Here is a 57,671-nt window from a genome sequence, read left to right on the forward strand (position 1 = left end):
GTTGCTGGGGGCTATCTTTAGGGCTGGCCTGTGCAAATGTATCAATCGAAGCAAAAAGACAACATGCTCCCACCAGAAGACCATATGTTGCTTTGGAAAATTGGCGGATCGCTCTCGAGTACCCGCTTGGTTTGATGTATTGTATCATAATTTTTTTTGTTGATATGATACAAGAGTAGGTCTTTTTGATAGGCTAACCGTCCGAATGGATGCAATCGAACAAACTTCATTGTGTCGGGTTAGTTTGATTGTTTACTATGGACTTTCATATATTCTGTCGGCGTAATGCCTGTTGCTTTTTTGAAGCTGGCATAAAAGGTTGTTCTTGAATTGAAGCCTGCCCTTATTGCGATTCCAAACATATCAAGTTGCTTGGCCTCTTTGGATAATAAAAGTTTTTTCGCTTCCTCCGTGCGAAGCTCGTTGATAAACTGGTAAAAATTTTTCTCCAGTCCATTGTTTATGATGTAGGACAGATCATGCGGATTGATTCCGATATGTTCCGCGAGGGATGATAGTGTTAAAGCCGGGTCGAGATATAGCTTTTCAGCTGTTGTTTTCTGTACTAGTTTTTCTTTTAATGCGTCTACCTGTTGTGCTGTCAGCCGTTCTTCGGCTTTAACCTTTTTATGCTGCGCTTCGTTGATGAGGTTTTCTGTAGACTCAATTGTGTAAATTGACCGTTGTGTTAGCGTTGCGTACCCAAGTGCCATTGTGCCCATAAAATATAAAATTGGGGCGACAGCACTAAAAACTAAATGAACCATAGCCAGCAGACGGGCAACAATCATCAATAATAGCGCAATCAATAGATACTTTAACCAAGCCATGTTTATCTTTTCCGTATAGGAAGATAGCTGGCGAATGTTTTTCTGGTGTATTTTAAAGAGGTTATAACAGGCAATCCAATAAAAGATGCATTGTGCAAAAAAGAAATATTTGATAGCAAAGATGATCCATTGCGGTAATTGAGGCAGATGGATGTGTCTATTAGAAAGGCCGGGTATTAAATAGATGATGGATAAGAAAACGAAAGCGAGGAATGGAACAAAATGTAGTCCCCAATATCGATTTTTTGCTGTTGGTTTGACCATGTAGTGAACGGCCAGGTAGAAGCAGGGGAGTGTAGCCCATCGTGGCAGTTCCAGCGTATGGATCAATCCATTGCTCTCGATATGAAAACCTTCAAGAAAAAGCTGGGTAAATAAGCATGCCATCAAATAATACCATGTTCCAAGCCACCGGTCTGTGTGGGAAAAACTGTGGTTGACACCCATAAAGATTAAGGTGCCGAGCAACAGAAATGCACCAGCTGAAAAAGCATGAAAGGTATAGAGTATATTGATCATGGACAGTCGTAAGTTATCATTGTAACGTGAATTTAAACATAATTGATCAAATGGTGCTACATCATCCATATGGGTACCCCGATCCAACCATTTACGGATAGAAGGGCGACGAGATAGCAAAAAAAGAAATTATTGAAGGCCAAAAACAGACGAAGCCATAATGGGCTCAGTCTAGACCAACGGTAATAAAGCAGCAAGCTGCTGACGGCAACCAAAATAGCAAATAGAAGCATGCCTAGAAAAATGAAAAAACTTGTTCCATTAAAAGAGGTAAATAACTCTTTATGGCTAGCATCCGTTTGTCCCATGAGACGATAAGCAGCGAGAAAACAGCATGTTCCTATTATTGGCAATAAAGGAATGCCTAGGTCTATCAGTTTCACTTTTCGAAAGAGTGTAAGAAATATGCCTATAAGGCTATAGATGAGATAAATCAAAATGGCTGTAAGTCCAAGATAGATAGGTATCTGTTGGATTAAAACTGAAACTCGAGGTACTTTGCGATAGAAACTATTGCCATAACCTTGAAAAAAAGGCTGCCCATCGGGATCTCTGGCTAATACAAAGGCGGGAAGAATATCATCTTTTAGTCGGAAGATGCCATTGCCAACATGGACAAGAGAATCGAGCTGTCCGTTTTCTTTTTTTACAACGAGTCTATCCTTACTGGTCGTCGTTAATTCAATGCCGCCAAAGATACGTCTGTAAAATTCCCAGCGTTCGTTTTTGGGATTCATAAATTGATAGTATCCGAGTAGCGGTTTAATTTTTTTGTCATCTATCGGTAGACTGATTGGTTTCTGAGGAGAAATGTCCCTTGTCAAAAATTCTTCAATAGCCTGTGAGATTGGCCACATATTGACGATACTATTGGCTGCTATTGCGTAGGCGATACCGGTTTTACGGTTAAAGAACAACCAGGATACAAAGCCTTCGCCTTTACCGTTGTGGCCCCGTAAGCTTACCTTTTTATTATTCGGGAATAAATCATTACCGAGGGCATATCCCGTCTGTAATCCAGCGTGGCTGGCCAATGTACTGTGAATAGTCTCCATTTCCTTCAGGCCGGCATTGTCCAGTAACCTGCTGTCGGCATTACCATTGAGCAGATAAAGCATAAATTTTGCCATGTCCTCAGCAGTGGATACCAAAGCGCTTCCGGCCCCATTTCCGATAGGACTATAGAATGGCATTGGTCTGTATTTCCCATTTTGAAAGTCATAGCCTGTGGCACAGCTGGGTCTATGAGCACCATCAATATCAAATAAGCTATTGTGCATGTTTAATGGTGAAAAAATCTGTTCTTTTAAATACTTATCCCAAGGCATGCCCGAAACTTTTTCAATAATATAGCCGAGTACATTATAACCAGGGTTGGAATAGGACATCATCGTTCCCGGTCTCCAGCGTACCGTAAGCGAATTGCTAACAGCTTTTATGGCCTCGATACCAATAATTGGCTTTTTTTTGCTTAAATCTACCATGCTGTTGAGTTGAACATCTTCAAAACCGGCGGTATGTTCGAGTAGGTGAACTACCCGTACCGGATCTGTAGCTTCCCAATGATTGTCAAATGGTATTTCGGGCGCGATATCACGAATACGGTCATTGAGTTTTAGCTTACCTTTAGCCACTAATTGTTGTATACCCATTGCCACGAAAAATTTGGTGACAGAGGCGAAGTGAAATTGCGTTTGATGTTCTACTGGAAGACGTTGTTTAAGATCAGCATAGCCCAGTCCACCCGAGTACAGTATACTGTCTTTTTTTACAATAGCAACCAGTAGACCGGGTATATGTTCATTCTGAATCACAGTATCTAAACGTCTATACAATTGGCTAATATTGCTGTCAGATTTTGTAGCTGTGTTTACCTGTGCTGATGCAGTAAAATAAATTGCCACAATGAACATTGCGAGATAGAAAGTTTTCAAGTTGATCATAAGCTTTTCTTTTTTTTGCAAATTAGCAATGATCTGTATTGGTCTTGTCCGTGTCCATCCAAACGGATAAATCTGTTAGGGTTACATGCGGTACAATATCGAAGCGCAATGAAAGTCGGAGGCTATAATTTGGCAGTTTTTAATGATGTTGACTTAAATTTGTACAGAAGTGAAACATCTAAGCCCTATATTATCTGGCTGATTAAATTTTATTTTGCAATGATACTTTTGTGAATTTTTGAAATAAGACACAATATAAATTCTCCTTCATTTTTTGTAGTTAAATTTTCGGTGTGCTGAAACATATTCATAAATCTAAAATTTTTACATAAATTTAAAGCTTACTTGTATTTATAATATCGATTTAATCCTTTTTAATGGCAACAATACGGATGACTTCCAGCAATATACTGACGAGCCGAACTATAACCACAATAATCTGTTTTTTTATTTTTAGCCTTAGCAATTCTTTTGCGCAATCACATGACAATTTTTTAGTGATTGGACAGCGCTATACGATAAACTCTAAAATACTTAATGAAAGGAGAAATTATTCTGTTTATTTACCGGCTTCCTATAAAAACAATATCGACAAAAAATACATCGTTGCCTATGTTTTAGATGGGGATAGGAGTAAGTTTTTGGAAGTGTCGGGGATTGCACAATCGATGCATTCAGATGCAAATCTTAAGTTGCAAATACCTGAACTTATTATTGTTTCAATAGAAAACACCGATAGAACAAAGGATTTCACTCCTACAAATTCATTGAATTATTTGGATAGAGAAGATATTACTGCATTTAAAAGTAGCGGAAAAGCGGATGATTTCATGCGTTTTATGGAGGATGAATTAATGGTAGAAATCAATAATTCTTTCAGAACCCTTCCACAAAGCATGATTATCGGCCACTCATTGGGTGGACTATTTGCGTTACATTGCCTGTTAGAAAATCCGCAGCTGTTTAGTTATTACTTACTTATCGACCCCTCATGGTTTTGGGATCATAATTATATTGGGAAAAGAAGTAAAGAAGTATTAGAGAATCGAGTTGACCTAAAAGCTAGAATATATATTGCATTAGCCAATAATATGCAGGAGGATAAGAGGCATTATCAGTGGGGCAGTCAATTTTATAAATTACTGAAAGAGAATAAATCTCCAGATCTGAAGGTAGACTTTCGATATTTTGAAGACGAAAAGCATTTAACAGTAACAATTCCTGCTACATATTATGGCCTTCGATATCTCTTCGAGCCATATAATATTGATATAAATGAAGTAACAAAAGACCCCAATATATTGGTAAATTACAGTGCAAAAATAAAAAAGGAACTTTTCTTTGATACTAAACCGGACCAAAGTTTTGTAAATACTATTGGATATGTTGCCCTTTATGATAGGCAACTACCTGATATAGCAATTTCTATTTTTGAGCTGAATACGGAAAATTATCCGCAATCAATCAATGTATGGGATAGCTTAGCCGAGGCCTACACAGTCAGGGGATATATGGATAAAGCAAAAAAGTGTTATGAAAAAATCTTGACACTTTCTCCAACTAGTACTACCGCAAAAACTAAACTTGAAGAATTAAATAACAAAATAAAACAGAGAAACTAAATGCTGGACATCGGAAAGCGAAACCAGCATTTTGTACCACTTCGCCCGCAATATATAGTGTATATTGGGCTTAAGTATTAACATTTCCCGATTGAAAAGTAGCAGTTAATAATTCAATTAAAAGATTGGGAATACTATCCACCTACAGTCGGCGCTTTGCCAAATTTCTTCTTAAAGGCGGAAGAAAAATGGGACAGGGTCTCGAAACCAAGATCGAGATAGATAGCTGATGGTTTTTTGTTTTTTCTTTCAATTAAATGCCGTGCTTCATTCAGCCTTTTATCCTGTAACCACTTACGTGGCGGCATCCCGAAGGTTTTCTGAAAATCTCTTTTATATCCTGAAAGGCTTCTTCCGGTGAGTTGTGCAAACTTTTCAATAGGGACATTGAAATGAAAATTGCTCAGCATAAATTTTTCTAGATCCATCTTATAAGGCGCTGCGAAATCAAACAAAAAGTTACGCAGTGCCGGAACAGCTATCAGTATCAACTTGATTCCCTCTTTCACCTTTAAAAGTCCCATTTCGTCAGTCATTTCATGACCAGCGCTTCGCGCATAGGGAATGACCGACTGGAAATAACCTTTGATAAACGCATTATTGGGGAGGCATATGTTCGGAAGGCCAGTGTATTTACCCTGAGCTTCCATTTTTTCCTCTAGTGCTATCTGACGCATCAGATCTTCTTGCAGTGATATGACGATAGTTTCATAGTGACCACTTGGCCCGGGGGTTTTAGTCAAGGTTCCCAGCTGATTTTTGTGAATGAGCAATACTTCCCCGGCAGATATGTTTACATGCTGCTCAGCTGTTTCCAGAATCATCTGGCCCGAGACCTGTAATACCAGGGTATGGTGGTTCCAGACGCATGCTTTCTCTTTCTTCAGAAAAGAAAGGTAAGAATAGAATATCACGCCGGGAAGTATTTCTGCTGGACTTTCCATTTATCTTTGTAAATAAGTGCCGCCTTTGATAGCACCTATTGCAAATGTAGTGTTTAAAATATTCATCTCCTCTGGGGTAAATACAATTTCCATCGCAGCAATATTTTCGGGTAGTCTTGATCTGCGGCTCATACTCACCAATGGCATGATATTGTCGCCCTGTTCTTTTACCCATGCAATCGCAAGTTGTGTAGGGGTGACATTTTTACGTTGAGCAATTTCTTTTAATACTTCCACTTTCTCAAGATTATGGATCAGGTTATTTCCCTGAAAACGGGAAAAGTGATTTCGATGGTCATCCGCAGGAATTGGCGCTTGTAGGTTACCGGTTAACAATCCTTCTGCCGTATTGGCAAATGCCACGACACCGATCCCTAATTCTTTAGCCGCAGGCAACAGCTCATTTTCGATCTGACGGTCAGCCAAAGAATAACCGATTTCCAGTGCACTGATGGGATAAATGCTGTTGGCTTTACGGAGCTGATCGGCGGTTATTTCCGATACGCCGATATGACGTACTTTTCCTTGATCTATCAGGTCGGCAATCGTTCCGATGATGTCTTCTATTGGCACACTGCCATCCATTCTACAGGGTTGATATAAGTCGATAGTTTCAATGCCCAGACGGGTCAATGAATAGTTGACAAAATTCTTGATCGCTACAGGACGGAGATCCAAACCGATCCATTGGCCGTTGTGGAAGATAGCACCAAATTTGACACTGATGAAAGCATCATCCCGCCTTCCCTTAATGGCTTTGCCAATAAGCATTTCGTTGTGGCCTGCACCATAAAAATCTCCCGTATTCAGGAAGTTGATCCCGCTGTCCAAAGCTTGATGGATGGTTGCAATACCTTCAGTTTCATCGGGAGTTGGGCCACCCCATATTGATGACATCCGCATACATCCCAGACCAAGCTTTGAAACGGAGGGGCCGTTTTGACCCAATTGAATTTTAGTGATTTTTGACATTTGATTGATTTAATTTTATTATCCAAAGGTCTTGATTTAATAACCATATTGCTTTCTTCTACGGCTCAATTTACTTGTCTGTATGGTTCATCTGTTCCTGAATTGAATGGTCATTGGTTTTCGAATCCAGACAGCCCATGTTAATCAAGATCACTGGTCAACAAATTGATCGTGTCAAAATTCCATTTAAAACCCTTCGTTTTTTGGCATATTTTCCTATCTCTGATTAACACCTTCAAAGTTTTCGGCGCTCGGCGCCATAATATAAAAATTAACTGAACTGTTTGCGAATTTGTAATGGTATGTGTACATGAGCAAATCACATAGACCTCTTAGTGGAGGTAAATTAGTTTGGCCAACTATTAGTAATACTGGAATTATTTAGACGGCGACTTTCGTACACGGACCAATTTTTTGCCTGCAATTAATAAAAACTTCGAAATTGCTTACTATTTTTACAGGAGGAGAGAGTGTGTGAAAGATAGTAACCTTTTAAAATAGATTTATTAATGAACAAACTTTTATTATTTTTCTGCATTTTCTTGTTTTCAGTTCACTCTTTTGCACAACAAAGTAATAGCCTCCGTAAAGAACTTCATCAAATCATTGCAACAAAGAATGCAACAGTCGGTATTTCAATGAAGGGAATTGAAATCAAAGACACATTAAGTATTAATGGACATTTAAATGCACCATTAATGAGTGTGTTTAAATTTCATATCGCCTTGGCGACCTTGAACTTGGTTGATCAGGGTAAACTTTCTTTATCACAGAAATTTTTTATTAAAAAAGAAGATCTGCACGCAAATACCTGGAGCCCAATTCGGGACGAATTTCCGAACGGAAATATGGATTTAACTTTGGACCAACTATTACGATATACCGTTTCGCACAGCGACAACAATGGTTGTGATATTCTTTTAGACTTGATTGGAGGTCCGGAAACCGTCCAAAAGTTTATCCATAAACAAGGAATAAAGGATTTTACCATTAAAGTCAATGAACAAGAAATGCGAATTTGGGAGAATCTATATATCAATACAACAACGCCATTAGCGTCCACCGAATTATTGGAGAAGTTTTGTGCAGGACAGGTTCTTGAAAAGAACACTACAAATTACCTCTATCAACTCATGGTAGAATGTTCGAGAGGCCTTACTTGGATGAAAGCAGGGCTTCCCGAAGGAACAGAATTAGCGCACAGAACTGGAATTTCAGATAGAAATGAGAATGATTTAAGAGCAGCGATGAACGATGTAGGTATTTTTAAACTTCCCAATGGAAATCACATCGTTCTTTCTGTTTACTTAAAAGATATCACCGAAGAACGAGAGGTCACTGAAAAAATTATTGCCGACATAACCAAATCTATCTGGAATTACTATACGAAAAAATAAATATTTATCCAATGACAGTTTGACCTCTACCCGAATTTTGAGATATCAAGATATAGGAGCAAATAAAAAGTGATTATTTAATATGGCACAGGAGATAAAATATAGAAGGAAAGCAATCGCCCGATAAGACCAAAAAGCTGCGACTGAAGGAATCGCTCCCGATACTACTAATAAAGTTTAAAGTGTTACACTTTTGTTCAATAATTGATTAGTTCGTGGTAATTTTTCTGGAGTATTTCTATCTTAACCTAACAATTAACCACTTATAGATCAACTATGAAATCATTTATTTTGCCATTTTTATGGCTATGTTTTGTCGCGTGTAACAAAATAGCACCTTCAAAGGAAGAAGCTGAATTTCTAAAATCAGCAAACTCGACTGTCCAAGCTAATTTAAGCACAGCAGTAACAACTTATCCTTTGCCCAGCGGTCTACCAAATCAGTACAAGTCAACGGCCTTTACAGTTAGTGCGGGTGGAAATCCAATCGGTCTATATAACGCGGGAAATAACAGCTGGGGCAATAGCGTTAGTTATGGTTACTTTGATTTCAGCGGTACTGTATCAATATCGATTACCCCTTCCAGCGGCTTCAGCAGCTTCAAATTAGTGCCTTCATCATTGGGTATCACAGGGGTGAGATCCGGCAATACGATTACTTTCACACTCTCTCAGCCGACCAATATATCACTTGTATTAGACAATGATTACCAAGGAAAGGTACTTCATTTATTTGCCCAGGAGCCAGAAAGTGATATTCCAGTAGCGACAGATCCCAATGTCTTGTATTATGGTCCGGGATATTACGATTTGAGCTCGCAGCCGCCACTAACTTTGAGTTCCGGAAAAACCCTATATATCGGTGGCGGAGCCGTTATCAGAGGAAGAGTAAAAATAGATAATGCGTCAAATGTGACAATAAGGGGTAGGGGCGTTCTGCTCAACGATTACAACAGTCCCACGGATGATATAGCCCTGGCATTGGGCGCAGTAAGCAACTCGACTGTGAAAGATATCATTGTCAATAGAAACATAGGAAGCTGGACTTCTGCCATGCACAACTGTTCTTTTGTAAATGTAACTAATTATAAAGCTGTCAGCCCATATTTTGCCAGTTCCGATGGATTTAATATCAACAGCAGTCACGATATCACTTTTGATAAATCTTTTATCCACTCTGCAGATGATGCAGTCGCCATCAAAGGAATGTCGGATCAAATTCCCGCAAATTCACTGCCTGTCTATAATGTAATCTACAAAAATGCACAATTATGGGCTGATGCAAATAACACCATCGGTATCGGCGCTGAATCACGCGCAGCCTATTTTCAGAATATTAAGTTTCAAAACATAGATATCCTATATAATTACGATGACAAAAATCATCCGGATGTTCTCCCTGACCGTTCCGCTATCAATATTTTCGCCTTACATGGCACCTACTTTAATGATATAACCTTTGAAGACATCCGGGTAGAAAGAGCAAAAAGACTAATAAATATTCAGATGGATGAAACATTTTATTTTGGTTCGTTGACCGGAAACTGGAATTGGCCTGGAGCAATCACAAATATTCTTTATAAGAATATTACATCCACATCCGGGGGTAGTAACGAAATCAAATTGATCGGTTGGAATGATAGCCATCGTATTGAAGGAGTGACGCTAGAAAATGTTAAGATTAACGGTAACTATGTTAAAGATTTTAAAGATAGCCATTTGACCATGAATCAGTATGCGAATTCGGTTAAGATTATCAATCCATCCGGAACAGTTAATAGCGATGTCTATAATGCATCGACCGATTTTTCGCTGGTACAAGGAACCCGCAGGTGGTACTATAAATACTGGCAGGCCGGTATAGGTACAAATTTGATGAGCTGGAATCCGGACGGATCAAATCATTGGCGCGGTTCGGGTAGTTATGACGCCATATGGAACGGTAGCGGTAACCTCTATATTCATCCCGATAATAGCCAGCCGATACTTGTTTGGAATGCGCCAAAATCGGGTACCGTAAAAATTACCGGATTGGTTCGTAAAAATGACATCGGGGGAGGGGATGGTGTCAACGTGAGTATTTGGAAAAATAATGTAATGATATGGCCTTCAGGTAGCTGGCAAACTGTTGTTTACAATAATACCACTGGGTTTTGGCATGATATTAATGTGCCTGTCACCTTTGGCGACGAATTATCCTTTCGTGTGGATCGGCGTTCCAATTCAGGCTGGGATACCACATACTGGAATCCAGAAATTGCATATCAATAAGCATTTTTGCTATCCATTTCAATCGTGAGGATTGAAATGGATAGTGATTATTTAGCCTTTCTATAGTGGCTTGGCGTTATACCAAAGAAATCCTTAAACTGCTTGCTAAAATAGTTTGCATTGGAATAACCTAACTTATATGCAATTTCAGAAATGCTAAAAGATGGGTCTTTTAATAAGGTTTTAGCATAATCAAGTTTGACTTTAATAATGAAATCAGTAGGAGTGAGATCTGTTATTTTTTTTAGCAATATATACAATTGGGTTCTGCTAATGCGCATTTCTTGCGCTAGTTGATGGACAGAAAAATTATTCTCCGCAATGTTTCTAACGATAATCTCTTGCACTTTTAAAATAAAAGTTTCCTCCTGAGAGTTTGCTTCTTCTTTAATACGTAAAGGCTCCGCCTGACTGTAGTAATGGCGTAGCGTAGCTTTATTTTTTAATAAACTACCCATTTTAGCCAGTAGCTCCTGCGTGCTGAAGGGTTTATTGATATAGCCATTTGCCGCTAATTCATAGCTTTTGATTTTATTGGCAATCGTATCATAAGAAGTCATTAGGATAATCGGGATGTGTTTGGTCTTCGGGTTACTTTTCAAATGCTTGCATAATTCATATCCATCCATGATGGGCATCATAATATCGCTGATCACCATGTCGATCGGATTATTCCTAATATATTCTAAAGCTTCCTGTCCATTGTGAGCGATGATGACATGATAGGATTCCAGTAATTTATTCTTAAATAGTTCTGCCAGATCAGTATGATCTTCTACCAGAAGAATTTTATGCGTATTACCTTCTGACGGAATATCAAATCTTATTTGGCTGTTATCAGTGTAAATAACGTCGTCTATGAGCTCAATTGTAGCATTTAATTCGAGATCAGGGTCATCCGGAAGCTCGGATACAAAATTATCCACCGGTATAGTGAGTGTAAATTGTGTTCCAGCTTCAATGCTGCTCTTTACATCAATCTGTGCGTTTATGCGCTTTGTGAGACCTACAACCAGAGCTAGACCAATACCATTATTGTCATAATAATTGCCGGTTGACTTTTGTCTGAAATAAGGTTCAAATATTTTTTCAATCTGGTCCTGTGGTATATAACTGCCCGTATTGCTTACATGAATAACAACTTCATTGGTATCTTTTGAAACGCATAGTACAAGAGCTATCTGGCCACCCACCTCACAGTTTTTAAACGCATTGCTCAGCAGGTTGCTGATTATTTTTTCCAGTTTATCGAAGTCGAGGTCGACATTTACTTCTGTTGATGGGTTTTCAAATCGATATTTAATGTTTTTACGGTCGAATAAAGGCGCAAACATCGAAAAGATATTTTGACAAAAGATGACTAGGTCTCCGTTAATGGTATTTAATGGCAAATTACTGCTTTCAATTTCTCTAAATTCCATTAATTGACTTATCAGGAACGTAAGCCGTTTGATATTTTTTTGGGAGATTTCATATTCCTTGATGTTTTCAATCTTATGATTGGAAAAAAGGTCTTCCTGTATCGCCATAATAATAGCTAAGGGAGTCTTAAGTTCATGAGACATATAGGTGAAAAAATCAAGCTTACTTTTATTCAGTTCCTCTAATTTAGACGTTTCTACTTCGGCTAGTTTTATCTTCAAGATTTTCAAATGCCGTCTTTTTAAGAACTTTCTAAATAGGATGAGGGCCACAATCACCAATGCTCCATATACCCACAACATAATATCGCTCAACAGGAAATGGGGTTTGATTTTGATCAGCATTTTTTTTGTAGCAATGATATTATTGTTCAGATCTACTAACTTAATATGGAGTTCGTAATTTTTTGGTTTTAAGGAAGTAAAAGTTATTGTTCCTGAAGCTTTCGAAAGCTCATACCAACGTTTGTCAATGTCTTTTAAAGTATAAAATATGCGATAGTTTTCGCGGCTTTGCGGATCGAAATTTACTTGGTTCACCTCAATAGAAATCATATTTTGATCATAAGGGAGCACAATTTCATTCGTATGATCAATGCCTTTTTCAAAATACTTTTTGTTCCTAAGTTGGCTGATATTAAATATTTTAAAATCAGAAAAGTAGAGTAAAGGTTTATGTGTTGGACGTGGGTCTAACTGTGGCGCCTTAAAAAAACATATTCCGTCAACAGACCCAAAGTATAAGGTGTCATTGTAATAGTAGGCAGAACGTTCGTTAAACCAGGATGTGTTTAAACCCCAGCTGACATTAAAATTTTTAATGGTCCGGTCTGTATCAACACAGTACAAGCCATTTGTTGTTGATAGCCAGTACCGCTTCAGGTTGTCTTTCTTGATACCATGTATTTGAACATTGATTTTTCCTCGACCAGGATAAGGAAGTAGATGACCATCTCTGTCAATAAAATAAAGGTAGTTTTGCTTTGTTCCTAAAAGGACATTTTCTCCATCAAGGAGCATCGAAAGAAATTGTATCCTATTTCCCTTATTCAGCTCTTTCTTATATATTTTAGTTGTCTTTTTACTCCAATCATAACAGATGATCTCATCGAGGCAGCAAATCCATATCAGATGATCGTTTACCATGATGTCATTTATCGTCGAGCTCGTTTTAAGTAGAGTTGTAAAATTATCTTTATGGCGGTCATATATGCTTACAAAACCATCTGTCCCCACAAGTAGATAATCCTTGTTGAAGTTTCGGATGGAGAATATTCTATTATTCGGTAAAGATGACGCGATGTTCTTATCATATTCATAATGCTTGATTTTGCTTCCCTGGTCAGCTAAACAGTATAAACCGTTTGATTCAGACCCAGCCCAAATATTTCCCTGAGCATCTTCTTCCAGTGATATGATATTATCACTGATTTTGCTTTTTTCCTGATTAAACCTTTTTATTACCTGTGATTGTCCATTGTATACATTTATCCCGATGGCGTTGGTTGCAACCCAAAGCTGTTTTTTTGATGACATGAGAATATTGTTGATTACGATTCCACGGGCTCTTCCGGGATTGGTGACGTGTAAAAAATCTAACCATGAATCATTTTTCGAGAGACAGAATGCTCCATTAAAATAAGTCCCCAATATCATGTCATCAAACTTACTTTTGTAGATTGCGCAGACTGTAGAATTAAGTTCATTGTCAAAGTTCTCTATTAACATCCGATATTCTGTATACTGGTTGATATAATCAAATACAGCTACACCTTTGTTATGACCTATCCAAAGTCTGCCCTCTGCGTCTTCGGCAATACTACATACATTTTGAATCTGTGCGGGTTGCGGTAGCTGCGCCTTAAATTTATTTTGGATGGGATCGAAGCGCAGTATACCGTGTCTTTTTGTTCCTACCCAGATCAGATTTTTGTTGTCACAGTACAGCGAGGTGATGAGCACATCCCTGTCGTAGCTCTCGGCGAAATTAAAACTGGCTAAAACATTCCCTTTTTTGTCACATTTAGCAACGGTGGTGAAGGTAGCTCCCCATAGGTTACCTTGATTATCCGCCTGAATCCTATTAAAATATACATCGTTATTGAGTATAGAAATTTTTTGTTCATCCCATTTGTATAACGTGTTGTTGCAGAGTATTACTACAGCATCTATTGTCAAGGCCAAGGCTTTCGACGTATTATGCAATTCGGCTTTGATCAATAGCTTATAATTATTACTTGTGAAATCATAGCTATATATGCCATTATCGGCAGCGATGATCATTTCCTGTTTAAATGACTTAATTTCGATGATTTTGCCCGGTTGAAAAATAGAGTCACTCATCGACTTTGGATTACCCATTATGTGGGCGCCATCATATAAGTTGATGCCATCGCTCGTTCCTATCCAGACACGCCCAATAGGGTCTTCCGAGATTGCGGTTACCCGATTTGAGAGTAGGCCATTTTCTTGTGTCAGCTTATTATATTTTCTGATATGCTGTGCATCCAGCGATAGACAAATAAACAGTAGATAACAAAATATGAAAAACGTTTTTAGAGTCATTTTCTTTAGGCTTTGCTTATTTATCAAATAAACAACTATGTATAGATTAATAAATATAATATCGTTTATTTAATTGTAATATCGTTCAGTTTCTCAAAAAAAAATGATGAAAAATTAAATTCATCCATATTTAAACCATATTATCTTTTTTAGTTGGAATAACTCCTTATTTTCGGGACGATGTTACAGATCATACCTTGTTTTGTTGCATCAGATAACCAATAACCAAATTTTTGAAAGAGATGAACCGAAAAAAATTAAACCGTAGTCTGCTCTATTTTCTCTTTGTTTTTATACTAGAGCCACCTCTCGTTCATGCGGCTTGGAGAACAAAAGCTATTTCTATTGACCGATATCGCGAACAGGAAATCCGCAGCGGGCGTGTCCTTGACACGCAAGGAATTCCACTTGTTGGTGCAAATATCAAAATAATGGGAACGCAGACAGGCACCAAGACCGATAGTGAGGGACGGTTTAGTATTAACGTTCGTTCTGGACAGAGTCTGCAAGTCTCATTTTTGGGTTATAAACAGACTGTTGTTCAGGTCGAATCTGGCGTGGGAGAAATAATGGTCAAACTCGAGCAGGACAGTTTTGGACTACAAGATGTCGTTGTAGTAGGATTTGGAAAACAAAAAAAAGTAAATCTCACGGGGGCCGTCACATCTGTCTCAATGGCTGATATAGAAAGCCGTCCTATCACAAATGCTTCTATGGCGCTAGCTGGAAAAGTGGCCGGACTGCAAGTAACTCAAAGTTCAGGACAGCCAGGTGCTGATGGCGGTACACTAACGATCCGCGGGATCGGTACATTGAACAATGCATCACCTTTGGTTATAATAGACGGGTTTGAAGCAGCAATTAATGATGTAGATCCCAAAGATATCGCCTCCATATCCGTACTAAAAGACGCTGCATCGGCATCCATATATGGCAATAAAGCGGCTAATGGTGTTATTTTGATTACGACAAAAAGGGGGCAGGAAGGAAAACTGAAAATAAAATATGATGGATACGACGCAGTCCAACAAGTGACGCGGTATCCAAAATTGTTGAATTCCTATGATTATCTAACGCTACTGAATGAAGCGAAAATAAATTCAGGTTTCCAGCCGCAGTATGACGATGAATATATAAGCCATTATAAAGATATTAAAGACCCTGTGCGCTATAGGGATTACAATTGGGCAGATTTCTATTTTAAGCCTGCATTACAGCAAAACCATTATTTACAGCTTAGTGGCGGCAAGGAAAATATTGTTTATGCCATTTCCGCAGGATACCTCAATCAAAAAGGTATTGTTGAGGGGACAAATTACGATAGATATAATTTCCGATTCAACACCCAGCATTCATTTTTAAACAATAAAGCACATCTGGGGCTTACTGTGTCGGGCTATATTGGCAAGACAAAAGACCTGATCGAAGGAGCTGGAGCAACGATTGCCCGGATTACCCAAATGGCGCCGTTTGTAATCCCAAAAATAGAAGGTTACGGATGGACCGATTGGTTCTATAGCGATGCAATTAAAGAAGCAGGGGGAGGGCAGACCTTTGATAATAGCAATTTAAATACAATCGCCAATTTGACTGTTAACCTTACGCCCCGGCTCACATTTGAAAGTGCATTGAGCTATGTGACCAATAATGATCGGCAGCTCTCTTATGCGCCAAATGTAGATCTATTTCTGATTACCAGGGCCGCCGACGGAACCAGCATCATTGGAAAAAACAATTCTAGAGAATCTTCCATTAGCAAAAGCTCAAATAAATATGGTACTATTTCCAGCTGGGCAAACCTCAATTATGCTTATGACTTGGCAAAAGATCATCATTTTAAAGCCCTGGTAGGTTTTCAGCAATTTCAATGGAAAGGCAATTATTTCCAGACATCAATCAGGCGGCTGTCCGCCAATCTGCCTTACTTTAGTGTGGGCGACCCTTCCTCTGCCAAAAATAATGATTGGGGAAGTAAGGAAACCTCCATTGGATTTTTCGGAAGGTTAAATTATGATTATAAGGGCAAATATCTATTTGAGGGCAACTTGCGGTACGATGGCGCTTCCAAGTTTGCACGAGGCCATAAATGGGGGACATTTCCTTCATTTTCTGCTGGATGGCGTCTATCCCAAGAACGTTTTTTCAAGAATATTACCTTCGTTCAGGATCTAAAGATAAGGGGATCCTGGGGGATACTCGGCAACCAAAATATTGGCAACCCTTATGCTGGTGCTGATATATTAGCATTGGGAGGAAGGCAGAACAACTATATTTTTAATAATATCGACAACGTAGGCGCTGCCGTCTCGGTGATCGCCAACAAGGGGCTTACCTGGGAACAGACGACACAGACTAATATCGGTATTGATCTACAGATTTTTAAGGATTTTAGTGTAACAGCCGACTACTATATTAAAAATACAAGTGCTATTCTGCTACAACTGCCTATTTCCAGTACCTTCGGTTTTACAGAAGTCCCCTTTCAGAATGCTGGTAAAATGCGCAACAAAGGACTTGAGGTGGCGCTGGGATACCATAAGAAAATCAATGAATGGCTCTTCAAGGCCAATGTAGCCGTCGCCCACAATCAGAATCGTGTCACTGATCTGAAGGGAATGAGTCCAATTATTTTCGACGGTGCAATATTAAAAGAAGGCGTAGAGTCCACTTCGTTATTTGGATACGACACCGAAGGTATATATCAGAGTGAAAGTGAGATTCAGCAGCACCTCCGGACCTTCGATGAGGATGGGTATTCCTTGTTAAATTCATACGCAGGCCTGCGAGCTCAACCCGGAGATGTTAGGCTGAAGGATCAGAATGGTGATCGTATTATAAATGATAAGGATAAAGTGGTTTTGGGGCACACTTCTCCAGATTATATATTTTCTGCAGACCTTAATGTTCAATACAAGGCTTTTGAGCTGCGTACTCTTTTGGAGGGTACACAGGGGGGCAGAGGATGGAGTGCAGGACAGCTCGTTACACCATTTTTTAACGGTGGGTATAATGGGGCTAGTTGGCTTATGGACAGGTGGACACCTGAGCAGCCCAATAATACCTATCAACGTGTTTACTTTGACAATCAACGGAGCAATTTAAAGTCCAGTTATTTCGTAGAAGACCTCTCATACATTCGGGTCAAAAACATAGAATTCAGTTACAGCCTGGCTGATCAGGCACTTCGTAGGCTTTCGATCCACGGCTGTAGATTTTTTATAAGCGGACAAAATCTGCTGACTTTGACAAACTATAAAGGTTTTGACCCTGAAGCTTCGGGCAATCCGAGAGAAGGGACAAGGATCGGAAACTATCCACAAGTAAAAACCTACACCGTTGGCGTGAATTTGACATTCTAAACTAATCGACATGAACTCAAAACTATTGCTTTATATATTTATTATTTCAGGAATGCTATCCGCTTCCTGCCAAAATTATCTGGATACGGTACCCGAGGACAAAGTAACCCCTGAAAGCTTTCTGACAGGAGCGGAGCAAGCTAACACGCTATTAAACGGAGTATACAATCAATTGTACTATGACAGTCCTGATAAGATGGTTCCTTATGTTTACGACAATATGAGTGATAATTCCTTCAATTCGCATTCCTGGGATCCTGCGCCACAATTTGCGTCTGGTACACAGACGGGTGACAGTGATTTCACATTGGTCAAATGGAAATATAACTTTAGAGGTATCTCACGTGCAAATTCATTGCTCAAAGGGCTCGCTGGTGCAGATGCGATCGCTAATTCGGAAAAGGCTAAAATAAGTGCTGAAGCGCGTTTTTTAAGAGCGTACTACTATTTTGACCTGGTCTGTTTTTATGGGGAGGTACCCATTTTAGACGAACAGACCGTTTTAAACAATCCCGAACGGGGCAAATTGGATGCGGTACTATCGTTTATAAACAACGATCTTGATTATGCCATAGACCAGCTTCCGGTCGCGTTAGGAGGAGAGCGTGCATCCAAAGGTGCTGCTTTGATGTTGAAACTTCGGGTGGCCGAATGGATGAACAAGCCCGAGCTTGTCATTTCCCTGGCCCAAAAGATACAAAAACTGGGTTATCAACTGTATTCTAATTACTTCGAGCTTTTTCAGCCAGCCGGTATTGAGCAAAAAGATAACCCTGAGATTATCTTTAAGATCAACTATGCCAAAGATCTGCAGAGCAGCGAGGTTTCTAAAATTTTTGGAAATTGGAACAACTTTACGCCGACTCTCCAGATGGTTGATAGTTATTATACTATGAATGGATATCCAATCCGTGACATCCGTACCACCAATGGTGCATTTATTGCAGGCGATCCTAGTTATAATAAAGACCGCCCTTTTGACAATCGTGATCCGCGGTTGCAGCTCTCCATTGTTGTTCCCGGTTCCGAGTTTAGGTTAGATGGCCAAGGTTGGTATCAGGCACATTACGTACCGGCCAACTGGGATGTCGCCACATCTTTTACAGTCCGTAAGTTTGTTGACCCCTATCTCAAAACATTGACCAATGAAACTACAGATCGAATTGTAATGCGCTATGCAGAAGTGTTGCTTGCCTGGGCTGAGGCAGAGAATCAGCTTCATGGCCCGACAGCTCAAGTTTACGAACTGCTCGACAGAGTAAGATCACGTGTTGGGATGGTGAAAGTATCTCAAGCGATGCCAAATATTTCCCAAGCCGTTATGACAGAAGTAATTCGCAATGAGAGACGTGTAGAGCTTTTTGCGGAGGGAAGGCGATGGTTTGATGTTCGACGTTGGAAAATTGCCGAAACCGTTATGGTCGATGCATTGGGTTATGATAAATCCAAGCTTTCCTGGTATTCGGACGGCAACATTACAACCTACTGGCAGTATATCCCTATTGTCGTTGACCGTAGGTCTTTTAATCCCAACAGAGATTATCTCTGGCCGATACCGAATGAAGAGCTCAATGCTAACCCCAATATTAAACAGAACTCAGGATACTAATCGTTCAATTATCGTAAAACTGAAACGAATGAAAACACAATATATCTATTTTTTCATACTCCTATTATTCATGTCCTGTACAGAAAAAATAGAGTATGTTAACCCTACTTGGGTACAACAGCTGTTACCGATGAATAGCACACAAATAAAAATTGATTATTTTGACAATGAGACGATGCAGGAATTCAGCTGGGTACAGCGGGAGGGAGCGACCTACACTTTGATGTTGGACGTTGACGAGAATTTTTGCAATCCAATTCGATACGAAGTGGGAGCAAAAGCCAGCTATAAAATTACCAATCAGGAATTTTTGGATGATCTGAAGAAATTAAACCCATCATTTAAAAATTCAGGTCGTTTCTTTTGGAAGATAGAACAGCGAAATCAAGGAAAAGTCGAGAGCGTATGGCGCTATTTTGATGCTTTGGTTTCAGTATCCAGCTTTGTCGACCCCCGGGATCAAGAACATTATAAGGCACTACAATTTGTCTTGCCCGGAGGCAAACTTGTTACGATGATGTCGGAGAACCTTAGGGCAAAAGTATATGCAGACGGTACAGCCCTTCCGCTACCTCGAAAACTAGCTCCAAATGACAGTCCAGCTGCTATTCGTAATATTGCCGGTGGATTTTATCCATGGGGCACAGTCGTCCGTGATGAAGCCATCGCACGGGAGAAAACCCTGGCTGGCAAACATATTCAGGGCATTTGCCCTGATGGCTGGCATGTTCCTGCGTTAGCAGAGTGGAAAGAAGTCATCAATTACCTCGGACCAAACTCAGGTAATAAAGTCAAAAATCCGCAGTTCTGGATTCAAAATGGAGCAATTACAGATGAGGTCAAATTCAATATTGTGCCCTCGGGATTTTATTGGAATGAAGGACTTACGTTTCTCACCGATCCGGGGACTATGTGCGGATTCTGGACTTCGTCGCCGGCTTTAAAAGGATATCAATATTCTTGGGAAACACTTTCAGCGGACCGCGCGGGTGAAGCATCAGCTGTGATTATTTACAATGATCCCGGTAATCCGGATATCAACACACAATCAAGGAGCAGCGCAGGCGGAGGTAATTTCCACTACAATGTACGTTGTATCATGAACTAAATTTAAGTTAGCCATTATGAAAAATAAAATATATATCAGTTTCGTTTTCCTTAGCATCAATCTGTTTTTTTCCTGCAAAAACGATAATGAATTTTATGAGGTCGGTTTTCAGCCGACTATATTGCTCAAACCGGTGGCAGATTCACTGGTTATATTAGATAAGAATAATCCAAGCATGCTGGTCGGATTCGAGTATTTTTCAAAGAGACCCTATATAGATTACAATCTCCTTCTTGCTGTAGATCCCGCACTGACCACTGAAAGAAAAGTGATATCTGCCGGAGTAGGTGAAAAATATTTTTTGACTCACTTTGTTCTGGATTCGCTGATGAATACGATGCATTTTAAATTAGGTGAACAAGGAGATATTTATTGGAAAGTTGAAGCTAAAAATTCCGAGTTCAGCACGACCGATGAGGTACGACGCTTAAAAGTACAGCGGTTTAAATAACGGTTAACCATAAACTTAAAAATAGAAATTATGAATAGAAAGTATATTCCAAAGGTGCTCTTATTCTTCATTGGCTCAGTTTTATTGGCCGGGATTCTAACAGGCTTTAAATGGATGTCTGATCAAAATGATGAAAAGATAACGATCATTATGTTTGGTGATTCGATTACCAAAGGGGGAGATTGGGCAACATTATTAGGACGTAGCGACGTCAAAAATAGCGGTTTCCCTGGGTTTACCACCTCACATCTGGTCTGGCTATTAAAAGAAAACGTTATTGATTTAAAACCTCGCGTATGTTTTCTCGAGGGCGGTATTAATGATATCGGTGTGGGGATCCCTTTGGAACGTACCAAGAGCAATTACCGTTCGCTCATAGATGGGCTGAAAGAACATCAGATTGTACCCGTCGTCCAGTCTATTCTGTATCAGCAGGATAATCCGGAGAGTAAGGTGCAGGTCGATAGCCTCAACAGCTATTTGAATGCCTATTGTCAAAGCAAAGGAGTTTACTATTTAGATTTAAATACCAAACTTAGTTCGCCTGCAGGCCTCAAGGCTAAGTACACTACTGATGGCACTCATATCAACCAAGAAGCTTATGGGATATGGGCGACCGAAGTCAGGAATCTTTTAAAATCTATATTATAGTATTGATCTTATAAATCGTTTTTTATGACACGATTAACCTTTTTTAGGCTTGGAATACTGGTGCAATTACTGTTAGGTTGGACAGATTTAAGTTCAAAAACTATCAATGTTACACATTTTGGAGTGCTACCGGATGACGGGCTAGACGACCGTTACGCTTTACAGTTGATTTTGGATGGGCTTCACGATGGTGATAAAATATATTTTCCCGTAGGCATCTATACTTTTTCTGCGTCTTTGAGACTGTCGGGTAAAAAGGATATTGAGATCTATGGGGGCAGCGATTCCAATACATCCACGCTTATGGCTACCGGGTTCGATCCGTTCAGTTCCAATGTCAGCTGGACTAGTTTATTGGAAGTCAGCGACTGCAAAGATCTTATTATGCACGACCTTTTTATTGATGTCGATCGGCCCGTAAGTATCAATGGCACCGTCGTAGGGACTGGTGACAGTTCGGACGGGTCATTCTATGAAATTGATCTTTTATCTGAGTTTTCTGAATATGCGGATCGTTTAGCTGAGCTCAAGATCATGCATCAGCTCAGCTACAATGCCGATGGAACACCCAATTATCATATTTCCACACATTATGATCTAAAGAGCGGAAACTGGCCACGCATCGAAAAGCTAAGTACCTTACGTCTGAAAATTTATAATAATGATTCTCATAAACTCTGCAAAGGCGAACTTATCAATCTAAGACTAAAGATTACGGGCAATCCCTGCTTTAGTTTTTTAGGTGTCAACACATTAACAATGCGCGATATCACTATCTGGCAATGGCCTGCATTTGCGATGTATGTATCCGATCTAGCCGATAGTCGTCATCGCTCTGGGGATATGACGCTGGAGCGTATTCGTATGAAACCCAAACCAACTTCCGGGCGTTTGATGTCGGTTAGTGCGGATGGAATACATGTAGCCTCAATGGCGGGTACGTTTAAAGCCGAGCATTGTGAATTTGTTGGACTGGGCGATGATGCTATCAATATTCATAGTCGTTTGTGCCATATCGGCAAGATTTGTGCTGACTCGGTTTTATTGATCAATGGTTGGACGAAAGCTCCCGTCGAAGATGATTGGGCCTTCAAGGATGATATTATCGAATTTTTGGACGGTAAAACAGGCTTGCCCAAGGGCAAAGCAAAGGTCAAGTTTCGCGGCAAAGGAAAGTATCAATTAAAATCTATCCCGAAGAATGTCAATGTAGGCGATTTTGCGGCAAAAGACACGCGTACACCATCGACCATTATACGGGATTGCATGGTTTCAAACAGCCGTGCTCGCGGATTTGTAGTTCAGTCCAAGAAAGTTGTGATCAGCAATAATAAAATATGGAATATTTCTGGTCCGGCGATTTTACTTTCCTGTGATATGGACCGCTGGTTTGAAGCGACAACCGTGAAAAAGGCCACTATAACAGGCAACAGGCTAGATAATTGCAGTAACTACCTCAGATGGGACGATACCCTGACAGGTTATGGCGCCATAGCCGTTAAGACAGGACATGAAATAGGAGGGATTGACAAGCCCGCGGGAGTACATCAAGATATAACCATCCAGGCAAATACGGTCAACGACTGTGCAAATTCGGCAATCTTTGTTTCTTCGACTGATGGCGTTAAAATTAGAAAGAATAGAATCGAGAATTGTAGTAATCGTTCCAGTATTCCATATTTTGGGAATTATGCGATTTACTTAAAAAATTGCATCAATGTCAAGGTTGCAGATAATATGTTTAGCGAGGCGAATGAATTGGTAGGGAGAGACTAGTTGTTCTCTCGGCACTGCTGTCTTTAGCGACATAGGAAGGAGCGAGCTATGTCGATTTCTTTGGCGGTCGCTCTACCAGCTATGAGAAGAAGATGCAGGGAATGTACAGTAGTGTCATAGAAACGCTCAAGCAACATGTCCGGCAATATGCTATTATCGGGCTATGATAGGCTTCATCGATCCAATGGCATATAAAAAATGAGAAACCCTATAAATCTATACCGTACACAATATTACTAATATTATTAGTAATATTGTAAAATGAAACCGCTAGAAATCTTTTGCCGAAATCGGGTAATGTACGCTCAAATTACCGTGCATGATAAAAGCATGGGCATGAAAGATTATCATCTTTACAACAAAAATGGTCTTGCTTTTTATGTTTTCAGGAAATCTCAGGGAGAGTGGGAATTGGCATTCGGTCTACTCGCCGATGACATCAAGGAAGCGTGCATTGACGCTCTTATACTTCGCTTTGATACGGATGTGCCTGAGTTTGTTTTATCATCATGGAAAACGCCATGTAGTGGAAGTTCGGGCCAAGAAATACAGCCTTTGGCATATTTATCTCAATAATGCTTATGTAGGAAGTATTCAGTATGACACCTTCACTAAGCAGTTCAATTACCACCTTGAAGAAAATTGCTTATTGACCGATGATCACGTGGGGCTCAAATATAGGCGTTGCTGTGGGCAGGATCTGTTTTTGGGGTACCATAGCAATGGGTGTGACTGCATTAATAGGTCATCTTTTTGGAGTAAATATCGCTTAGTTCATTAGCTATAAATTCTTTCAGTACTTGTTGCAGTTTCGATTACAGCATTTTTTGTGTTCAGTCTTTCATATGCCGGTATAAAGTACCGAGACTTTATAGTGTGTTTTTACACAAAAAAAGCTTTACTTGCTTTTTCGGATTTTTATAGAACCCGTGTGAAAAATTTGCGTGTATTTTTGAACTACTTTGATCTTTAGGTTGTTTGTCTAATCAAAAAATTGAAAATTATAATTATGAAAGACAAAAAAATATTAGTTTCGGGTGCTAGCATCGCCGGTCCTACATTGGCTTACTGGCTGGATAGGTACGGCTTCGAGGTTACCGTGATAGAGCGTGCAGCAGCCTTGAGACTGGGTGGACAGAATATAGACGTGAAAGGACCAGCAAAAGAAATTGCTCTTAAGATGGGTATTTTAGAAGAGATCCGCGCACATAATACCACCGAGATTGGGCTACGTTTCGTTAATTCCGACAATCATACAATAGCAGAATTTCCATCTGATAGTTCAATGAGCATGACTCAGGAACTTGAGATCCTACGTGGCGATCTGGTTAAGATACTGTACGATCTCACCGCGAAGCGTGTAGAATATATTTTTGGTGATCATATCATTGATTTGATAGAAAGTGAAAATGAGGTCAAGGTGGATTTTGCAAGTGGAAAGAAGGGTGTCTTTGATATTGTGGTTATAGCTGAAGGTATCGGTTCTGCAACGCGTGATCTTGCCTTTGGCGGTCGTCCTCGTTTTAACTATTTAGGTTTATATACCGCTTATCTTACTATCCTTCGAAATAATACCGACAGTCGGTGGGCACGTTGGTATAATGCGCCAAAGGGCATTGTATTTATGTTGAGGCCTGATAATTATGGAAAGACAAGGGCTTCGGTAACTTTTCTGGCAAAAGAGAACGCGTATAAAGACCTAAGTGAAGCAGATCAGAAAAGAGCGCTTATTGATCGTATACAAGGTGCAGGCTGGGAATCTGAACGATTAGTTAATGAGATAAAAGAGAGTGAAGATCTTTATTTTGAGAGGGTCAGCCAAGTCAAGACTGATAAATGGACTAGGGGAAGGGTTGTCATTACAGGTGATGCCGCTTGGTGTGCTACACCAATAGCAGGAAAAGGTACAGACCTTGCCGTGGCAGGAGCCTATATCCTTGCTGGAGAGCTTTATAGAGCAGGTAATTATGAAGAGGCTTTCCGTAACTACGAAAAAATAATGAAACCCTACGTTCAAGAGTGTCAAAAGCTGCCTCCGGGTATTCCTCGTATAGTATATCCGGAGTCGAGAGTCGGAGTTGCACTCCTAAATCAATTGATAGCCATTGTTGGAAGCAAACCTGTAAAATGGTTGATGCGCGTTTTTTCAGGAGATAAAAAAGACAATAAGAAGAATAGAGAGAAAGAAATTATACTACCAGATTACGAATAGGTAACACTTAGCCGCGAAACAAAAAAAGAGTTTTTGTTAGTTTCTATTGTCACTAAAATATATGATCGGAATAAAAATATGATTAAAGAAAAAACTGACAATTTTGATGGCAATATATCAGGGGTTGTTGATATCAGATATGACAATTCAAATAAACCAATCGAGCTAAATTCTTCTTATTTTAAAGAAACAAAAAATTATAAATACAATTCACATGGCGATATAGAAGAAGAAAAAAGCAGATCTGAAGAAAGCCCTACCATACAATCATCAACCTATTCATATATTTATGATCATTATGAAAATTGGGTTGAACAAAAGCAGATTATTAAAAGAAATCCTAAAGACGAATTTGAAGGTGGAATTTTAATAAAAAGGAAGATCGAATATTATGAATAAAACGACCACTAAAAAGTGGTATTTGGTTTTTTTAATGGTTCGATGATTACTTTGTTTTTACAATAATTGATCAACATTGGGGTGGAAGGATACGAAATTCTATCGATTTGAGACAAGTTTTAATTATTAATCAGCAAATTGACGGAGGTAAAGTTTCAAAATGTCAAACGATATAATTTCGCCCGAACTTTTGTAGAACACGATAGCATCCCTTTAAATGGGGGCACACATCCAATTGTTGACATCATTTATTTTTGTAAGCAAAATTCAATGAAAAAGTATATAAACGGAAAAAAACCTTGAGTTTGGGAGGGGTGAATCCTGTTTGGTTTTTGAAAAAACATTATTTCTAGCTGTTGAGCACGGAGTACGAGCAGTCAAAAAGTTTTCTGTTACCTGATTTTTGACTATAGAAATTCTAAGCATTAAAAAATATTTTACATTGACAGATCAGGTTTGGATGATCATGGGAGAACTTTTTGATAAAAGACGGTTATCATTATCGAAGAGTGGGTTGATCTGGAATTTTCGTAAGACAGATAATAATATTTGATGAAGTGAAATAGCCTCTTGGAATTGAATTATAATTAGAATGGAATTTTTGAACAACATTTTATAAGAAATGAACAACAATTATCTCAACTAATCTCACGATCTTTACATTAGATGAATGCCCAAAGCCGGTTAACATCTAGCCCAAGCGGACATCTAGCCAAAATTGCCTCCCTTAATGATTATAAGGGGGGCTTTTTGTTTATTTTATTGTCTTAGTAAAATCGTTGAGTAAATCAGCTACGGTTTCCCGTAACCAATCCTACTCTCAAACCTATACCTTAGCCTTACAGTTTGTAATAATCTTAAAAGTTAATATCTGTAAACATATTAATTCAGCATAAATAATGTATATTAGGCTTGGGTATTAACCTTACCCGATTGAAAAGTATAATGCCATGATAGTAACCATGACCAATTCCATCGAAGGGAAGGAGATTTCACGCTATAATGATCCGATAGCTGATTTTATTAAAACTAAGGATATCGCAATCTAGTAATTTTGTCTAAATATTTATCTACCAATAGTATATGGCTAACACTTTTAAAATGATAAGAGTATTTTTATTTTTTATTGCATTTACATTTACAATAGGAAATGTATTGTCTCAGAAACTTTATGAATGGAAGCCACCAGCAGTGAATTTTGCTGTTCGTAATGATGTATCTACTAATGACACGGTATTTTTAATTATAAAAGATAGGAGGGTAAACCCTGAAAAACTCAAATCAGATACAGATTCAAAACAAATTTTATCAGCAATAATATCTGATGTAAAGAGAACATTTCCGAATGTTTTGATTAATGATAAACTCACACCAAAAGAGGGTAAATTTAATATAATAATTAATCTATCATCTTACGGCGCTGGATTTGGAACGGAAATTTCAGCTGGAGTTGGAATGGTTGGAGGGAATATCAATTCTTTTATCTTTCCAAAAGGAAAATGGAATGCAATTACAGCACTTACATGTACAATAATAAAATCGAATAAAAAGGAAACAAGAGAGTTTTCAAATGTTTCATCAAAAGACAATTTGTGGGGCTATAAGAGCTCTCGGAAGGCATTGGAAGAAACATATTCATCTACAATTAACAATTTGCTCCTTTACATTGAAGACGCATTTATGTTTTAAATTGATGTTGATTGAAATTTGCGTTTCTTTTCAGTTCCAGTATGCTATTGGATAATGGAAATATATATATTTTAATAAACTTTCTTTACTCATTGCGAAGAAAGTAACAAAGCCTATGAATGCGATAACAGCTGGTATAAGCGTCTGGCGGAGAAAGAGAAAAAATAAAGCTATAAACTAACCCTAGATATTTTTTATGCATACAATTACAGAAAAGTTACTGGAATTGGAAAAAGATGAACATTTTCAAAAATTAAAAGCATTGTTGCAGCGGCCGAATATTTTCCAAATTTTAAAATTAGATAGATATGAGATACGACATTCTAATTTTATTGCCTGGCTGTTGAACCCAAATGAAAAGCATGGTCTTGGTACTCTATTTCTAGATAAAGTTTTAGGAGATCTTATCCCAAAAGAAGTGCTTTCTAAACGCGGTGCTTTCAAATGGATAAAGCGAGAGTCTATTAATAATATTGATCTATTTATTCAATTTGATGATTTGATCGTCGCTATCGAAAATAAGTTTGATAGTGGTGAGCATTCTGATCAACTAACAAATTACCGAGAGTATGTCGATCAACATTTTCTTCATATCTCAAATAGATTTTTTGTTTTTCTTACGCCTGGTGGTAAATTAACAATATCAAATAATGAGTATAAGATCTATTCTTATGCCACCATAGCCAAACATTTGAATCATATTTTGACAGATAAAACAATTAACATTAATGTTCATAGTAGAATATATATAGAAGATTACTTAAAAGCAATTCAAGCTACCTTAATGAAAACAAACCCTGAGAACCTACTTGCTGCGCAATTGTACAATCAATACAAGGATGTATTCGATTTTGTAAAGGAAAATATCAATTCGGACGTCAATTATATCACCCATCGGTTTAACCTGCTTCTAGAACAAAATGTTCCCAATTACGTAAGAGGGTCTGAGTATTATAGTTTCAGTAGATTTACGACTTCTCCTATTACCGAGATCATGAAACCTATAAAAAATACTACTAGTCGTGCATGGAAAGGAAAAGAACCATTTTTATTCGAAATATCAATGGAAAAAGAAGAGAGAAGGATTGTATTTCTTGTAGGTGTTTCTGATTTTAATAAAGAATTGAATCAATTTATTCATCAAATATTTACAAAGAATGGCTTGATTTGCTTAGATCCTATGACACCATGGAAAGTGTATAATATTACTAGTATTTATTTTGATTTTAATAGTTATAAAGATGATGACTATATAAAACAAAGATTTGATGAGATATATCAGATCGCTAAGCGAACAGTTTTATTGGTCGAAAGACTCATCCTAAATAATCGAGAGGATATAGATCAGCTTTATAAGATTCAAAATATTTGATTGTAATTAAAGGTTGTTATGGGATATATGCCTGTCGTGTCAAGGGCTAGGATCTATTAAAGACAAATAATAATCTAAGAAAGCGTTATTATACCCCACTTATGAATTTAAAAGATATCCAAAAACAATTTAACCTTGATCAGGTATGGATCATGACCATACAAGCATCTTTCCAGAGAGCAAAAGTATATAAAGGCCATACAAATAAAGATCAACGAAAACGTGAATTGAGGAAACAGATTGAAGATTTGGCTCATCAATATGATAAAGTGGTTTCAGATGAGCAGCACATCCAAAATATTTTATCGCTGAGGTGTCAGGACGATATTGGACTGAACATTAATTTCGGTGTAGCTCAAAAACTCTTGAATCTTTATCTTAAATATTTATGGACATTGGGGTATTTGCGATATCCACCCCCTCACTTTCCCGTCGATCGAATGATTCAACAGGCATTAAAATATGACTTCTTATTTAACTGGACGGATTTGGATAATGTCGAAACCTATAAACGATTTATTGAATTTGCCAAAGTTAGGATGAGTAAGGAATCATTTGATTCTATAGCTGAGTTAGAATTGGCAATATACAATGGTTGGATTAATAGAAATCGGAAATAGAAATATGATTTAGCTATTGGACTGAACAAAATGCATAGGTTTCAATATCGATTTAATTCAATTACATGAATTTCACATTTTATATAATCAATGAAACTTAAAAACTAGCTATGTCTAAGACATCCAAAATAAACTGGAAGGACTATGAAGCCATTACTAAATACGTATATGAATCCCTCGGTGCGCAATATGGTATCAAGGTCTTAGGTTACGGATGCATGTAAGCTAAAAGGAAAATCCGGTGTAATGCATCAGATTGATGTCTTGACTGAGCAATTAGATGGTACGAAAAGCATTCGCACTGCGATTGAATGTAAATACTGCAAAGAGAAAGCTAATAAGGATATTGTAATGAAACTATCTGAAACTATGCTTGACTTGGGTATAGAAAAAGGAATAATTGTATGCAAATCAGGATTTACTAAAGATACCGTAAAGTATGCTGAACACAAAGGTATAAAGCTAGTTAAGCTTTGGGAAGCCGGAGAAAGTGATACGGATTACAAAAAAGACATAGAGTTTGGAACCTTGGATATTCGTTTAAACATCACACGCTCTCGTGCTAATATAACCAGTATAACTTTTGGAGATAAAATTGTTCATTTTGATCCTTTGATAGGTGCGGCCTATTTATTTACACTTCGTGATGCTTATGGAAGAGAAGTTAACTTAAAACCGTATCTGCTAAAATTTGCTTCTGAGGTAACCAAAAGGAGAGAGGTTTTAAAGAATGTTACACTTGATTATTCAACGGATAGAAAATTATTTCTAGCTATTGAGTACGGAATACTAGCTATCAAAAAGTGTTCTGTTACCGGATTTTTGACTATAGATGAACTAAGCACCAAAAAATATTTTACATTGACGGATCAGGTGTGGATGATCATGGAAGAACTTTTTGATAAAAGACGGTTATCATTATCGAAGAGTGGGTTGATCTGGAATTTTCGTGAGACTGATCATATATTTGATGAAGTGAAATAGCCTCTTGGAATTGAATTATAATTAGAATGGAATTTTTGAACAACATTTTGTGAGAAATGAACAACAATTATCTCAAGTAATCTCACGATCTTTACAGTAGATGAATGCCCAAAGCCGGTTAACATCTAGCCCAAGCGGACATCTAGCCAACATGGCCTCCCTCGACGGTTAACGAGGGAGGCCTTTTTATTTATTTTATTGTCTTGTTAAAACAGTTGAATAAATCAGCTACGGTTTCCCGTAACCAATCCTACTCTCAAACCAATACCTTAGCCTTACAGTTTGTAATAATCTTGAAAGTTAATATCTGTAAACATATTAATTCAGCATAAATAATGTATATTAGGCTTGGGTATTAACCTTGCCCGATTGAAAAGTATAATGCCATGATAGTAACCACGACCAATTCCATCGAAGGGAGGGAGATTTCACGCTATAATGATCCAATAGCTGCCAATGTAGTCATCGGTACCAATGTCTTTAGCGATATAGGGGCGAGCTATGTAGATTTACTATGTTACATTGGAAATTGCTATTGCCAATTATTATTTCACAAAGTCAGATATGAAGGTTTTATTTTTCCAAGGTCGAATAGTGATATTGAACTTTATGTGAACAAACATCTACTAAAGTTGCAGCACCGATAGTATACTCTCTATCATATTTGAAGACTGTTAGCCAAATTCAAAAATTTACCGATTTAAATATTTAATTATTGTACATATGTATATATCACAAATTAATCTATCAAATTATAGGGGAATAAGGGAAACGCGAAGAGTCAATCTATCAAGATTTTCTTCTGTTGTTGGCAAAAATGACGCAGGAAAAACGATTGTATTAAATGCAATAGCCACATTTTTAGATATTAGAAATTTTCCTATTACAGAAACGGATTTTAATGATTCGACTAAACCAATAGACTTTGAGTTTAGCTTGTGTGCCGAAAATATCATTGAATTACTAGAGTCAAAGGTTAAATCAAGAGTTAAGAAAGCTGAGGGACTAGAAGAATTCGTTAAAGACTTAGTATTCGAAAACACTATTTCTTTTAAGCGAATAGTTAAATCGGTGGGAAAATCCTGGTATGAAGAGCATATTCTATTAAATGATTTTGACAAAGAAGATTTAAGGGAGTTGTATTTCAAGTCCGATGAAGAAGTCACTAAAATATTAGAGACGTATAAAATTCAAATTCCCGTTGCAGGAAAAGGTAGAAACTCCAAAGCTGAAAAAATTAAGTATATAAAAGAACATTTTAAGGATGAACCGAGATCAAACTATTGGTTAATAGATGACATGAAAATTTCTTCTTTGTTTCCCGATGTTGAAATGTTTAAAGCAGACTATGGTTTGGAGGCCGATACTAAATTTAAGACAGCTTCCGTAACGGAAATTGAAGAGTATTTTACAAGAGAAGAAAAGCGTTTACGCGTGTTTCAGCAAGAGATAAATGTGGAAATGAGAAAAGAAGCAAATATTCTTAAAACCTATATGCAAGAATATGCTTCTAATTTAAAAGATATTGATATAACACCTAATGTTTCTTGGAAAGATGCAATTAAAAGTGTAGATGTTTCTTTTCAGTTTAATGGAGACGAGAAATTTATCCCAATGACACATAAAGGAACGGGCTATAGAAGACTATTTATGGTAGCGCGTTTCAGATATTTGGCTGAAAAGAGTAAGGGAAATAATATAATTTATTTAATAGAAGAACCTGAAACGTTTCTTCATCCCACAGCCCAACAAGATTTATTGAATGCTTTAAAAGAGTTGTCGATTGATAGTCAGGTGGTTACAACAACACATTCTCCAGTTTTTGCGGGTGCAACTCATGTGGACGGTGTGGTTTTGTGTACAAAAGACGGTCAATCCAATTATGAAAATGCTGTTCAGGGGAATGAGCAGGACTTTTTGTTTAAAATAATTGATGAATTGGGAATTAAGCCATCTTTTAATCTTCGTGATAACTTTGATAAAATTTTATTCGTTGAAGGGCAAGATGATGGCACCTTTTATAAATTAATTGCAAAAAAACTTCTAAATATTGATATGAATAATGTTTTGATTTTGCCATGTGGAGGTAGTAGTGTTGAAAGTTTCATTAATATTGAATATTTTAAAAAGAACGGCAGAGCATTATTTTTACTTTTAGATAGTGATAAAGGATTAAAAATTAGAGACCCTAAAAAGCCTGTTTTACAAAAACAACTTATTGATAAGTTTAATGTTGAATTCGGTACTGCATATTCACTGAAAAAATCTAATATTGAATATTATTTTCATCCAGCTGCTTTAAAAAGGCATTATTATCACCTTAAAGAAGAAGAAATTGATATTTTTAAAGATGATGAGGATATATCTACCTATTTCAAAGAAAAAGGCATAAATAAAAGACAAAATGTCGATATCTTTAATTCAATGACAAAAGAGGAGTGGGCAGAAGTAATTGAGCCTGAATTATTGGAATTTTTAAGTCATTTTAAGGAAATTGATGCCCCAGAGATATATCAAAAGGAGTGAGAATGCCACACTTAAAAAAACGTGCATTAAATGAGTCAATTTGTCAAATCAAATGTATTATTATCTAAATTATCTGACTATACTATATTTTTTTTGTAAAATAACTCCTCAGTGAAGCATATATTATTCGTGATTGAAGAATCAATGCATTTGCAATAACACTGTGAATTCAAAACTCATAGTAAAATTTAAAATTATTTATTACACTTAAATGGATATAAAAAATTTTCTATTACAAGAACTTAGAATTCATCCGGACTGCGATCCTCAATATAAGAAGGTATTAAAAGGTACTAGATTTATTTTTAATACTTTGGACAAAAGTTTATCCGATGATACCATCTCCCGTAAGTTATTTGGTCAACGCGTATTTATCCATACAATTGTGGGAAAGAATGGAAGTGGTAAAAGTTCAATACTAGAATTAATTTATAGGATTATTAATAATTATTCCTACTATATTTTAAAAGGAACTAGACCAAAACGTGTTGCTGCAGAACCAATCTATCTCATCGAAGGGTTGTCGGTCGATTTAGAATATGTCGTTGACGACAAAGCATGTACCATTTTTGTTAGAAATAAGTCACTAGCATTGATCCAAAGAGATAAAAAAGTATATTTTGGAGAGTTTCATTCTGATTTTGAATCCTTTGAAGACTATAATCAATCTAAACCTCAGGTTATTAGAGATCTTGCGTCCGCTAGTTTTTATACCATTGTGACAAATTATTCTCTTCAATCACTTGTTAATATGGATTTTAAAAATGAGGTGGTAAAAGAGATGGCAACGGGTAAAGGTACTGGTATTACAACGAATGGAAATTGGCTCGACAGTCTTTTTAGAAAGAATGACGGATACATTACTCCAATTGTACTTAATCCCTATAGGGAAGACGGAATTTTAAATTTAAATAGGGAATACTATCTCACACAATCACGAATATCTGCATTACTTATTGAGACTAGAAATAAAAGAAAGCAATTTCTAGAAGGTTATCAATTAGCAACAATCAACTATAATAATAATATTGAACACTTCCTTCCAAAGTTTTTTGAAAAATACAATTCGGCTGACCTCAGTATTCACTTATCTGAATTGTTGTTTGCTATTCGGGAGGGGAGATCTATAGCAAGTTTCATTATTAAGGAATATAATCTATTTCCTAAACTAGAAAAAGAGGAAGATGTAATACCGTATGCTTATCTGGTGTATAAGACGCTTAATGTATCAAGTAAATATCCTCAATATGAACAATTTCAAAATATTCCACCTTTACATTCATTCGATAAGGTACCTAGCTCACTAGAGCAAGAAGATTTAAAATTAGTGATTCAGGAAATATTAATTGACAAGTCTCATGTAAATACGAAAATATTTCAAACTTTAAATTACATAAATTTATATGACAAGCATTTAGAACAGTTAACTCTCGATTCTTATAAACCCTATTTAAATAAGGCCATTTACAAAGATTTAAATGAAATAATGGAATACCTACCGCCCCCTTATTATATACAAGAAGTAATGCTTTTACGAGTCGAGGAAAATAGCACAATGAGACTTTCTGATCTTAGCTCAGGTGAGCGACAATTTATATACACAGTTAGCACCATAATTTATCACATCAAAAATCTGTTGTCGATACAAAATACTCATCGGATTAGGTACCGAAATATTAATATAATACTTGATGAATTAGAAATTTGTTTTCATCCGGAATATCAAAGAAAGTTTATTGACCAATTTTTAGACTTGATTAATCGTCTAAATATTCTTAGAAACTGCTCTATTAATATTTTGATTGTGACGCATTCGCCTTTTATCCTTTCTGATATTCCTAAAACTAACATCTTATATCTTGAGAGGGGCGAGCAATTGTTTGATCAAAATCTTGTCAATCCATTTGCTGCTAATTTAAACGATATATTATATCAAAGTTTTTTTCTTTCTGGCGGATTTATGGGAGAATATGCTAAGAATCAGATTAACTCAGCAGTTAAGGCATTAATGTATAAAATAGATAGGGGAAATCTGCCAAAAAAATCTGATTGGAGTAAAAATACATTAAAGGGTCTTATTGACATTATTGGAGAGCCATTGTTAAAAGATAATCTTCTATCCCTTTTTCATCAAGCATTTGACATCATATCGATTGAGGATCAGTTAAGAATGAAAGAAGAAGAGATAAAGTCTCTGAAAGATCAATTGAAGAACCAAGATAAAATTAATTAAAAATGAGGTCAATATTGATAACACCTGAAGTTGTAGCGATGGCCGCCAATTATTCGAATACCGTGTTTACAACAAGAGCTTCGTCATTTGATAAGCCTAGGGCAAGATTGCTCAGTTTGCGAACAAAGTTACGAAATAAACGTAGGCTTAATTCTGATTATTCAGGTTATGTAACTACCATTTTATCCCTGTTGAATACGTTGTATGATCTACATCCGTCAAACTACGATCAGATACATACACAGTCATTTTCTTCCTTTAATATAGATTTGAAGAAAAGAATTAAACTAGGCTCACAAAATAAGACTTTTTATAGTTATGTTACATCAGCAATGAGGTACGATGCTGTTCGGGATAAAGAATTTTTACCATTTATAAAACAACTAGGCCTACGTTCTTGCGTATACTGTAATGCCAGTTATGCTCTTTCAATCCATCTTGATAAGAATAATTTTGGAAAATTTGAGCTAGACCATTTCAAGCCTCAATCTAAATATCCATATTTATGCACAAATTTTTACAATCTTGCGCCTTGTTGCTCGAATTGCAACAAATACAAAACTAACAATGATAGTGAGTTCTTTTTGTATACCACTGATCCTACTACAATTGATCATTTTGATTTTAAACTTGATAAACATTCAATTATAAAATATATGCTCTCGCAGGATTCAGAGACATTAAAGATAAAATTTTCAGCTCGTTTTCATAACGGACACGATAGATTATTTAAAATTCAATCGACATATGATACTTTGAAAGATGTTGCTGAAGAACTAATATGGAAGAGTAAGATTTATAATAGTTCCTATTTAAAAAGTTTAGAAGACGGATTTGATCGAAAGTTTTTGACAGGTAATTTTTATCGCTTTTTACTTGGAAATTATGATAGGCCTTCAGATATTCATAAAAGACCATTATCTAAAATGATACAAGACATTGCAAAGCAGCTTGGTATCATTGATTGATATCTCAGATGATTCTTTTTCTATAGTACAAGCAATCTTATTGAAAAATGGTATTGAATACACTGTTATTCGAGATACTGAATTGAAAATTAATACTATTTTTATTGTTTAAAATTTATTATGGCAAGAACAGCTCCCAAAGCATCAACTTTAAGACAATTATTTGCATTATCGGGAAATGAATGTGCTTTTCCCGGTTGTAGGCATGCTTTGGTTAATAATGAGGGTGTATATATCGCTCAATTGTGTCATATTGAAGCTGCTGAACGTAATGGACAACGCTATAATGAAGATCAAACAGATGAGGAGCGTAGAGCTTTTGAGAATCTAATTCTATTATGTCATGAACATCATAAAGTAACGGACGATGTAGAGAAATATGGAGTGTCGGATTTAAAATTGATGAAAAGTAACCATGAACAAAGGTTTTTAAATAACCGTTATGAGTTAGAAGACGAAGCGCTCGACCAAGTTGTTGATTCTATTCATGAGAAGCTAGATCATATTATTGATCAGAATAATCGCACTCAGTTATCATTACACAACTTAACACAGGAGATTACTATTATTAGTTCTACCCAGGCAAATGTTTCCACTAATCGAGATAATTTATATAGCGATATATTGAAGATCGGTATTGATCTTCGAAGCGATAACAAATACATAGGTGCATTAAGTTTTTTTCAGAAATTTGAAAAAGATAAATGGAACAATTTATCAAATGAAGTAAGGTTTAAATTACTCGCTAATACAGGTGTTACTTTATTGGACATGGGTAGAAATCTTGATGGAGCTTCTTACTTTTTGAAAATTAATGAATTAGGAAATCAAACGCTGGAAAGTTTGGCATATACTTGTTTGGGATATGCTATCCTTAAAAAGGAAGAACAGTTTGACTACTACTTTAATAAAGCAATATCTCTTGGTACTGATAACCCAAACCTATGGCTAGCTTTTCTTTTATGCAAAGGAGGTATTATTTCTGCAGCAAGGTTACAAAATGAGATTCCTTCAACGCTTCTAAAGTCAAGTTTTATTATTATTAAGTTGTTGGAGTTGTATAATGCAGAAGGGAAACTAGAGGAAGCAAAAGAATTATTTTGGAAAATTGAAGCGAGTATTGAGAGAGAGGATTTTAAGGATTGGCAGATTATCAATATTTACGTAGGACTAATCGTGTCTTCAGTTCTCACCGTTGAAAAGTTACAGCTACTTGTATTTACCGATCATGAGCTAAAAGTTGTTATAAAAGCTATCGCTTTGTATGACAGGATTATAGCTTTATTAGAGAAAAGTGGTGCTGATAAAATTTTGGCAATAGCTTATTATAATAGAGCGCTGTGTTATATGGCTTTATCTAAGAGGGCTGAGGCTGAAAGAGACCTGGAAAGATCTTGGAATATTGATCCATACTTTTCTTCATTTAAAGGGCTATTTATTTTTCATTTAAAGAATAATAGATTCGAACGATGTGAGCTTTTGTTGCAAGATTGGAAGAACAAAAAAATTAGTGTTAATGATGAAGAGCGTTTTGTGACACTGGCTTGTGAAGCTAGGCTTTTTTCGAAGAAAGGGGACACTATCGGTTTAGAGAGAATTTTAATGGATGCATATGATAAGTTACCCCTCGAATATAAATCGTTAGTATTAGATAATCTCATCTTAAATGGTGTTGAATTGAAAGATTACAATTTAGTAATCAAATATTCGCGTAAACTTATCTCTGAATTCCCGGAATATATTTATGGATATATAGGATTATTCGCTTATAATATGAAAAATAGAAACTTTCGAGAGGCGCTAAGTGTACTAAGGGAGGCAAAGAACAAGAAGTATGATTCGCGTAATGAAGCTTTTATTTGGATGCAATTAGCGGATGGTTTTTGTGAATTAAAAGAATATAATGAAGCATTGATTTATTTCGAAAAGCTAAAAGAGTATAATTCACTGAATGCAATGACTCCCCGATTTGCAGAATGCCATTACTACTTACAGAATTATGAAAAAGTAGTTGCCTTACTTGGAGATAGAGATTTTATTCATTTAGATTTCAACTCAAGACAATTCCTATTTTGGTCATATCATAAAATGGGTTTAAATGAGAAACTAAAGAATGTTTTGGAACAGGGATTAAAACTTAAGGCATCAAAAGATGTTAACCTATTCAGAAATTTAGGTGCGAGGTATTACGCAGAAAATAAGCATTTTAATAAAGCGGTTGATTTAATATTAAGTATAGACGACTTTAGTGGATTCGATGTGATGGCTTCATTTGATTTAGTGGGCCAATTATCAATGATGGGATATGTAAAGGAAGCATTTGATTTAGCCTATAAATTGAGGGTGTTGTATTATGATAATTTTGAGGCTCAGAAGTATTACTTTGATTTGTCTACGCACCATGGTAACTTTTTTAAAAACAAAGAATTATTCTTAGATCAGGTAGGAGAGAATACCCTTGTGGTATTAACAGACGTATATAATCGAGAATACAAATATTATTTGGCGGGCGACAATATGATTTCTGATGGAGTTATTTTAGAATTTGAGAACCAATTATGGGGAGTACTTTTGAATAAAGCCAGAGGACAGGAAGTGAGTCTACCAAACACAATAGGGGTTTTTAAAATATTGGAAATACACAGTAAACATTTGGTTGCGTTTAGAGATTCGTTATTTCTTTTGGAAAATAAATACGCAGATAAAGCTGGAATCTACTTTACCAGATTTGGATAGAAAGTGAATTTATATTGTGGAATTTTTAAGTAGCATAGTGATCTGCTGTTTGTAATTTTTCATCTCCTTATCATCCTTATTTAAACTTAAGCAGTAGTTTATCTTTCCTAGTATGTGGTACAAGTAGTTTCCTCTCTCTTCATTTATTTTAATTAAATGGCTTTTTAAACCAAATTTTCTTATATAAAAAATTTCCTGCCTAATTTCCTTTCTATAAACTTTGGGAGCTTGTAACTTATCATTAACTACCACTCCAGTTACAATTTGACGTGTATCCTGTGTTAGGAACTGCGTCTTATTTGGGTTCAAACGAAAATTACAAAAGGGGATTTCATTTAAACTGAGCTGTACCTTTGATATTATTAGATGATAGTCAATATTATCATTAAAGCTAAAAGTTAAATCATCTGCATATCGTGTATATCTAATATTATGGTCAACCGCAAATTTTCCAATACGTTCATCAAAATCAAGCATTATCAAATTAGAAAGCATGGGGCTAGTAGGTGACCCTTGCGATAAAGCACCATTTAGGCAGCATAGGCGAGAAAAAAGATTAGAAAGCCCTTTTGTATAGCCCCATTTAATAAATAAATTCTCGATAGATTGTGCAGATATAGATGGGAAAAAATCTGTTAAGTCTAAGCATAAAACAAATTTTTTCCCTTTGTGGTACTTAGCATTGTCTACAGTGTTCTTATTTTTGAGATATGCTTTTGCAAATTTACTTGGCTTCAGTTCTTGAAGAATATTTTGATTTATCCAAATCTGAATTTCTTTCAAACTTGGAAGTGGTTCATTAATAGTTCGAAGTTTGCCATTTCTTTTTTTTATCTGAAAACTTCTATAGAAATGTTTAGTATAAAGTGCCGCTCGAGTTATGTAGCGAGTACTATAGCCAGTTAAAGATGCTAAATGGGATGCATCAAATATTACAGGTATTTTATTTTCTATCAATACTTTAGCGTACGCTAAATATTCATTAATCTCTTTTTCAGTATAGCCTGCCTTATAGGCTTTCTCCTTAAATTTCTCAGAATATTCTAAAAATTCCATTGTTAAAAATCAATTTAGGCTCATTATACTACTCTAAAACAGTATAATGAGCCTATCGACAAAGGTGGAAAGAAGGTGGCAAATGTTGAAGGCCGCAGGCCGAAACTTTGACGCCTTCTTTCCACCTGAAAGCTTGAATGGTCATTCTCTAAAAGCATTACGACTCGCAATACCCATCTATAAAGATTTATTTTAAAGCTTCTTTTTCCTAGGTAAATATATAAAATCTTTTTTGATTTTCGTAATTTTATTCTTTTCATCTGGCGTAATCCACAAATTAAGCCTGTTGTCTATTTTATCCAAAAGGGTATACCCTGATCTTTTTATGGACTGCTCCTCTATTACTAAATAGGATTCAATTAAGTTGCGTTCAAAATCACTCTTTATAAAATATTCTTTAGGATAAGAAACATTTATATTCTCGCTAAATTGCAATTGGGAAGAATCTCTAGGCAAAATCTTTTTTTCTAAGTAAGATAAAATATTTAGTTTTTTTCCACCTTCGTATAATTCTTTAGTATCGATTGATGCTATTTTTTTTTGAATAAAGCTAAATTGCTGTTTAAGATATGTCCCTCTAAAGTCAGGGTATAGCAAAGTCAACCTATCGAAAGAGTCTATATAGAAAAAATCAACTTTTCGCTCTTGCACATAATAAACAAGCAAGCCAACGTTAATTAATTCGCCCAATAAATGCGAGTGATTGTATCTTAAAATATTAACATTAATTTTTAATTCGTTCATTCAGATAAAGAGTTATATAAACTAGTTTCAAAACTAACAATATTTTCTTGGACAAATTTTACATAATCAATTAAAAGATTACTGCTTGGACATATTATTCCGTTACCTTCGAGGTGTTTGATATACAGTTTAAATTTTATTATGGATAAATCTTCAAGTAAAAATATGAAATCGTCAAATATTCTAGGATCAAAATCTTGTTTTAGCTTATTAAAAAAAAGATGTTTCCTAAAATTGTAATTAGTTTTTCCTTGTTGTATTAAACTCTTTATTCTTTCAAATACTATTATATCGTCCGAGTGTAAATCACTAGAATCTAAATGTAAGTCTTCTCCAACGTCATCCAAATTTGAATTATTTAAAAAGTTGAAAGTTAGTTCATGATCTATTAAGAAAAAACCTTCATCATCAATCATTAAATTCGGCTTATTATTTTGTCCCCCTCTATCAACATTTAAAATAAAAAAATCGAAGGCATAAATAGTCGCATACTCGGATATAGAAAATTCAAATTGATCATTAAATCCGGCTGTAGATGCTTTTATATATTCAAAACTTAGTTTTCTTTCGTTTAATGAATACTGTTGTACATTCTCCATTTTAAACTGGGTAACCTTTTTTGAACCTGATTGTATAATGTATTCAGGAATTTTTGCTAAATAACATTTGGGTGTTCTCAACTCAAACTCGTCTATTAAATAGTTAACCACACATTCTTTAAAGGTGGGATATGCTGATCGTTCATGCTTTGTCTTATATAATTTTACGACATAATGGGCAAAAATTCCTTCATTATTCAATGCAGCCACCAAAATTGGTTTAGTTGATCCCCCTTTCATCACTTCAATTAATGTAGTAACTTCTATTAAATTCATCGAATTATATTTCCTCCAATATAATAATTTATTTTACTTTCCACATTTTCATTAAGAGTTGTTATAATTCGAACTTACTATACACAGGCTAACTGCCAACTATTATTTATACTATATTAAATTTAACAAATTGTATTTAAGAGAGACGAGTTAGTTTTATGTCGATTATATTATTTCTTATTGTTTTCCTTATTATTATTTCCAACTAACTCCAAAACCTCTTCCTTTCGCATTTTTTCATATTTAGAAGCATAATCCCTGTGTATAAAGATCTTTGGCGAACTATTTTTAAAAAGTGGTACAATCATTTGGTTGCGTGGAGGTTTGCTGAGGAGATTTGTGATTTCAGTAAATTTCTTTTTTTCGAGTTTTTTATCCATCTGTGAATGGAGATGCTTCGCTGTCGTTGGTTTATTCAGATAACCTTCCAAAATGAGACGATCTAGTTCGTTTGCCAATAAGTTCTCTGTTGATCTTAGCTTACTACCTGTACTTTCCGCTATTGCTGCATGAGTAGGTGAGGGTAATTTTTTTAAGTCAATTTCCTCTTTAGAGAACTCAACAAAATTTTTATAGGAAACTCCCCAGACACGTGTGGAAATCTTGTTAGCATCATCTAGATTCAATTTTCTTTTTAAACGTTCAAAGGCACTATAATCTGATTGTATGATGCCTGCAATTTTTGCTATTGTTTCTTGACTTAATTTAAATTTAAGTCTTAGATATTTAAGTGCTCTCGAGAATTCTTCGTTGGCCATTCTTGTAAATAGATTTAATTTTATTTGATTTATTCTATCTATATCTTTATATTTGTCATGTAGTTATAGCGAAAAGTAGGGTGGTAAGCCCAACTTAACGATGTCACTCTCGTTCCGAAATCGCCAAATTCCCACGAGATGACCGTAGGTTCGCCATATCTCTGTGTAATGTTTATATTTGTAAAAATTACCAGAGGGTGAACCTTATGTCAGTCTTTTGGGGAACCCTAACTTCGGTTAGGTTGGCGTTTGGCGATGCCTGGTCAGAAGCATTAAGGTTCATTCTTTGGTTAATCTACTTCGAAGCCTAGAACATTCAAGAGTAACATCGTTCACATAAAAAACCAAAAACGATTATGAGAACGAAACGAACAAACACCATCCGTTACCCTCAATCGATCCAAGTTGGATTGACTAGGTATTCCCGCAAATCACTTTTAAAGAACATATTCCGTGCCCCCGAATAGGTTGCGCTCAATAAAAAACAGGCTGTAAAGAGCAATAAAAAGGAGAAGTGTTGACTTTCCTATAAATGAAAAAACAGCTGAACCCAGTTCAGTTTCCCTCTTTATACGCCTGTCACCGACCTATTATCAATATAATTGCATTAAAAGGTAATATTGGCCAATGATACAGCTTGATTTAATATTTGCACCTTAAAATTAAGCAAATTTTCATTCAGTCCAAACTTTTTACCCCTAGTTTTTATTGCAATCCAATATTGCTGTAGGTCGGTATTTTCTTCTTTCCGGCAGGGAGCGCTATAATTAACCCTATTTATGTTTTGAAATTGTATCAGGGCGCTTTTCGGACTTTTAATCTTATTTGTCCATTTTGGCATAGATCATATTTGACCTATGCAGAGGCAAGCCATTTGAATGCGAAATTTTCGCTATAGGGGATGCTATGGCCTAATTTTCCGATAGTACCTCAGGGCTTGCCATACTTGATAAAACTAAATTATGAACCAAAAATCAAACAACATGCTGCCCTTTGAGCTAGCATGTTATGAAATATACGACAATGGATACGATCCATTGAAAACCATTCGGGAGTTCTGGCCCCAACATACAATAAATGACTGTCAGGAAACCCTGTGGGTACTCTTTCAAAACTATAGAAAGTGTGCGGTACAGGAAGATGCTGCCGACGTAAAGCAGATGCATACCTTTTTGATGAAAGTGTGCCGTGCGCTGATGGCTTATTTCCTGGTACACTTTCGCAAGATAGGCATCGATGCTGTGCCATTTACCTTTGCAGAGCCTGCGGAAGTCATTACGGCGGATTTGGAAGCCAAGAAAAGGATCCACAATTTCTTTAATAGAATTGCTGAATAATACCTAATCCATAAGCAGATGATAAAAAGATCAAAATCATTCACTGCCTTATTGGATAAGGTAGTGAATATTCCAGTTATACAGATTACACTACTTGTAATCTTATTCATACTAGTTTTTCAATCCTATTTAACTTGTTTTTTAAAGGCATTGAAGAATACAACAATGCTTTTTACTTGCATTGCTGTATTTCATATGTTTAGTTTATCGGCTCAGACGCCCCGCAAGGACAGCGGGGCCAATGGGCCATCTCCGCTGCAGATCGGTGATACAATACCCGAAAAATTATGGGACAGTGAGTTTTTCTTTTTTAATGAGCAATTGAATAGTACACAGAAAGCTTCACTTAAGGAGTTCAGGGCAAGGCCACTCGTGTTAGACTTTTGGAATACGGGATGTGCTCCTTGTTTAACCGGGCTAGCTAAGCTTTCAGATTTTAGCCGAGGTTTAGATATAGGCCTTGTTGCAGTCTCAGAACAGAAAGAAAAGTCCATTTTGTCCTTTTTTAAAAGGAATGACCTATTAAAAGGCACTGGTCTGAGAAGTATTATAGCTGACAGCAGATTGAAAAGTTATTTCCCGCATGAAAGTATACCTCATCTGGTATGGATAAATAAAGAGGGTGTCGTCGTTGGCCTCACGGGAAGCAAGGAGATCACGAAAGATGACCTGCTTACTTTTGCCACAAAAGGTGTATTGCATGCGGAACTCAAACCTGAACTCCAACCAAATTTCCATCAATTTATAATGGATATTGGGCTTAATCAGAAGGTACAATCTGCCCATGACAGTCTATTGGGCTATACAATTATAACCGACCATATAAAAGATGTAAGCCCTTTTGAAAGATCTATGGTCGGTCCCTACGAGATTATTTCTTATCGAAATAGATCCATTCTGAGCTTATACAGATTGGCCTATGCTGACCGCTACAAATTTGCCTATAATCAGATCATCTGGAATGTTTCTGATCCGGAAAGATTCGAATATTATCTTTCTAAAGGCGAGGGTATAGGAAACTGGGAGAAAAAAAACTTGATCTGCTTTGAATCAAAATCCATAGGCAAGATCAATATGGCCAATATCTTGAACAGCTGCCTGGGCTTAAATGTCTGCGTAAGGGATTCATTGGTTGAATGTATTGTTGTAAAGGCGGGCAAGGGGAGGACAGCCATAAAACCTAAATCTGGCAGGGATTTTAAAACGCTAAAAAATCTGATCAAAGATCTTCGTCTGACTAGGACTAATTGGCAGATTATTGATTCAATAAAAGGCGAAGTTCTTATTCCCAACTATTCAGTGAAGGACTTTGAGACGAAGGGCAAGCTCTGTAATTTCTTAAAAGAAAACGGTCTCATTGTCGAAAAAGACAAAAGAATTGTAAACTTCTTAATTATACAGCGATGAAACAGTTGAACTATTATATATTATTGGTCGCAATCTGTTTTATGTTGCGGCTTGAAGTGTTTGCGCAGCGTCCCATAACACTAAAAGGAAGGGTTCAGAACCAAGAAGGAAAGGCGCTTTCAGATGTCAATATTATCTCGGTAGGAAAGGGCAACTTTAAGGTTCAGAAAAACGGTACCTTCAATATAAACAGTCTTTCGGTCGGCGATACCATCAAATTTTCGCATATATCCTATGTACCCAAATCATATGTTGTCAGGTCGAATGACGTGAATATCCTGATCGTCCTGGAAAGTAATTCGATCCGATTGCAAGAGGCTGTATTCTCTACAGGTTTTCAGTATATTCCAAAAGAACGTGCTACTGGATCGTTCGAGAAAATAGATTCACTTTATATCAATCGCTCCCCAGCATCTAATATTTTGACACGTGTCAAGAGCATGATCTCTGGTATGTATTCGGATAATGTAAATGCTAATTTTAACAATACAGGGAAATTTGCAAATGAGTCACTCAACATACATGGGGTAAGCTCAATCCGAGGGGCCAATTACCCCCTGATCATTGTCGATAATTTTCCTTATAGTGGTGATATAAATGCCATTAATCCAAATGATGTGGAGAATATCACTGTCTTAAAGGATGCCGCCGCCAGCTCCATTTGGGGAGCACAGGCGGGCAATGGTGTTATTGTTATTACCACAAAACGAGGTAAACAAAACTCATCGCTGGTGGTAGAGGCGAGTCAAAATACCGCTGTCGTTCAAAAACCTGACCTTTTTAAAAGACAGGCTATTGCGAATGCTGACTTGATTGCGGTACAGCTGGAATTATACAATAAAGGCTATTACAATTCGAATATAAATTCGAGATCCAAACCCATCCTTCCGATGGCGATTGAGGCCATGGAGAAAAAGAAGAAAGGATTGCTTACCGAAGAGGAACTTAATGATGTTTTGGATACTTATGGTCAGACGGATATTAGAAATGATCTATTGAAATATCTTTATCGGCCTGCAATCAGCAGTCAATATTCTTTTTCAGTGAGTGGCGGCGGTGACAGGAATAGTTTTCGTATATCCACAGGGTATGACCGCTCAAAAGGTACTCAGGTGTCCTCAGATAATAACCGGTTTACGCTGAAGGCTTATAATAAATTCAAGCTGACGCGAAAACTGGAGGCGGAGCTTGATATGATGTATTCTAGATTAGAAAGCAGGCAGACGCAGCTGCTCAGCTACTATGACAATTCCGGGAGCAGGTATCCATATTCTTCATTGGCAACTGCAGACGGCCAGTTTCTTTCAATACCCTATAATTATAGCATTGGCTATATCGAAAGTTTAGCTGATCCGAATCTATTGGACTGGACGTATAAGCCCTTGGAAGAATTACAGCACAATAAGGGCAATGCTGTGCTGAACAGCTTAATGACCAGCGCCTCGCTGAATTATCAGATCAACAAACTGTTTGGACTGAGTTTTAGGTATAGAAACGAAATACAAAAGGACGATGATGAGACGGTTTTCGACCAGTACTCCATAAGATCAAGAGGAATGGTCAATCTATATACCAATGTCGGCACAAATGGAGTGGTCAGTAGACCGATACCTGTTGGTGGGATACTGGAATTCGGAAGCAATAATGCCGTTTCACATTTTGGTCGCTTTCAGGTAGATTTTAAATGGAACGATCATCCTGATCACAGGGTGAACGTAATACTGGGTTCAGAAGTCAGCGCAAAAGCCGTTAGGGCGTTTTCGGATGGAATGTATGGTTATGATGGGGAAAAGTTAATATATAGTACCCAAATTGATTATATGAATAGATACCCTACTTACAATAATCTCGCATCCAATGCACAGATACCTTCTTTTATAACCAAGAGCCAGACAAACAATAGATACGTATCATTATTTGGAAATGGATCTTATACTTTATTGAACCGTTATACGGTAAGTGGCAGTTTCAGAAAAGATGCTTCCAATGTTTTTGGCGTCAATACAAATGATAAATGGAATCCGCTCTGGTCGGCTGGATTGAGCTGGAATATAAAGAAGGAGCGGTTTATGGAATCTATTGCTGTCAATGAACTGAAATTCCGGGCTACATATGGTTTTAGTGGGAATATTGATCCCTCACGTTCGGGAAATACAACAATTCAATATAGCACACTTAACGCCTTGTACGGTATTAGCTGGCCATCAGCGCAGGTGCTTGTTGCTCCCAATCCTTCTTTACGCTGGGAAAAAATAAAAACATTTAACCTCGGACTTGATTATTCCCTATTCAATAGCCGTATTTCAGGAAGTGTGGATATGTACTGGAAAAAGTCATTTGATCTGATCCATCTATATCCTTTGGATCCGACGGTAGGTTTGATCAGTCAGCTTATGAATGTGGCAGATGTAGACGGAAGGGGTGTTGATGTTCGTTTATCGTCCATTAACTTCAATAAACGGTTTAAATGGCGGACGGATTTTATCTTCACCTACAATAACAATTGGGTAAAAAAGACTTTTGTTGATTATCCGGGAGCTTCTTCTTTGGTGTCCAGTTCTTTTATAGCCTATAAAGATGTGATGCCCTACGCCATGTACAGTTATAAGTTCGCGGGGCTTGACCCGCAGACAGGTGAACCGATGGGATATTTTAATGGCGAAGTGTCAAAAGATTATTCAAAGATGGCGGGTAAACAGGCTCCTATTGAAGATTTGAAGTTGCACGGATCTAAACGGCCACTGATCTACGGTACTGTAAACAGCTTTTTTGATTACAAAAAATTTAATCTGTCCTTTTCTTTGCTGTATCAGTTTAAATATTTTTTCAGAAGGCCTTCCATAAGCTATTCAGATCTTTACAGCAGGGGGGATGGTCATCCTGACTTTTACAATAGGTGGCAGAAGCCGGGCGATGAAAAGTCGACTACTATACCTGCAATGACTTATCCATTGAACAAGGCGGACGGATTTTATGGAAATAGTGAAGTGCTGGTCGAACCGGCTGATCATATCAGATTGCAGGATATTAAACTTCAGTATCGATTGGGTGAGATTAGCCCCTTGCACATCAGTCAATTAAGCTTCTTTATTTACATAAGTAATCTCGGAGTAATCTGGCGCAAGAATGATAAAGGCCTTGATCCGAGTTATCCAAATACAATTCCGGTTCCCAAACAGTACACTTTTGGATTTAATCTAAAATTTTAAAAACATGAAATCAAAATATTATCTATCGCTATTTTATTTTGCCTGTTGTTTGTTTATAACATCGTGCAAGAAATTTTTGGAAGAAAAGCCCGATTCCAAACTTAATACGCCGAATAGCAACATTGAACTGACAGCCATTTTGGACAATCATTCGTTCAGAAATCCCGGGCTTCTGGAGGTCGCTTCCGACAATTATTACCTGACAGATGCAAATTTTAAAGCCATTTCAATGGTAGAATATCGGGAAGCTTACCTCTGGTCCACAGAGCCTACCGAAAATGCCCTTTGGAGCGATTCTTATATCACTATTTTTTATTCCAATGTGGTATTAGATTATCTTGATAAGGTAAATTATCTGCCGGATGGCCTTAGTCGCAATGAGCTGAAAGGGATGGCCTTATATCAGCGGGCCTTTTCTTTTTATTCACTGGCACAGGTATTCTGTAAGTATTATAACAAAGACCATGAAAATGCCTTGGGAATAGTACTTAAGACCAATTCGGATATAAATGAGAAATTACAGCGGTCAAGTTTGGGCGAAACCTACAATCAGATATTACAGGACCTGGAAGAGGCTGTGGGGCTTTTATCGGATAAAAAATATGAATACCCAACCAGACCTAATAAAACAGCGGCTCTGGCGCTGTTAAGCAGGGTATATCTTGGACTCGGACAATATGATAAATCACTGGCATATGCAGATAGGGCGCTGGCGACAGGTGGAAAAACAATTGATTATAATCAAATTAAAAAAACAGGAGCCCGTCCATTCGATGCCTATAATGATGATATTATCTTTTATGCCTTGATGATCCCTACAAGTGTTTTATTGGAAGATAAGGCTACCGTGGATACGCTGCTGTATAACAGTTATGCCAAGGAGGATAGGAGAAAAGAATTGTTTTTTACGAAAAATGCCAATGGCACCTACGCGTTTACCGGTAATTATAACCCTTCTGGACAGGAAATATTTATCGGATTGACGGTAGGAGAAGTTTTATTGAATAAAGCAGAAGCTGAATGTAGGGCCGGGCAACTGAGCGATGCCAAATTAACTTTATTGGAATTATTAAAAAATAGATATGCTGAGATACCAACATTGCCGGTTAGCGAAGCATCTATGTTGGAATTTATTCTTTTGGAAAGGCGGCGAGAACTTGTATTTAGAGGACTGCGATGGACGGACTTAAGACGATTTGCTGCTGAGAATAGGATAGTTGATCTTAAAAGGAGAATTGACAGTGAAGTCGTTTCGATGCAGGGAAAGAGTGTGATGGAATTTGCTTATAAAATTCCGCTGCAGGTCATTGAACGGGGCGGCATCGAACAAAACCCATAATCGGAAGTGGGACAATGAAAATTGTCCCACTATCCCTAACCTACTTAGTTATGAAAACGCACTTTGTTGGTGTCTTGAGGTTCGTTTTTTAGAATCTGGTCTTCCAGTTCATTTAAACTTCCTTGAGTAGGTTTCCCACTTCCATTATCTTCACCATGCACCTCACACAATTGTGCCCCAGTGCTACAGGAAGGTGATGTAACTGGTGTATAGTTGTTCGGATCCATTATTTCATCCTCATAATTAGGATCAGAGGAATTTGGTCCAGTATACTGGAACCATTGATCCGGAACAAATGTGGATAGTGTTTCAATATTAGACTGCTTATCCACTTTCTTTTCCATTGCATTTACCGCGAATGCGATACCTAGTACTAAAGTCAATGCCGACCCGAAGGCGATGGCAGCTTTTTTAATAAACTTTTTGCTGTTCATTGTTGTGGTCTTTTTTATCCGATCAAAAAAAGGTTGCCTCAAAAAACTTTGATTAATTTTATGTTGTTGGGTGTCTTTTAGCAGACCTCGCTGGCTGGCTTTGCATCCCGATACGCAGCCTGCCTGTTCCCAGATGACCCCTAAGGGCCATCCGGGATTTCCGTGAACAGTGCCCCTTTACGGTTGTGCAACGTTCGCTGTACAACTCTCTTCTGGGCGAAGGCACTCCGATGCGGTAAAGTGTCCAGTTGAAACGGGGCTTTGACCAGCCTGCTGACCAATGCCTTGGGCATAGACAGCAGATGCACCTGCGTCCTCAGGGACGAGTATAGCTTTCCGATCCAGCGGAAAAGGGCTTTCTTCGTGTTCAATATATGGTGCTTTCTGTTCATACAACTTTGTTTTACCTGATCCATTTTTCTATTGGCAGCGGCGCATCCTTAGCGCGATCTGCCCACTGGGCTGTTATTACTTCTTTGTTTTTATCCTACTAACTTTTTCGTCGTTAACTTATACCAAAGTTCGCCAGCAAAAAGCAGGTCAACTTGCCTGAATCTGGAACCGAGTATATACAGGTTTGGAATAATGAATAGGTAAAGCAATAAAAAATCCCCTTGGGAGGGGACACGACGGTTAAATTTTCAAAGGTATTGTGGTGGCTTCTTGGATAATTTCATCAATGAATGCCAGGTATTCGTTTTCGCTTTTAAAATTTGGCTTAATTTTCCGGTCTACCCTGTAAAGAATATGTTCGCGTATAAAGGCTTTTTCAAAAACAGAACAGATAATTACATATTTATGTGTCAGGTCAATCTTCGAAAGAAGATGATTTACTTCAAGATAATCACCACCGCTGCTCAAGATCAGTATCTCGGCTTTAGCAGCAGACAGTTCCAGCGTTTCCTCACGAATTTCTATTAAACGAGGGTGTTTGGTGAGGGTTGTTACGATATTCACTTTTGATAGATTGATCATCTGCCATGCCACATAGCTATAGCTCGTTTTAATGGGCAATGGCTGCCGCGGTGCTGCTATCTTCCTTGCATGGAACAACAGATAATAAAGCATCCCTTTTGGAGAATAAATATTGCCAGCAGCATTTGCTGCCTTGAGTACCTCTTCATCAAGCTGATAATTTTCAGGGAAATAGGAGGCGGCCATCTCGATACAAATACGTAGCGGGCCATATTTCCAGGCTCTATATTTACCGCAGACTTTTCTCGCAATTAGCGTGCTTTTGTCAGCTGGCTCAGCGATAAAAAGTTTTCCTATCGCTCTGAAAAATTTTCCGCTTTTTTTAATGATTTCTTTCATGTTTTTAGGTTACTAGGTTCATTTAACAATGAATTTTATAAATAGTCTTGGGTATATCGCTTAAAAAACTCGGTTGCGGTCATGCCGGTTTTCTTTTTAAAAAAGCGCGCAAAGCTGCTGGGTGACGCATAGCCCAGTTCATAGGCGATTTCATCGGTATGCATACCGTCTACAATATATTTCTTGGCGAGATCCAGCATAAATTCTATTTTCAGCTCTTGGGGACTCTGTCCATAATGAAGTTGGATAAGCTGATGCAGATAGTCCATACTGATTCCGAGCTGCCAGGCAATATCGTCCAGTTTAAAATCCTGGCCAAGCTCGGCTACTGCCTGCTTAATAGCTGCATGGGCTTCTTTGGATTTGATTTGGGATTCCGAAATCTTGTCATATTCTTCAAAGATCTTTTCCTTCGATAGCTGGATCAGTTTTTTGATACCCCAGAGGATATTGACCTCACTGTCGAGGTCGCCTTTCTTGATTTTTGATGCAATGGTTTTCATCAGTGATATAGTCCTGGTGCCGGCACGGAAATCGATGCTGCACCACGAATTCGGATCTTGTTTTCGATAGGCATGGATCAAGGCGTGAAGAAACTGGAAGGGACGCTCGTTGCCATCGCGGAAAATGCTGCCGCGGAAATAAAAGTTAACGAGGGTATGATTTCCGGCAGGAATATGGATTTCATAATTACTTGTATTTAAGTAGAAGTAGCGGCCGCGATTGCAAGAGATGCTGTAACTGATCCGCTTCTGGACATCCCTGATCTGAATGGCACGATCTTCTGTGAAGAGATAAAAGATATGCATATCCGACGCTGTAACTTGCATCGGAATGACAATATCGGCAGGCAGGTGAATATCCAATATATTGATGTAGCCGAGCATGCCGTCAAACTGCTGCAGGCAGGCCTGCCCATGTTGGTTCTCGTAATGTTGATAGTCCGCATTGGACATACTTATTTGCGGCTTGAGTGAATCAGTTCTTGGACTGTGTGGATCGTCAAATACCTTTGCGAGATCGATCTGTAATGTTTTCTTCATAATTGGGTATAGGTTAATATAATCCCCCCGGTCAGGATTTCGGAATGATCGGGGGAAATGGTTTTTGGATAACGGGGGATCGCTCAGGTGCTAGGTCATTCTGTAGGATATCCGAATAAACAGGGGAGTGAACGCCAGCCGCACCACAGTATCCTGCCATTCATCGAGGCCGTGAACCATAAGTTCCTTAAATTCTGGATCATCATCATCACCCTTGTCGTCTTTTTGAAATTGAAGTATGTTGCCCTGCATGAGATAATTGCCTATCGCAGTGCCAAGTTGTTTCTGAAACCCTTGGGGAAATTCGTAGAGCTGCTGCACCTGATGGGCTTTCAGGTTAAAATTGTGTTCCATCCAAACTGCAAAATCGGCTTTAAGAAGTTGCATCTCTAGCGCGCGCTCCGCTAAGGGTAGCGCAAGAAGCGTGGCTACTTTTTGCGCCACACCTGCATTGTCGAAGTTCTCTTTCATTCAAATTGTATTTTTGCAAATATTTATTTAAATAGATCAAATTAGCAACCGTCCTGTCCTAACCTCCGGGATTTTGGAGGAAAGTATTCTTTTAAGCGAATGAATTTTGCTTAATATTTGATTTTATTTAGTAAATTGGATCTGTAAACCAGTAGAAACCTAAGCCATTTAAGAGAGCTTGACATAGCATATGAAAGTATTAAAACTAACGGTGGAGAGTTTACTCATCTCCATGCTTTTTAATTTAATCGGAAATCACGGTATTTATCTGAATCGATTCTGGACACAGACCTATTGGATGTGGACAGTGGCATTTGCAATTGCGATTGGTGTTGCGGTCGTGTTCACGCAGATGTTTCTTAAAGCCTTTTGGACTTATTGGCAGAAGCGGTACCCTGATTTGATACTCATGAGCAAGGGGAGGGTCGTGACCAAGAGTATACCCAAAGGTCAGCTCTGCTGTGCAATTCTTGTTACAACTATATCGATTCTATCGATTTATCTCTTCATTATCTATTGCTTCGCTTCTATGCGCAGCGAAGATACGTACAGCTTGTTAAGAAGCTATCTGCTGCATTATATGCCTTTTATTGGTCTAGGCTTTATAGCCTACGTGATCTATGTTTTTCGTAACGGCAAATTATGGTGGCTAACAACTGAAAATGTGATGGCTTTGTTAGGGAAAGAGGTCATGTCGCAGGAAAACACAACAGATAGAGCGGGAACTATAGCACCTCCAAGTGCATTGGATAGGACTATCGTAATCGGATCACTCTATGATGTGCTGTATAAAGATTCGCCATTCAATTTAAATACCTTGCAGATGGATGCTGTACGTATGTTTGATGTTCCCTTTTATTTTTCCCAAAAAAGAAAAAAAGAAGTCGTCCTGATCAATGGTATCCGGCTAGAGGCCCATTATTTTGTGCAGGAGCTAGAAAGGTTGGGGCTTGATAAATGGTATTTTCGCATCAGTAGCACCTGTAGGGTAAATATGATGCTCGTCCGTCAACCGATATTGCCAAATGCCACTTACCTGGAGTTTCGCAAGGAAGTGTTTGACAGCCTCAAGTTGAATATGACGGAATTGGAGATCAGCAACCTGCTGCAGATAACCGAATGGATGCGCAAAGAAAAAAAGCTAAAGGATTTTTTGGATAATGTCAATAACCTAGCGCATGAGGGATGGGATAACCTTATTCGGCTCAATTGAATCATCCCATTTTATAAACTTAGATAGACCGAGCGCAGTAGACAACAGGTCTGCTGCTGCGCTGGATTTCGGCGGTTAGTCGAGCTAACCTTACCCGTTTATGTTTTTTGTAAAAGGATCTCCTGATCAACAGGAGATCACCCCTCGTTTTGTGTCCAATGCGACAGCTATTCACCTAAAAATCAACTATTCTTTTCAATTAAAATCAGGCATCGGATATACACCCTTAGCGGCCAAGCTGGATCGTATTCTTGACCTGCTGCAGGAACAGCAGTATACGGAGCTCCACAAGATGACCGGTACGATGACCATCCACGAAGTCGCCTATTTTTTGAGCAAAAGTGTGCGCACCATCGAGCGCCGTATTGCCAAAGGCCTGCTCAAAGCCACCTATAAAGAGGGCAATGCGGATCTCTTTCTCAAAAAAGATGTGGTGCAGCTATATGTGACTGAATATAAAAAATGGCCGCGGCAAATGCCTTAAATCCCTACACTATTCGTACCTGCTTCGTATTGTCTTCGGGGCTGCATGTAAAAGCAGCCACTGTTAATCCGTTGCTGAACAGTATTTCCCTGTTCGGAGACTGGTGAAGGTCTGGTCAGTATCTGTACAAGATCTATTGCTGATCCGAAGCAGGGACGAATCAGGTACGAAGCAAAGGGCTAAGACAGCTTCTCAAGTGCGTAGTTTTTGAAGTGCCAGACGACGGTGTGCATGGAATATGTCCGATTGCCTCCGACAGGTCTCCGACAAAAGCCGGGGTACCGCCGACGAGTCTCCGCCAACCTGTTTTGTGCTATTGACAAGGGGCTATTTGATGTAGTATGTTTGTCGAAGTAAAGCAATACATACCGGTATAAATGAAAGCTTTATGGGGTTTAACTTTTAAAAAAAATAACAACATGGCAACAATCAACAATGGTGTAATCGGAAGAGCAAGTGGTAAAGTGGGCGCGGTGATAGCTTCGTCCTGGAAATCCATCAACTACCTCAAAGGCCTGCCCAAAAAGCGGACGAAAGGGATGTCCGAAGAACAGCTGATCCAACAGGACCGTTTCCTGAAAATCTCCAAATTTCTGATGCCGATCACGCCGATCCTGCAGGTTGGGTTTGGGCTCTCCAAAACCGAAAAGATGACGCCCACAAACGTGGCACTGCAGCTCAACATCGCACAGGCGGTAAGCGGTACTTATCCAAACTTTAGCTTGGATTACAGCAAGATCGAAATCAGTACGGGCTCTTACCTCAACGGCGGCGGCATGGAGGCTGCTGTGGATAATGGAATTCTTTCTATCTACTGGGATACCATCCTCAACAGCCTGTACAAGACCAAGGCCGATGATCAGGTCATTATCTTGGTCTATTCACCTGAAAAGGATGAATTTATGACGGCACCTACACCGCCCACTCGTGCTGCCGGTACAATAGATATCCAGATTCCGGCCCACCTGCTCGGTGGCAAGGGGCATGTCTGGATCTTCTTTACCGACCGCAAGGCTGAAAAGGTATCCAAAAGTACGTATTTGGGCGAATTTGACCTGGCTTAGCCGCTGAAGGATTAATTGAACGGGAGGAGCATGTGGCTCCTCCTGATTTTTGAACACAAAACGATAAGACATGCTGGTGATTTCTGAGTTTAAAAAGCAGGTTACAGATCCGACACGTAGGGAGGCTGCGCAGGAGCGTTTTCGGCTGGCACGCCGGTTTTTGAATCCGCTGTACCCGCTCATCCGCAAAGGTTTTGCGCATAGCAAGTGCACGGTGCAGGCGGCTTTTGGCCGCGCCATGTCCCATACGCTGACGAATGTGATACAGGGGGAATATCCGGATTTTGAGGTAGTGCCCGCTCTCGCAAAAATAAGCAATGGCATGCTGTCTCCGCTCGCGGTCAATACCTGTGTACGCACTTCCAATACGATACAGCTGAGCTGGGATGTAACCGAATCCAACATCAAAGATTATAACCAATGGGATGACCAGGTCATACTCTGTGCTTATGATATTATTGGCGAGCAGGCAGCCATCAATGAACAACAGGTGCTGCGCAAGGATCTCCAAATGACGATCGAGCTGCCTTCCATTCTGCATGATCGGCCGGTACACCTGTACCTTTTCCTACATGATCGTGATGAAAACCTGTATTCCAGAAGTCAGTACCTCGGTCTTTTCTAATTTAAATCTTGCGTATGAAATCAACGATAAAAGTTCTCCGCACAAAACGGGGCAAGCATAGCACGCTCTCCGAGATTTATGTGAACAATCAGTTTGTCTGCTATGGTCTGGAGAATATTCCGCGTCCCGTGAAAATTAGGGGCGAAACCGCCATACCAGCCGGGCATTACCCGCTGGGTTTTAATCGCGAGGGGGCAATGAATGGCCGTTATTATGACGACTATCCAAAGATGCATCGTGGTATGTTAGAAATACTTGATATTCCAGACTTTAGCTATGTCTACTTTCACAAAGGAAACAGCTACAAAGAGACTGCTGGCTGCATTCTGGTAGGCGCGCAATATGTACTGGAGGATGGCGATTATCGCCTGTTAGCCTCGGGCGTCGCCTACAAAAAGTTTTATCCGCTAGTAGTCGAACTAATGCTGCAGGGACTGGTCGAAGTACAGGTCCAGTAAAAGGGCTTTCTGCCCTAAAATTGATCATCCCTTAAAAAAGTAAACATGAAACCATCATGATTTATTCAATCATATTGGGGAATGAATAAATCTGATAGCTTCATCTCAATTGAAAAACAAATTTATACAGATGAAAAAGATCTTTAATAAAGTAGGACAGGTGCTGCAGCTACTATTGGCGGCACCTGTTAAGCTACCGGGTAAGGTGGGCAATCTATTAAAATACCTGGCCCTGGGGCTTGGCATTGTGGAAACGGTATTGGACGAGGCTAAGCCACTGCCGGAGGTAGACGATAAGGATCCTTCGGCGGGCGGCCCGAAGAATAGGTCCGTTAAAGATGGAACTGAAGAAACCGTAGAAAGGAGCGCGATGGATGAAAGTGAATGATATCCGCATTTCGGCCATCGGCGGTACCGTCTGTTCCATTTGGGCCAGTATCTCGCTAGGGGATGTTTTGCAGACCGCCTTGACGGCTGCTTTGGGTACGCTGGTCAGTTTCGCCACAAGTAGGTTGCTGGCCAAATTGGGTAAACGGAAAAGATGAGTTGAACAAAAAGGCGCACGGGATTGTGCGCCTTTTTGTAAAGCAACATCTTTATGTGTAAGGCAACATCTTCAATTTTTATCTACTCTTTATTTCCGAAAACAGCCGATCCACATCT

General features: G+C 38.0%; 46 protein-coding genes (1 of these 46 running past the window's edge). 31 read left to right on the forward strand and 15 right to left on the reverse strand.

The window, feature by feature from the left end; genetic code table 11:
- Positions 1–239: 239 nt before the first annotated feature.
- Both B4N43_RS04280 and B4N43_RS04285 read right to left on the reverse strand, forming a co-directional pair.
- Complete coding sequence (locus tag B4N43_RS04280) at positions 240–1,418, reverse strand: helix-turn-helix domain-containing protein (RefSeq protein ID WP_286732993.1); 1,179 nt, start codon at positions 1,416–1,418, stop codon at positions 240–242.
- Positions 1,406–3,292, reverse strand: a complete 1,887-nt coding sequence (locus B4N43_RS04285) for a serine hydrolase domain-containing protein (protein ID WP_286732996.1) — start codon at positions 3,290–3,292, stop codon at positions 1,406–1,408. The genes B4N43_RS04280 and B4N43_RS04285 overlap by 13 nt, the downstream gene beginning before the upstream one ends.
- Before the next feature lie 497 nt (positions 3,293–3,789).
- On the opposite strand from B4N43_RS04285, the gene B4N43_RS04290 reads away from it, so the two are divergent.
- Positions 3,790–4,914 carry an alpha/beta hydrolase-fold protein gene (locus tag B4N43_RS04290; RefSeq protein WP_286732999.1) on the forward strand — a complete coding sequence of 375 codons (1,125 nt, stop codon included), beginning with the start codon at positions 3,790–3,792 and terminating at the stop codon, positions 4,912–4,914.
- 134 nt (positions 4,915–5,048) lie between these two features.
- Here the strand turns inward: B4N43_RS04290 and B4N43_RS04295 are convergent, their stop codons facing one another.
- On the reverse strand, positions 5,049–5,858 hold the full coding sequence (locus B4N43_RS04295; RefSeq protein WP_286733001.1) for a helix-turn-helix domain-containing protein: 810 nt from the start codon (positions 5,856–5,858) through the stop codon (positions 5,049–5,051).
- On the reverse strand, positions 5,859–6,830 hold the full coding sequence (locus B4N43_RS04300; RefSeq protein WP_120333831.1) for an aldo/keto reductase: 972 nt from the start codon (positions 6,828–6,830) through the stop codon (positions 5,859–5,861).
- A gap of 509 nt (positions 6,831–7,339) precedes the next feature.
- Here B4N43_RS04300 and bla point away from each other — a divergent pair.
- Entirely contained in the window at positions 7,340–8,227 is an 888-nt protein-coding gene (bla, locus tag B4N43_RS04305; protein ID WP_120333830.1) for a class A beta-lactamase, subclass A2, read from the forward strand.
- A gap of 276 nt (positions 8,228–8,503) precedes the next feature.
- Positions 8,504–10,498 (forward strand): glycosyl hydrolase family 28 protein, encoded by a 1,995-nt coding sequence (locus tag B4N43_RS04310; protein WP_286733008.1) that lies wholly within the window; start codon positions 8,504–8,506, stop codon positions 10,496–10,498.
- A 47-nt stretch (positions 10,499–10,545) separates the two neighbouring features.
- Here the strand turns inward: B4N43_RS04310 and B4N43_RS04315 are convergent, their stop codons facing one another.
- A complete protein-coding gene (locus tag B4N43_RS04315; RefSeq protein WP_286733010.1) occupies positions 10,546–14,484 on the reverse strand; it encodes a hybrid sensor histidine kinase/response regulator transcription factor in 3,939 nt (1,312 codons plus the stop codon).
- Positions 14,485–14,726: 242 nt separating this feature from the next.
- On the opposite strand from B4N43_RS04315, the gene B4N43_RS04320 reads away from it, so the two are divergent.
- The 18 genes from B4N43_RS04320 (at position 14,727) to B4N43_RS04400 (ending at position 39,177) form a co-directional block, all read left to right on the forward strand.
- Positions 14,727–17,843: a SusC/RagA family TonB-linked outer membrane protein gene (locus B4N43_RS04320; protein ID WP_286733013.1), complete on the forward strand. Its 3,117-nt coding sequence runs from the start codon at positions 14,727–14,729 to the stop codon at positions 17,841–17,843.
- Positions 17,844–17,853: 10 nt separating this feature from the next.
- Positions 17,854–19,452: a RagB/SusD family nutrient uptake outer membrane protein gene (locus tag B4N43_RS04325; RefSeq protein WP_286733015.1), complete on the forward strand. Its 1,599-nt coding sequence runs from the start codon at positions 17,854–17,856 to the stop codon at positions 19,450–19,452.
- A gap of 28 nt (positions 19,453–19,480) precedes the next feature.
- On the forward strand, positions 19,481–20,560 hold the full coding sequence (locus B4N43_RS04330; RefSeq protein ID WP_286733018.1) for a fibrobacter succinogenes major paralogous domain-containing protein: 1,080 nt from the start codon (positions 19,481–19,483) through the stop codon (positions 20,558–20,560).
- 16 nt (positions 20,561–20,576) lie between these two features.
- Positions 20,577–21,011: a hypothetical protein gene (locus tag B4N43_RS04335; RefSeq protein ID WP_286733021.1), complete on the forward strand. Its 435-nt coding sequence runs from the start codon at positions 20,577–20,579 to the stop codon at positions 21,009–21,011.
- A gap of 30 nt (positions 21,012–21,041) precedes the next feature.
- Complete coding sequence (locus B4N43_RS04340) at positions 21,042–21,662, forward strand: SGNH/GDSL hydrolase family protein (RefSeq protein WP_286733023.1); 621 nt, start codon at positions 21,042–21,044, stop codon at positions 21,660–21,662.
- 24 nt (positions 21,663–21,686) lie between these two features.
- Complete coding sequence (locus tag B4N43_RS04345) at positions 21,687–23,438, forward strand: right-handed parallel beta-helix repeat-containing protein (protein ID WP_286733026.1); 1,752 nt, start codon at positions 21,687–21,689, stop codon at positions 23,436–23,438.
- Positions 23,439–23,699: 261 nt separating this feature from the next.
- The gene (locus B4N43_RS04350; RefSeq protein ID WP_286733029.1) at positions 23,700–24,014 is read left to right on the forward strand and encodes a hypothetical protein; all 315 of its coding nucleotides are present in this window, start codon (positions 23,700–23,702) and stop codon (positions 24,012–24,014) included.
- A 433-nt stretch (positions 24,015–24,447) separates the two neighbouring features.
- The gene (locus B4N43_RS04355; RefSeq protein ID WP_286733031.1) at positions 24,448–25,650 is read left to right on the forward strand and encodes an FAD-dependent monooxygenase; all 1,203 of its coding nucleotides are present in this window, start codon (positions 24,448–24,450) and stop codon (positions 25,648–25,650) included.
- A gap of 78 nt (positions 25,651–25,728) precedes the next feature.
- The gene (locus B4N43_RS04360) at positions 25,729–26,049 is read left to right on the forward strand and encodes a hypothetical protein (RefSeq protein WP_286733033.1); all 321 of its coding nucleotides are present in this window, start codon (positions 25,729–25,731) and stop codon (positions 26,047–26,049) included.
- A gap of 1,101 nt (positions 26,050–27,150) precedes the next feature.
- Positions 27,151–27,738 carry a hypothetical protein gene (locus tag B4N43_RS04365; RefSeq protein WP_286733035.1) on the forward strand — a complete coding sequence of 196 codons (588 nt, stop codon included), beginning with the start codon at positions 27,151–27,153 and terminating at the stop codon, positions 27,736–27,738.
- Between the two features lie 196 nt (positions 27,739–27,934).
- Positions 27,935–29,110 (forward strand): PD-(D/E)XK nuclease family protein, encoded by a 1,176-nt coding sequence (locus tag B4N43_RS04370; protein WP_286733037.1) that lies wholly within the window; start codon positions 27,935–27,937, stop codon positions 29,108–29,110.
- A 101-nt stretch (positions 29,111–29,211) separates the two neighbouring features.
- Positions 29,212–29,730 carry a hypothetical protein gene (locus B4N43_RS04375; protein ID WP_286733039.1) on the forward strand — a complete coding sequence of 173 codons (519 nt, stop codon included), beginning with the start codon at positions 29,212–29,214 and terminating at the stop codon, positions 29,728–29,730.
- A 246-nt stretch (positions 29,731–29,976) separates the two neighbouring features.
- Positions 29,977–30,714: a restriction endonuclease gene (locus tag B4N43_RS04380; protein ID WP_286733042.1), complete on the forward strand. Its 738-nt coding sequence runs from the start codon at positions 29,977–29,979 to the stop codon at positions 30,712–30,714.
- Between the two features lie 386 nt (positions 30,715–31,100).
- On the forward strand, positions 31,101–31,361 hold the full coding sequence (locus tag B4N43_RS25475; protein WP_376749025.1) for a heavy metal-binding domain-containing protein: 261 nt from the start codon (positions 31,101–31,103) through the stop codon (positions 31,359–31,361).
- A gap of 76 nt (positions 31,362–31,437) precedes the next feature.
- The gene (locus tag B4N43_RS04385; protein WP_286733045.1) at positions 31,438–33,240 is read left to right on the forward strand and encodes an ATP-dependent nuclease; all 1,803 of its coding nucleotides are present in this window, start codon (positions 31,438–31,440) and stop codon (positions 33,238–33,240) included.
- Between the two features lie 211 nt (positions 33,241–33,451).
- Positions 33,452–35,473 (forward strand): AAA family ATPase, encoded by a 2,022-nt coding sequence (locus B4N43_RS04390; protein WP_286733046.1) that lies wholly within the window; start codon positions 33,452–33,454, stop codon positions 35,471–35,473.
- Positions 35,474–35,742: 269 nt separating this feature from the next.
- Entirely contained in the window at positions 35,743–36,441 is a 699-nt protein-coding gene (locus B4N43_RS04395; protein WP_286733048.1) for an HNH endonuclease, read from the forward strand.
- Between the two features lie 120 nt (positions 36,442–36,561).
- Positions 36,562–39,177: a tetratricopeptide repeat protein gene (locus B4N43_RS04400; RefSeq protein ID WP_286733051.1), complete on the forward strand. Its 2,616-nt coding sequence runs from the start codon at positions 36,562–36,564 to the stop codon at positions 39,175–39,177.
- A 9-nt stretch (positions 39,178–39,186) separates the two neighbouring features.
- Here B4N43_RS04400 and B4N43_RS04405 read toward each other — a convergent pair whose 3' ends face one another.
- The 4 genes from B4N43_RS04405 to B4N43_RS04420 all read right to left on the reverse strand — a co-directional run bounded on the left by B4N43_RS04405 (position 39,187) and on the right by B4N43_RS04420 (position 42,610).
- Positions 39,187–40,233 (reverse strand): retron St85 family RNA-directed DNA polymerase, encoded by a 1,047-nt coding sequence (locus B4N43_RS04405; RefSeq protein WP_286733053.1) that lies wholly within the window; start codon positions 40,231–40,233, stop codon positions 39,187–39,189.
- Positions 40,234–40,425: 192 nt separating this feature from the next.
- Positions 40,426–40,977 carry a DUF3037 domain-containing protein gene (locus tag B4N43_RS04410; RefSeq protein WP_286733056.1) on the reverse strand — a complete coding sequence of 184 codons (552 nt, stop codon included), beginning with the start codon at positions 40,975–40,977 and terminating at the stop codon, positions 40,426–40,428.
- Positions 40,974–41,852 (reverse strand): HipA family kinase, encoded by an 879-nt coding sequence (locus tag B4N43_RS04415; RefSeq protein ID WP_286733059.1) that lies wholly within the window; start codon positions 41,850–41,852, stop codon positions 40,974–40,976. The genes B4N43_RS04410 and B4N43_RS04415 overlap by 4 nt, the downstream gene beginning before the upstream one ends.
- 170 nt (positions 41,853–42,022) lie before the next feature.
- Entirely contained in the window at positions 42,023–42,610 is a 588-nt protein-coding gene (locus B4N43_RS04420; protein ID WP_286733061.1) for a helix-turn-helix domain-containing protein, read from the reverse strand.
- Positions 42,611–43,572: 962 nt separating this feature from the next.
- Here B4N43_RS04420 and B4N43_RS04425 point away from each other — a divergent pair.
- Genes B4N43_RS04425 through B4N43_RS04440 form a run of 4 tightly spaced genes read left to right on the forward strand, consistent with a single transcriptional unit; the run spans position 43,573 to position 49,902 of the window.
- Complete coding sequence (locus B4N43_RS04425; RefSeq protein ID WP_286733063.1) at positions 43,573–43,947, forward strand: hypothetical protein; 375 nt, start codon at positions 43,573–43,575, stop codon at positions 43,945–43,947.
- Positions 43,948–43,965: 18 nt separating this feature from the next.
- Complete coding sequence (locus B4N43_RS04430) at positions 43,966–45,354, forward strand: TlpA family protein disulfide reductase (protein ID WP_286733065.1); 1,389 nt, start codon at positions 43,966–43,968, stop codon at positions 45,352–45,354.
- Positions 45,351–48,563: a SusC/RagA family TonB-linked outer membrane protein gene (locus B4N43_RS04435; protein WP_286733066.1), complete on the forward strand. Its 3,213-nt coding sequence runs from the start codon at positions 45,351–45,353 to the stop codon at positions 48,561–48,563. Before B4N43_RS04430 ends, B4N43_RS04435 begins: the two co-directional genes overlap by 4 nt.
- Before the next feature lie 4 nt (positions 48,564–48,567).
- Positions 48,568–49,902: a RagB/SusD family nutrient uptake outer membrane protein gene (locus tag B4N43_RS04440; protein ID WP_286733068.1), complete on the forward strand. Its 1,335-nt coding sequence runs from the start codon at positions 48,568–48,570 to the stop codon at positions 49,900–49,902.
- A 44-nt stretch (positions 49,903–49,946) separates the two neighbouring features.
- Here the strand turns inward: B4N43_RS04440 and B4N43_RS04445 are convergent, their stop codons facing one another.
- The 5 genes from B4N43_RS04445 to B4N43_RS04465 form a co-directional block, all read right to left on the reverse strand.
- Positions 49,947–50,336 (reverse strand): hypothetical protein, encoded by a 390-nt coding sequence (locus tag B4N43_RS04445; RefSeq protein WP_286733069.1) that lies wholly within the window; start codon positions 50,334–50,336, stop codon positions 49,947–49,949.
- A gap of 177 nt (positions 50,337–50,513) precedes the next feature.
- Positions 50,514–50,732 carry a hypothetical protein gene (locus tag B4N43_RS04450; RefSeq protein ID WP_286733071.1) on the reverse strand — a complete coding sequence of 73 codons (219 nt, stop codon included), beginning with the start codon at positions 50,730–50,732 and terminating at the stop codon, positions 50,514–50,516.
- A 237-nt stretch (positions 50,733–50,969) separates the two neighbouring features.
- Positions 50,970–51,650 carry a hypothetical protein gene (locus tag B4N43_RS04455; protein WP_286733073.1) on the reverse strand — a complete coding sequence of 227 codons (681 nt, stop codon included), beginning with the start codon at positions 51,648–51,650 and terminating at the stop codon, positions 50,970–50,972.
- Positions 51,651–51,685: 35 nt separating this feature from the next.
- On the reverse strand, positions 51,686–52,693 hold the full coding sequence (locus tag B4N43_RS04460) for a helix-turn-helix domain-containing protein (RefSeq protein WP_286733075.1): 1,008 nt from the start codon (positions 52,691–52,693) through the stop codon (positions 51,686–51,688).
- 90 nt (positions 52,694–52,783) lie between these two features.
- Complete coding sequence (locus B4N43_RS04465; RefSeq protein WP_286733078.1) at positions 52,784–53,164, reverse strand: hypothetical protein; 381 nt, start codon at positions 53,162–53,164, stop codon at positions 52,784–52,786.
- Positions 53,165–53,354: 190 nt separating this feature from the next.
- On the opposite strand from B4N43_RS04465, the gene B4N43_RS04470 reads away from it, so the two are divergent.
- The 6 genes from B4N43_RS04470 (at position 53,355) to B4N43_RS04495 (ending at position 57,396) form a co-directional block, all read left to right on the forward strand.
- Positions 53,355–54,377, forward strand: a complete 1,023-nt coding sequence (locus B4N43_RS04470; protein WP_286733080.1) for a hypothetical protein — start codon at positions 53,355–53,357, stop codon at positions 54,375–54,377.
- Positions 54,378–54,477: 100 nt separating this feature from the next.
- Positions 54,478–54,861, forward strand: coding sequence for a hypothetical protein (locus B4N43_RS04475; protein ID WP_286733082.1), 384 nt, complete (start codon positions 54,478–54,480; stop codon positions 54,859–54,861).
- Positions 54,862–55,238: 377 nt separating this feature from the next.
- A complete protein-coding gene (locus B4N43_RS04480) occupies positions 55,239–55,925 on the forward strand; it encodes a DUF6266 family protein (protein ID WP_286733084.1) in 687 nt (228 codons plus the stop codon).
- 70 nt (positions 55,926–55,995) lie between these two features.
- Entirely contained in the window at positions 55,996–56,550 is a 555-nt protein-coding gene (locus B4N43_RS04485; RefSeq protein WP_070561183.1) for a DUF6266 family protein, read from the forward strand.
- Between the two features lie 14 nt (positions 56,551–56,564).
- Positions 56,565–57,008, forward strand: a complete 444-nt coding sequence (locus B4N43_RS04490) for a DUF5675 family protein (RefSeq protein ID WP_286733086.1) — start codon at positions 56,565–56,567, stop codon at positions 57,006–57,008.
- 130 nt (positions 57,009–57,138) lie between these two features.
- Positions 57,139–57,396, forward strand: coding sequence for a hypothetical protein (locus B4N43_RS04495; RefSeq protein ID WP_286733087.1), 258 nt, complete (start codon positions 57,139–57,141; stop codon positions 57,394–57,396).
- Positions 57,397–57,631: 235 nt separating this feature from the next.
- Here B4N43_RS04495 and B4N43_RS04500 read toward each other — a convergent pair whose 3' ends face one another.
- Positions 57,632–57,671, reverse strand: partial view of a 1-phosphofructokinase family hexose kinase gene (locus tag B4N43_RS04500; protein WP_286733090.1) — the end only. The gene runs 896 nt beyond the window's last position; only the last 40 of its 936 coding nucleotides appear in the window; its start codon lies off the right edge, out of view; the stop codon is at positions 57,632–57,634.

It is taken from the genome of Sphingobacterium sp. UBA1897 (assembly GCF_002337775.1).
GTDB classification, from domain to species: Bacteria; Bacteroidota; Bacteroidia; order Sphingobacteriales; family Sphingobacteriaceae; genus Sphingobacterium; species Sphingobacterium siyangense.

Bases quoted from the DNA above. Each gene is read 5' to 3' on its own strand.
- B4N43_RS04470 (WP_286733080.1), top strand. From the start codon at position 53,355: ATGAAAGTATTAAAACTAACGGTGGAGAGTTTACTCATCTCCATGCTT.
- B4N43_RS04485 (WP_070561183.1), top strand. From the start codon at position 55,996: ATGCTGGTGATTTCTGAGTTTAAAAAGCAGGTTACAGATCCGACACGT.
- B4N43_RS25475 (WP_376749025.1), top strand. From the start codon at position 31,101: ATGATAGTAACCACGACCAATTCCATCGAAGGGAGGGAGATTTCACGC.
- B4N43_RS04460 (WP_286733075.1), bottom strand. From the start codon at position 52,693: ATGAAGAAAACATTACAGATCGATCTCGCAAAGGTATTTGACGATCCA.
- B4N43_RS04335 (WP_286733021.1), top strand. From the start codon at position 20,577: ATGAAAAATAAAATATATATCAGTTTCGTTTTCCTTAGCATCAATCTG.
- B4N43_RS04475 (WP_286733082.1), top strand. From the start codon at position 54,478: ATGTTTTTTGTAAAAGGATCTCCTGATCAACAGGAGATCACCCCTCGT.
- B4N43_RS04285 (WP_286732996.1), bottom strand. From the start codon at position 3,292: ATGATCAACTTGAAAACTTTCTATCTCGCAATGTTCATTGTGGCAATT.
- B4N43_RS04365 (WP_286733035.1), top strand. From the start codon at position 27,151: ATGATAAGAGTATTTTTATTTTTTATTGCATTTACATTTACAATAGGA.
- B4N43_RS04405 (WP_286733053.1), bottom strand. From the start codon at position 40,233: ATGGAATTTTTAGAATATTCTGAGAAATTTAAGGAGAAAGCCTATAAG.
- bla (WP_120333830.1), top strand. From the start codon at position 7,340: ATGAACAAACTTTTATTATTTTTCTGCATTTTCTTGTTTTCAGTTCAC.
- B4N43_RS04445 (WP_286733069.1), bottom strand. From the start codon at position 50,336: ATGAACAGCAAAAAGTTTATTAAAAAAGCTGCCATCGCCTTCGGGTCG.
- B4N43_RS04375 (WP_286733039.1), top strand. From the start codon at position 29,212: ATGAATTTAAAAGATATCCAAAAACAATTTAACCTTGATCAGGTATGG.
- B4N43_RS04310 (WP_286733008.1), top strand. From the start codon at position 8,504: ATGAAATCATTTATTTTGCCATTTTTATGGCTATGTTTTGTCGCGTGT.
- B4N43_RS04415 (WP_286733059.1), bottom strand. From the start codon at position 41,852: ATGAATTTAATAGAAGTTACTACATTAATTGAAGTGATGAAAGGGGGA.
- B4N43_RS04455 (WP_286733073.1), bottom strand. From the start codon at position 51,650: ATGAAAGAAATCATTAAAAAAAGCGGAAAATTTTTCAGAGCGATAGGA.
- B4N43_RS04430 (WP_286733065.1), top strand. From the start codon at position 43,966: ATGATAAAAAGATCAAAATCATTCACTGCCTTATTGGATAAGGTAGTG.
- B4N43_RS04390 (WP_286733046.1), top strand. From the start codon at position 33,452: ATGGATATAAAAAATTTTCTATTACAAGAACTTAGAATTCATCCGGAC.
- B4N43_RS04280 (WP_286732993.1), bottom strand. From the start codon at position 1,418: ATGGATGATGTAGCACCATTTGATCAATTATGTTTAAATTCACGTTAC.
- B4N43_RS04490 (WP_286733086.1), top strand. From the start codon at position 56,565: ATGAAATCAACGATAAAAGTTCTCCGCACAAAACGGGGCAAGCATAGC.
- B4N43_RS04495 (WP_286733087.1), top strand. From the start codon at position 57,139: ATGAAAAAGATCTTTAATAAAGTAGGACAGGTGCTGCAGCTACTATTG.
- B4N43_RS04440 (WP_286733068.1), top strand. From the start codon at position 48,568: ATGAAATCAAAATATTATCTATCGCTATTTTATTTTGCCTGTTGTTTG.
- B4N43_RS04385 (WP_286733045.1), top strand. From the start codon at position 31,438: ATGTATATATCACAAATTAATCTATCAAATTATAGGGGAATAAGGGAA.
- B4N43_RS04420 (WP_286733061.1), bottom strand. From the start codon at position 42,610: ATGGCCAACGAAGAATTCTCGAGAGCACTTAAATATCTAAGACTTAAA.
- B4N43_RS04465 (WP_286733078.1), bottom strand. From the start codon at position 53,164: ATGAAAGAGAACTTCGACAATGCAGGTGTGGCGCAAAAAGTAGCCACG.
- B4N43_RS04300 (WP_120333831.1), bottom strand. From the start codon at position 6,830: ATGTCAAAAATCACTAAAATTCAATTGGGTCAAAACGGCCCCTCCGTT.
- B4N43_RS04315 (WP_286733010.1), bottom strand. From the start codon at position 14,484: ATGACTCTAAAAACGTTTTTCATATTTTGTTATCTACTGTTTATTTGT.
- B4N43_RS04355 (WP_286733031.1), top strand. From the start codon at position 24,448: ATGAAAGACAAAAAAATATTAGTTTCGGGTGCTAGCATCGCCGGTCCT.
- B4N43_RS04425 (WP_286733063.1), top strand. From the start codon at position 43,573: ATGAACCAAAAATCAAACAACATGCTGCCCTTTGAGCTAGCATGTTAT.
- B4N43_RS04330 (WP_286733018.1), top strand. From the start codon at position 19,481: ATGAAAACACAATATATCTATTTTTTCATACTCCTATTATTCATGTCC.
- B4N43_RS04370 (WP_286733037.1), top strand. From the start codon at position 27,935: ATGCATACAATTACAGAAAAGTTACTGGAATTGGAAAAAGATGAACAT.
- B4N43_RS04480 (WP_286733084.1), top strand. From the start codon at position 55,239: ATGAAAGCTTTATGGGGTTTAACTTTTAAAAAAAATAACAACATGGCA.
- B4N43_RS04340 (WP_286733023.1), top strand. From the start codon at position 21,042: ATGAATAGAAAGTATATTCCAAAGGTGCTCTTATTCTTCATTGGCTCA.
- B4N43_RS04400 (WP_286733051.1), top strand. From the start codon at position 36,562: ATGGCAAGAACAGCTCCCAAAGCATCAACTTTAAGACAATTATTTGCA.
- B4N43_RS04320 (WP_286733013.1), top strand. From the start codon at position 14,727: ATGAACCGAAAAAAATTAAACCGTAGTCTGCTCTATTTTCTCTTTGTT.
- B4N43_RS04360 (WP_286733033.1), top strand. From the start codon at position 25,729: ATGATTAAAGAAAAAACTGACAATTTTGATGGCAATATATCAGGGGTT.
- B4N43_RS04350 (WP_286733029.1), top strand. From the start codon at position 23,700: ATGAAACCGCTAGAAATCTTTTGCCGAAATCGGGTAATGTACGCTCAA.
- B4N43_RS04410 (WP_286733056.1), bottom strand. From the start codon at position 40,977: ATGAACGAATTAAAAATTAATGTTAATATTTTAAGATACAATCACTCG.
- B4N43_RS04325 (WP_286733015.1), top strand. From the start codon at position 17,854: ATGAACTCAAAACTATTGCTTTATATATTTATTATTTCAGGAATGCTA.
- B4N43_RS04435 (WP_286733066.1), top strand. From the start codon at position 45,351: ATGAAACAGTTGAACTATTATATATTATTGGTCGCAATCTGTTTTATG.
- B4N43_RS04380 (WP_286733042.1), top strand. From the start codon at position 29,977: ATGCATCAGATTGATGTCTTGACTGAGCAATTAGATGGTACGAAAAGC.
- B4N43_RS04345 (WP_286733026.1), top strand. From the start codon at position 21,687: ATGACACGATTAACCTTTTTTAGGCTTGGAATACTGGTGCAATTACTG.
- B4N43_RS04295 (WP_286733001.1), bottom strand. From the start codon at position 5,858: ATGGAAAGTCCAGCAGAAATACTTCCCGGCGTGATATTCTATTCTTAC.